Below are 57,671 nucleotides of genomic sequence, written 5' to 3' on the forward strand. Positions count from 1 at the left end.
CGCTGGTGTACTGTTCCAGGTCGATCAGCCGCATCACGTCGGCGTCCTGGGGCGTAATCGCCAATGTATGCACGATCTCGCCGTTGACCTTGATCAGGATCTCGGCGTTGGTGCCCGACGTCGCTCCCCGGCTAGCGATCAGCAGCGCCTTGAGCGCCCATACCGTGGCCTGGGTCGAGTACCAAGTGCCGTTGGGATCCTTCTTCTCGATCAGGTAGTTGATCGCGCCGCTGACTAGGTTGTGCCCTGTCTGGGCCCTCAGCAATGCCTGGATCGCCAGGGCCGTTGCCTCGATATCGGCGCTGGTGCCGCGGGCAAAGGTCGCGGTGTCGCCCGACTGCGGCCAGTGGGCCAGGTCGCCATCGGTTACGGCCAGCGCGGATAACTTCTCGATCGCCTGCAAGGTCGCCTGACTCTGGGGATCGTAAGTAGCCAAGGCGTTCGTCGCCAGGGCCAGGGTGTAGCTGTCCTCGATCTGATCGATGTTCTTCTCGATGTACGACAGTCCGCGTTTGGCTGCCGAGCCGCGGTCGCCCGAGTAGAGCAGCGCCCAGGTGACGTAGGCCGTGTTGCGCAACTTGTCCGTGGCGAAGCGCGCGGCCACGCGGTCCAGGAAACGCTCGTTGGGCTCCCAGGAGCCGTCCTGGAGCTGCTTGGAGGCCAGCCAGCGCTGTGTGCGGCCGATCAGCTGCGGGTCCACATCGTAGACCTGCGACATGTCGTGGAACTCCATCAGGCCGTAGGCCGTGAGGATCACGTGCGCCGGATCCTTGCCGAACCACTCAAATCCGCCGCCGGGCACCTCGTAGGTCAGCAGGCGCTGGTAGCCGCTGTTGATAAAGCCCTCGGCCTTGATCGAGATCTCGGGGTTAAGCTGGCCGATAGCCTCGAGGTACTGCAGGACCATCACGTTGGGGTAGGTCACGCTGCTGGTCTGTTCGAAACAACCGAAAGGCATCTGCAGAATCCCGTCCAGCCCCTCGACGATCTGGCTCATCACACCCGGGTGGAGCTTGATGTAGATCTTGGAGCCGCCGTCCACGGCCTGTTGCGGAATTTTCACCGTGGCGTTGACCGTGCCCTCGAGCCGACCGTTGAGCGCCTGCTCAAATCGTTTGCCGTCGGGCAGCACATCCACCGAACGCTGCACCGCGTCCGAGAGGCTGCTGCCGTATCCGCGAACCGTGAAGCTGTGCTTGCCGATGCCGGTGACGCGGATCGGGAAATAGGCCACTGCGACCTCGCCCGGCCCCAGCTCGACGCTTTGTTCGTCGTTGCCCTTGAGCAGTTCGAACCAATCGCCGCGCTCGGCCTGAAGCCGTACGCGCTGGGCAGTATCGAGGTAGTTGTAGACGACCACGGGCACGTGCACCACGTCGTTTTGGGTCAGGGCCACCGGGAAGTCGATGTCGATGAAGAACTCCTGGAATACCAGCAGCGGCACGCTGGCGCTGCCCAGCAGGCCGCGCGGATCGCTGGCCATTGCCGTGGCGCGCCAGGTGGTGATCGAATCGGCCAGGTCGAACTCGAGCGTGGCCCGTCCCTGCGCGTCGGTGATCAGCGCCGGCTCAGAGAGCAGCGTCTCGGGGAAATACTTGCGCACCCGCGGCTCTTCGCGCTCGACGGTCGCTGTTGTGCTGGCATCGTGGGCAGCGCTCGGCTCGTCGATCGCGGCTCCCTTGGGCGCCCCGCCCAATGCCCGCATACCCCCCGCACCGCCGATCTCGCGGTCGAAGAGCATGTTGTCGATCATCTGCCCTTCCTGGGCAAAGCCCCACATATAATCACCCGTCTCGAGGTCGTCGGCCGTGCCGAATGCCTCGTCCGGACCGGCGGAGATGATCTTGAACGATTCGAGAGTCTGCGAGCCGTAGAGCGGCTCCACCCGGTAGACGTTGCCCCAGCAATCGACGATCTGCGATTGGGAGAGCAGCCCCTGGGCAACCAAGCGCTGCAATCCCCCGTCGATCGACGGATAACGCTTATGGTCCTGGTAGAAGGCCTGGACCGCGTTGTAGATCTGCTCGTGGTCGCGGAACACGCGCTGTATCAGCGTTTGGTTGGCCGAGGTCCGCTGTTGGAAGGTATCGGCTTCGAGGCTGTAGCTCTGGACCTGTTCACTGGAGCTCAGCAGCACCTCGTAGGCTCGCCGACGATCAATCTGTTGCTGTCGGTCGAGGCCTTGTTGCGGTTCGACGATGCGCTCCAAGCGATACTCGTGGATCTCGTAGCGCGGTTTCATGATCTCGCGCTCGAGCATAAAGAACACGCGCTCCAGCCCCGGCCGCATCTGCTGCAGGGCGAATACGCTCTCGTCCACTATATTTACGCCCAGCGCCACCACGCCCGGCGCGCCCTTGGCCGTGCGCACCTGAAACAGCAGCCGCGCCGGCTCGCCCGGACGGTACGATTCACGCTCGGGCCTGATCCGGACCTCGAGCTCGTCGGCCGGATTGACGTAGGCCAGCCGCGTATCGCGTACGACCTGCCCCTGTGCCGTAATGATGTAAGCGGAGAATGTCAGCGCCCCGCTCAGATCATCGCCCAACGGCAGCTCGAGCCGCGCCCGCCCCTCATCGATCCGCGCGACCTTGGTCAGCACGGTCTGCTTGCCGCGCAGCACGTCGAAGTAGACCCAACCCGCTCCGCAGTGATCGGGATAGGCCGTGAGCTCGGCCACGTCCCCCACTTTGTAAAGCGAGCTTTGCGGCCGCAACAGCAGATGCTCCGATCCATCGTCGGGCTCGAAACTGAAATCGCGCTGTACGCTGCGACCCTGATCGTCCATCGCTTTGATGCGAAAACTCAGCGTTCCCTTGGCCGGTACGGTGTTCAACTCGGCCAATCCCATCCGGTCCGTGACCAGCGTGCGCTGCGGGTTGAACGGGTCGTCAAACCGCACTCGAGCAGGCCGTCCGTCCGGAGTGGACGCGATGATAAATATCTTGTTGCTCACACCGGGAACCGGATCGCCGCTCTCGGGGATCGCCGCCAGGATCAGCGCCTGGTCGGCCACCGGAAGCATCGTGCTCGTGCTCTGCTCGTGGTCGGTCTGGTCGATCACCGCGGCCTCGAGCACTACCGCGGCTTTGCCGTCGAGCAGCGGCTGGCCGACCAGCGAGTCGGGCACCTGCAGCTCGAACTCGAACGACCCGTTTCGATCAGTCGCGCCCTGGACAATTGCAAACGTCGAAAGGCCCACGTCCTGGGCCATGGCGGTCAGCGTCACCTTGCCCTCCGCCACCGGCTTGCCAAAGAAGTAATCGGCTTGCAGCGTGCCGCGCACGATCTCGCCGGGTAAATAGAACTCGCGCTCGGTGCTCAGCTCGACCTTGAACTTGGGCAGCACGTAGCGCTCGACACTGACAGTCCGCTCCACCGGCTTGCCATCGACGATTACCCGCACGCGGTAGGTGCCAAGGTTGAGCTCGGTTCCGAGCACGAAGCGGGCGTGCGCCAGTCCGAAGCGATCGAGATCGCCGCTGCGTTTGAAGACCTTGTTGCCCTTGGAATCCTCGACCTCGATCAGGTACTGCTTGCCGGCGAGGGGCAGATGGTTGGGCTCGGAGAGCGCCAGCGCGCGGATGTTGATCGTCTGGCCGGGCTGGTACAGCGGCTTATCCGTCACCACCAGCACCTTGGCCCGGCGCTCGATGTACACGCTACGCTCGATCTCGTCGGTACCGATTGCGGAATCCACCTTCACGCGCAGCTCGGCTCCGCCCTGAAGCTGGTCGGGGACTGCGAACCGCACGTCCGCGGTTCCGGCGTCGTCAGTGCGACCCTGGAAAAGCTCGATCTGTTGATCGTCAACAGCCAGTGCAAGCGTGATGCGCGCATCGGCCAGCGGCTGCCCGGAGTAGTGCTCGAATACCGCCAAACGCAACCCGGCCTGCGATCCGGCGATCCACTCGGTCTGTCCCCGCAAGGTTGTGCGCACCACGCCCATCGCCGCGGCCAGGCTGCGCCGTCCCTCGACGCGCGCGCCCGAGCCGGCAAAGACGTAGTGAATCACGAAGTTCTCCGGCGCGGACAGATCTATCCCGCCCTGGGAAATCGTCACCTCAACCCGTTCGTCGACAATGAAGGTCTTGCCGCCCCTGCCCGATGCGACCACCTGATCCTCCTGATCGAGGATCTCAAGCCATAGCTGGCCCTTCCAGGGCAGCAGGCGTTGTTCGTCCACCGTGAAGCCGATCTTCAGCTCGCCCTCTTCGGCCCTGGCCGCGCTGATCGATTTCTCATCGATGGCCACACTGGGAGTTGCAGCGTCGGCAGCACCGAGCTGGAACAGCGAAAGCGCTAAGAGAACGAACAATGCGATCCATAATCTAATACCGGGTCGATCTGCGTGATTCATCGATAGTCCTGTGCAACCCGCATTATGCATGGAGCCTTGACTACAGCGCGCACCCTGTTCGCCTTGTCACGAATCCACATCGACAATCCGGGTTGGGAAAGATTGATCTGCCGCATATATTCCCATGACCGCTTTGATCGCCCAAAGGTTCCATCGCCCGAATTATTCTCAAGTTTGTACCGCGTAGAAAAAAACAGGGCGGCCTGCCCCACGGCAGGTCGCCCCGTTGAACATCGGAGGTTTGATCAGTTCCCGGACTTCTTACGCGCGCGCTTCTTGATCTCTTTTTCCAACTTGTTGATCTCGTCCTTGATCCCGCGATAGCTGGGAATCTGCTCATGGATCATCTTGAACATTTCCAGGGCGCGGTTCAGCCCGCCGAGTTGACGGTAGGTCTGGCCGAGGTGATAGCGCAGTTCGACCATCTCGTCGGTGCCGCCGCTGCTCATCTGCAACGCCTCCTCGAAGTGAGCGACCGCGGGATCGAGCTGCTCGGCCTGCAACATGCAGTGTCCCATCTGGACCTTGGCTGCAAAGGCGAACCGCGGGTCGTTGGCGGCAACCTCGAACTCGGCAATCGCCTCGTCGACCATGTCCATCTCGCGGTAGGCAATGCCCAGGTTGAAATGCGTCTCCGAATCCTCGCTGGCCTGGCTGTGTTCGGCCACGTCGCGCTTGAACTCGTCGAAGATCTCGCTAAAGGTGCCGGGGCTGGCCATTGCCTTGAACTCTTCATACTCGGCCTGCACCACGTCGTCGTCTGGATCCTGTTCAAGTAGAGCCTCGAAGATCTTACCCGCACGCTCGAACTCACCCGCGCCCGCCGCCGCCTTGGCCTCCTCCAGCGTATAGCCCGGTTGCTCGACCTGCGGTTCCTCGACCGGCGCCGCCTCTTGGTCCGCAGCCTCGGGCTCGGGCTGATCCTGGTCGAATACGTCGATCTGTTCATCGGGCTGTAGCTGCTCCTCGTCGGCCAGTTCGAGCTCCTCGGGCTCGGCGATCTCGGGCTCTTCCTCAGGCTCTGGCTCGGCCGCAGGCTGCTGATCAACCTGGATGCCCGCCTCGGCCAGAGTCTGGGCCGCGGCCTCGGCCGCCCCGTCGGGAACCTCCTCTTCGTCTTCACCCCAATCCATTACCAGTTCTTCCTCGGCAAAGTCGGCCACATCGACCTCGTGGAAGATCTCGCTGCCGCCGGTGGCGGGCCGGGCCTCGGCCATCGCTGCGGCGGGCTTGGTCAGCAGGGCGTTGAGCCTTCCCTTGGCCTCCATATTTTCCGGATCGATCGCCAGGATCTTGGAGAGCTTGGACTTGGCTGTGCCGATGTCGCCCGCGGCCAGCAGGCTGTCGGCCTCCTTGAACAGCCCGTCGATGCGGGTTTCTTCCTCGCCGCTGGCCAGGAACAGTTCGGCCAGTTTCTGCTTGGCCTGCCCGTTGTCCGGATCGATCGAGAAGATCTCGCGCAAATAGCCCTCAGCGGTCTTGCGCCGACGCGCGTTGATCGCCCCCTGGACCATCTGGAACAGCTCGGCCACGGCCTCGTCTTGGCGTCCGGTGTCGAGGTAGGCCTGTTTGAGCCTGCGCCGCGCCTCCATGTTGTTCGCATCGATCCCAACGATCTGGGCCAGGTATTCGGTGGCTTGCTCGGCCTCGCCTACAGCCTCGGCCTCGTCCGCCAGTGCGAACAACTCGATCGAGGCTTTCATCGGCTCGTCGAGTCGCACGTAGAGGTCCTTGAGCCTCAGCCTGGACTCGGTACGCGTAGCGTCCAATATCAGGGCGTGGCGCAGCAGCTCCTCGGCGTCGCCCGCCTGGTCCAGTTCCAGATGCAGGTCCGCCGCGCTGTACAGCCGCTCGACCGCCTGCTCGATCTCGCCCTGCCCCTCGTGCAATCCGGCCAACATTGTCAGCGCGCGTACGTTCTTCGAATCGAGGTCCAACACCGAGAGGTACTGAGATCGAACCGCCTCGACGTCGCCGGCCTGACCCTCCAGCTCGGCCAGGGTGAACGCTTCGTGGATCGCCTCGTCGACCGCGTCGCGCTCAATCAACAGTTGCTTGAGGTTGGCGTGGGACTCGCGACTCTCCGGCGTAAGCAGAATCGCATCGCGCATCTGACGCTCGGCGGCCTTGGCGTCCTGCGCCTTGCGGGCCAGGTTGTAAAGAGCAAAACAGGCCTCGACCTGCCCGTCGACATCCTGGGCCTTCTCGGCCAAAGACTTGATCCGCTGGTATGCGCGTTCCGATTCGTTGTCGATCTCGAGTACGCGTTCCGCGTCAAGGCGCGCCAAACTCAGGTCTCCGGCGCGCTCGCTGATCGCACAGAGCTCGAACAGTGTCTCAATCGCGCTCTCGTTGCGTTCGGTGTCGCTGAAGATCTGCAGCAGCCGTTCGCGGCAATCGCGATCCTCGGCAGCCATCTGGGCCAGGTCGGTCAGCGCACGCTCCTCCTCATCGGCCTGCTGCGCCTCGTGCGCCGCGTCGGCCAACAAGCGCAGCTGCTCGGCCGCCTGATCGTCGCGCCCGGTATTGCGCAGGTGGTCGGCCAACATGCGTAGCGCCCGACGCTGATCCGGATCGTGCTCCAGAATCTGCTCGAAATGCGCCTGGTAATCCTCGGCCCTCTCCTGCCGCCTTGCTAGGTCGGCCAGGTCGAACAGTTGCTCGATCGCCTGCTCGGAACGTCCGGTTTCGAAATATAGTTGCTGTAGGCGCACTCGGGCGTCGACGTTGGACTTGTCCAGGGACAGCACGTCGCGCATCAAGGTCTCGATCCGCTCGTGCTCGCTGCTTTGCGCCGCGCGATCGGCCATCCGGAAGACGACCAGGACTGCGTCGCTCTCGCGCTGCTGCTCGAGCAGTATCTCGCGTTCGCGCTGCAGCGCCCTGTCGAAGCCCTCCTCGTAGGCCGCCGCCTGTTCCAATCGACCCAGGGCGGCTTCGGTCTCGCCCGCCTCGTAACGCGCCTGGGCAAAGGCAATGATCTGCGTCGCGGCCTTATCCGGGGCTCCGCTTTCGACGTAGAACTCGACCAACCGCGCCAGCGCCGGCTCGTGGTCGGACTTGATCTCGAGCATCCGTTTCAACGCCTGCTCGGCCTCATCCCGCTCCGATTTATCAAAGGCCAGGTCGGCCAGGCCCGCCAGCCGCTCCAGCGCTGCTTCGGTCTCACCCTCGACAATATCGAGCTCGGCCAACTTGCTGATCGTCGGCCGGCTCTCGGGATCGATCTCGAGCAGGTCGCCGCACAGTCGCCGTACCGTGGCGAACTCGTTGCGCTCCTCGAACTGGCGGACGAACGAGACAATCTCGTCCACTGCGCGCTCGGGAGACCCGGAGTCGACGAATAACTGCCTCAGCGCCAGGTGTGCGCGCATGTCCTGCGGATCGTCGGCCAGCACGTCGCGCATCGTCTGCTCGGCCCCGCTGACATCCCCCCTGTCCGCGAGAATGCCGAACAGGCTGAAGCGCTCGTCGAGCAGTTCCTCGGACAGCCCGAGCTTGAGGTAGTACTCGATCGCCTTACGCGCTACCTGCTCGAGTTGTATGTCCAGACCCTTGGTTTCGGCCAGCAGCTCGCCGGCACGATCGAAGTCCTCGCGCTCGAACGCCTGGTCGAACAGCTTGAACATCTCGGCCAGAGCCTTGTCGGACTCGCCGATCTCGAGGTGCAGATCCTTAAGCTTGAGCAGAGCCTGCTCGTTGTCCGGATCGATCTCGAGCACCGCATCGAGCTGTTCCTCGCAGGCCAGCTTGTTGTCGCGCTCAAGCTCGATCTGGGCCAGGCTGAACAGCAGCGGCAACAGGTCGCCGTAGCGTTCGGACCCGCGGTAGATCTCGATCAGCCGACGGTGCGCCCGTTCGTTCTGCGCGTCGTATTGCAGCACCTGCGTGAGGTTGGACTCGATCGCCTCGTCGTCCTCGAGTTTGTCCACCAATGAGAACAGCTCGGTCACGGCCAGATCGAGGCGTCCGCCGCCCAGATAGAGTTCCTTGAGCTGCTGATGAGCGTCGAGCTGCTGCGGGTCGATCTGGAGCACCTTGCGCAAATGCTGTTCGGAGTTTTCCAAATCGCCGGTTTGCAGCTCGCGCTCGATCAGCCAACTCAGATGTTCCAACGCCACCGAGGAGTCGCCCGAGCCCTCGCCGATCTGAGCCATCTTTTCGTGGGCCACCACGTTTTCCGGGTCGATGCCCAGGATTTCCTCGGCCGCAACCCAGGCCTCGGTCCAGGCCTCGGCCTGAATCTGCCGCTCCACCACGCCGGCGAGCAGGTCCACCGCATCGGCGTTGCGCTCGGACTCGAGGTAGAGCTTCTTCAGCCGATCGATCGCCTGCTCGTTGTCCGGCTCGAGCTCCAGCACGTCTCGCAGAGTAGCCTCGGCACGGTCCGCGTCGCCGGCCTCGATCAGCAGCTCGTAAAGCTTGAAGGCGACCGCCACGCCCTCGACGCGCTCCTCGCCGGCCAGCAGCAGGTCCATCAGTCCGCGGTGGGCGATAATGTTGTTCTCGTCCAGTCCGACGATCTCCTCGAAGGCCGCGCGCGCCGCAGTCGGATCGTCCTGCACGGAACGCTGTGCGCGCGCAGTGAGCTCCTCGATCACGCGCTCGGTGCGGCCCAGCTGCTTGGCGAGCTCCTTGTATTCGGAGAAAACCTGCTCGTCGTCCGGCGTAGCGTCGAACACGCGCTCGTAGGTCTTGTAGGCCTCCTCGGTTTCGCCGGCGGCGGACTGGAGCCGGGCGTAGCGCAGCCAATGCTCCAACGCCTGGTCCCCGCGCTCGAGCTCGTCGTAGATCTCGGCGAGCATCTTGTGCGATTCGGCCTGGCTCTCGTCGAGCTCCAACAGCTCTTTTAGGAACGCCTCAGCCTGGTCCAGGTAGCCGTCGCCGCGGCTCATCCGCGACAGTACCGATAGCTCCTCCACGGCCAGGTCGGTCTGCCCGCGCGAGATGTGAATATCCTTGAGCCCCTGGCGGGCCCGGATATTTTTCGAGTCGATATCGACGATCTGCCGCAGGTAGTCCTCCACGCGGTCGATCTCTCCAACGCGGCCGACGATGTTCGACAATTCAAACAGCCTCGCCTTGGCCTCGTCGAACAATCCCTCCTCGCGGTCGATCTTGACCAACGTCTCCAGCGTCTCGCGGCTCTGCGAATCGAGCTCGAGCGCCTCGCCCAGCAGCATCCGCCGCGTTTCGGCGTCGGGCTCGGAGCGCGAGAGCACCAAAAGCTGTTCAACCGCGTCGTCGTAGCGTTGGCTCGCCACGTAGAGGTCGCGCAACAGCATTCTGGCCCGCCGCTCGTCCTGCTTGAGGTCCAGGGCGCGCCTTGCTCGCTCCAGTCCCTCTTCCAGGCGTTCCGCGTCGAGGTCGGATTCCGCCAGCTCGATCAAGCCGCGGCTCGCGTCGGACCTCCGGCCCATTTCCAGCTGTAGTTCTATCAGCCGTTCGCGTGCCCGGACATCGTCCGGTCGCAGCTCCAGCGCACGTTCGAGGCTGTCAGCCGCGTTCTCGGGCCGACCCGCCTTGCGGTAGAGTTCCGCCAGAACCAGCCGCTCCGCGGCCTGCTCGTCTTCCCGTCCGGAACTTTCCAGCAAGGCCACCAGCCGCTCGTGATGCGCCGGATCCTCGGGCGCGATGCCGATCAGTTCCTTGAGCTCGTTCTCGGCCTGTTCGAGTTCGTTGCGCTCCAGATACATCTCGGCCAGGGCCTGCGCCTGCTCGGCGGCCGGCTGGACTCTGTTGGTCGCAATATAGATCTGCTTCAGCGCTTGGCGCGCCCGCTCGTTGGTCCCGTCGAGCTGGACTACCCGGTCGTAACACTGCTCGAGCTTAGCCTGGTCGTTTGCAGTCTCGACCGCGTCGGCCAGGTCGAACAGCCGCGAAATCGCCTGCTCGGTCTGTCCGGAGTTCAGCGCCAGCTCCACCAGCCGTTCGATGATCTCGCGATTGGACGAATCGAGGTTCAGCGCCTCGGCCAGCAGCTCCTCGCGCTGCTGGTCGTTCTCGGCCGAATCGGTCAGGGCGATCAGTTGCTCCACCGCATCGTCGGTTCGGTCGACCTTGATGTAGAGCTTGCGCAACAGCTCGCGGGCGCGGCGTCGTTCAGGCTCGATCTGCGCCGCGCGCTCGGCGCGCTGGATGCCGCGCTCGAAATCGCCGGACTGCAGGTCCGACCCTGCCAGCTCGAGCAGCCTCTCGCAGGCCTCCTGTCCGCGATCCAGGGAGATCAACATTTCGATCATCCGCTCCGCGGCCAAGGAATGTCCGGGGTCAGCCTGCAGCACTTGCTGCAAGACGTCGAGCGCCCGTTGGGCCTCTCCGTCCGACACGTAGAGCTCGGCGATCGTCAGCAGTTCGATCGACTGCCGCTCGATATCGCCCGTGCTCTGGTAAAGCTCGGCAAGACGGATGTGGGCTGCTGGATCCTGCGGCGTCAGGTCGATCAGCTCGTGAAGCTGCGCCTCGGCCTGCTGCTGCTCGCCGCGCGCGATCAACAAATCGGCGAGGGTGTTAAGCTTTTCCACCGCCTGCTGATCGTCGCCCGATGCGAGGTAGACGTCTTTGGCCAGGGCATGAGCGTCGAGGTTCTCGGCGTCGATCTGGAATATCTTGTCCAGCCAGCCGATGGCCGCCTCGGGGTCGCTTTGATCAACGGCGATCTCGGCGCGAGCCATCAGGATCGGCAGTGCGTTATGCGGCTCGGAGGCGATGATCAGATCCTCGAGCTCGGTCTGGGCCGTGGTGTCCTCGGGCTCGAGTGCGATCAGATCCTCGAGGTATTCGCGCAGCTGTTGTTGCCGCCCGTCGTTGCGCGCCGCGTCAACCGCCTGGCGCAGGACCTCGATCGCCTCGTCGGTCCGGCCGCGCTCGGCCAAGAATCCCTTGAGCTGGTTGTAGGTCTCCAGCGTAGACGGCGAAAGTTCGATACATCCCCGCAGGAATTCGGGAGCCTCGGACTCGAAACCAGCCTCAATGTATTGCTTCACGGACTGGTCGAGGAATGCTGCGATCTGCTGGGCGTCCATCGCGGACAGGTCCTGGGGCTGCGGCAACTCGGGCGTCTCGGGCTCGGCCTCGACCTCTTCCTCGAAAATGCCCGTGCTCTCGAGCTCGGCCACGTCTTGGTCCACGTGCTCTTCGCCGGCAACGTCGACCTCCTCGACTGTGACCGGCTCGACCTCGACCGGCTCAACCTCGACCTGGAACTCCTCGACCTGCTCCAGGGTCTCGGGCTCCAGCGGCGCGACCTGTTCGGGCAGTTCCTCCTGCTCGACGATCTGCGGTTCCTCGAGTTCCTCCTCGATCGTGATGTCGATCTCGTCGGGCTCGGGCTCCGGCTTAGGCTCGATGGCCTCGACCTCGGACGGCTCGATATCCACCTCGACCTCGAGGTCGTCGATGGCCGGAACCGGCTCGTCCACAATCACGCCGGAGACGACGTCGTCGATCTGGGCCAGCGGCTCAATGCTCTCCACATCGTCGATCGTTTGCTCTTCGACCACGAGCGATTGTCCGAGGTTCTCCTCGTCGATCGCCGCCAGCGCCTCTTCGTCGTCCGGGTCGATCTCGAGAATGCGGCTGTAGATGTCCAGCTCGCGCTCGCGCACCTCTGCCAACCGATAGAACGCGGCGATCTTTTGCAGGCTATGTTTGGCCCCCTCGATATCGCCGCTCATCGTCTGGAACCCGGCCAGTTTGTCCAGCACCTCGGTCGAGTCGCGCACCTCCTCGGCCAGGTTGCCGTAAGCGCCGATGAACAGCTCCGGCTGCTCGAGATCGCGGCACAGATCGGCCAGCCCGGAGATCAGCTCGCTGTGCTGAATCCCGCGCTCGATCAGGTCCTTGAGCAGCTCGGCCGCCTGCTGTTTCTCTCCCTTGGCGCGTTGGATCTCGTAGACCTTGAGGAACTGACCGATGGCCAGGTCCTCGTATCCCTCCTGGTAATAACGTTCGGCCAGCTTCAGTCGACCGTGAGTGTTCTTCGGATCGAGGTCGACCATCTTCTGCAGGGTATCCAGGGCGAGCTTGATCTGTCCGTTGCGCTCGTGCACGGCGATGACCTTCTGGTACATCGCCACCACCTCCTGCATCAGGGCCAGGCGGTGGTAGAGCACTGCGAGCTTTTCATAGACGTTGGTCAGGTTGGGATCGATGTTGATCGCCTGACGATAGGCGGCCACGGCCTTGGTGGAAAAACCCTCGTTGGACAGGGCGTCTCCGGCCAGGATGTACTGCTGGACCGCCTTCTCCTTCTGCTCGCGCATCAAGTAGAAGCTGGCCAATTTCAGCCTGGTCCGGTAGTCGCCCGGGTTGGTCTTCAGCGCCTCTAGCAGCTTCTCCAGTTCCGGATTCGAACTGCCCTTTTTACCTCGGATTTTGAATCGACCGCTCTTATCGCCGCCTTTGGCCACGAGGCTCTCCTACTTGCTCAAACGCACACGGACTTCGGATGTAACAGCCCGTAAGCTATATGAAAGTACGTGCTCGTTTTCGGCTTTTTTCAGCCTGTAATTCAGCGCAGATTATGACTGGTCAAATCTGTCATTCCCGATATGGAAAGTCAAGGCTGGCAGCGCGTCAGAGTACACGCAGGCGTTTGGAGATTCCGGTGAGCACGCGCGGAGCGCCGTCCGTGACCAGCACCATGTCCTCGAGCCGCACTCCGCCACGGTTCGGCAGATACACGCCCGGTTCCACGGTTACCACGTTGCCCAAGGCCAGCTTGCCGTTGACGCGCATGCTCAACCTGGGCCCCTCATGAACCTTGAGGCCCACGCCATGGCCCAGCCCGTGGGTGAAGTACTCGCCGTAACCGGCCTGTTCGATGATCCCGCGCGCCACTGCGTCGACCTCGCACAGCTTTGCCCCGGGCACGCAGGCCTTGATCGCGGCCCGCTGGGCGCGATAGACCAGCTGGTAGATCTCGCGTTGCCACGGTTGGATCTCACCCACGGCAAAGGTCACGGTCTGGTCCGAATTATATTGATCGACGAGCGCTCCCCAGTCGATGGTCACCAGTTCGCCCCTGCGGATACGCCTGCTGCTTGCGATGCCGTGCGGCAATGCGCCGCGCGGTCCCGAGGCGACGATCGTATCGAAGGCGGTCGCCTGGGCCCCGAGCCTGATCATCTCCGCGTCGAGCTCGGAACCGATGCGGTTCTCGGGCACGCCGGGCGCGATGAGTGGGATCACCCGCCGCAGCGCCCGCTCGGCGATGCGTACGGCCCGCCGTATCGCCACTATTTCCTGCGGCGATTTTATCTGACGCAATGCGTCAAGATCGCCGGCCAACGGCACGAGATCGATTCCCGGCAAACGCTCGACGAGCTGGTTGTAGAGCGCCACGGGCAGTGCCTCGTCCTCGAACCCCACGCGCTTAACGCGCAGCCGCTTGATCGCCTCGGCCACCGCGCCGATCTTGTCTTTGTAGATCACCCGTTCCAGCCGGGTCACCTCGGCCTTGGACTGCTCGATATAGCGGCCGTCGGTGAAAAACAGCGCCCGCTTGGCGCTGATTACCAGGCTGGCATCCGAACCGCTGAAGCCCGAAAAGAAACGCACGTTTTCCATGTGAGTTTCCTCGATGCCCAGCACCAGCAATCCGCTCAAACGCTTTTTGCGCAACAGCGCGCGCGCTCGTTGCAATCGATGGTCAATCATCAGACGTCTCTGCCTTGCCCACTGCGATCATAGCCAGGCTGTATCCCGCCGGCCCCAGCCCGCTGATTACGCCGTCGGCCGCTGTGGCCGTGATGTTGCGGCGTCGAAACGGCTCGCGCGCCGCAACGTTGGTCAGGTGGACCTCGATCACTGTGCCCTCGAAGGCGGCCAGTGCGTCGCGTAGGGCCACCGAGGTGTGCGAGTAGCCGCCGGGATTGATGATCAGCGCATGACAGCGACCGATCGCCCCCTGGACCGCGTCGATCAGCTCCCCCTCGCCGTTGGCCTGCAGGCACTGAACCTCAACACCGAGGTCGGCGCCGAGCTGGCGCAAATCGTCCTCGATCTGTTGAAGCGTGCACTCGCCGTAGAGCTCGGGCTCCCGGCTGCCCAGCAGGTTGAGGTTCGGGCCGTTAAGAACCAGTACGCTTTCCATTGGTTTACTCTCCTGGCTCAATTGTCGGCCACGCGAATCGATTGTCAAGGCCCAGGCGCGGCCGACCCCTCGAGCAGATCCTCCATTTGGGCCCAACGCACGCCGCAGGCCGTTGCCGCATACACGCGGTCGTCGTGGGGGCTGTAGCACACTCCGCGCAGGATGCGGCCGAAGAACGGCCTGGCGATCTCGCTTCGCGTCTCAAGGTCAACCAAGCTCACCGTGCCGTCGAAGTAGTTGCCCACCAGCAGAATGCGCCGCTCGCGGTCGAGCCCCAGATCGCGCGGGCCGTACCCCAGGCGCATCCGCCACAGCCTGCGTTGCGCCGTGACGTCCACGGCGAAGATGTCGCCGAACAACGACCCGGCGCAGTAGACCACTCCGGGATACAGCGGGTCGGCGAGTAGGCCGAAACCAAAGGGGCTGACCCAGACCCGTCCCAGATAGCTCAACCCGCCATCGCTGACGTCCACCAGGTGGACCCACGGCGCCTGTTGATCGCTGACCACCAACACTCGGCCGTCCAATGCCAGCTCGAGATCGTAGAGGTTCATTCCTGTAACTGCGATCCGCGCCTTCTCGCGTCCTTGGGCATCCATCCGGATCACATTTCGATTGATCTCGGTAATCGCCAGCAGGTCTCCCCCGGGTTCCTGCACCGCGGCGAAGGTGTTGTTGGCGTTAAAAATCGGAGCGAAATATTTACCCACGGGTCGTTTGCAGCAATCGAGCTCGTCGACCTCCTCGTGCACCGGCAGCAGGTAGACTCCCTCCTGTTCCAAACATTGGTCTCCCGCAGGGCAATGCCTCCAACGCGTGTGACCCAGCCGCCCCCAGGGCGTGGTCAACAACTTGCTACCGTCTCTTGAAAAATCGATGCGCTGCACTCCCCTGACCGTTCGTTGCTCCCGGCGTTCGCCCGTGTACAGGTCGTGACGTACAATCATCCCGTCACGCCCGACAACCCCGTAGGCCACGAACAGATAGCGGCCCGAGGGATCGACGTCGATGTCGTAGGGATGCATTGTCGGGTCGAGCAGCTGCACCCGATCATCGGCCGCGCGCCGATTTTCGTTCGCGCAGTCTCTGACCCAGGCTTTCTCCGAGCTGCGATTGAGCTCGAGCAGCACGGTGCCGACTATCGCGATCAAGATCAAGGCCCAGGCCGCCGCGCGCAGCCTGCCGACCCAGCGGCCGGGCAGCAGCACGAACGTCAGTAGGATCGATGTGGGCAGCCACAGCGCGGCCAACTGACCCACGTAGAGAAAGCCGCCGATCCAGATCGTGCAGTTGTAGAAAACCATCGCCGCGTTGCCGTAGAGCATCACCGGGCCGTCGCGGCGCTTGATCGCCCGATAAATGATCACGCCCAGAACAGTGCCCGGTCCGAAGATCCAACGCACCCACGAGGCGCTGAGATACTCCACTCCGCCGAGCAACCACATGAATGAGAACAACAGCAGGTGGGTCAGCTCGCCGATAAAACGGTAGGCCAGATAAAACGCCCAGCCCATTAGGCTGCGTCTTGATCTGACCTCGTTGCCGTTGGTGTGCATCAGACAATATAAAAGCCGGACGGCAGCGAAGCCGTCCGGCTCGTCAGGCTCGATTCATCGGAGGGAAACTTGATATTACGACAACCTTTATTCGTCGTCGTCGTCGTCCTCGGTCCCTATATCCGTCGTTGTGTAGGTCAGCGATACCTGCGAAGAGGCTACGCCGGTATCAGCCTCAATATAACCTATGGCCGTGCCGCTGCAAACGGTGACGACGTTGACTAATATCTTGACCTCGGAAATGCCGCGATCGTCGGTCTTGCCAACGTAGGGCGTCTCCAGTGGATCGACATCGTCGACGTTGTCCTCGGGGAGGTAGATGCCGATATTCCCCGGAAACCGCGTAGTCCAGCGGACCTCGACGTTGTTCAGCGGCTGGATATAGGGGCTTGCGGCATATTCCCCCACGACCAGCGCGCGCACGAGGAACTCGTCGCGCAACTCAACAGTCTGGCCGGCAATGCACGTGACCTCGTAACCGACATCTGTCGGTTCAGTCGTGACCATTGAATAGTATGGTGCTTTGGCAGGGTCGACATCACCACAGTTGCCGAATACAACGATCACAGCCAGCAGAGAGAGAATCGCTCCACATGTAAGGGCTCTTCTCATCAACTTTTCCCTCCGTTTTCAACTACGGCACTCAGCCGCTCACTGTACAGTTCCCGAACCGGGATCGGATGTATTCTCACCCTTCCGATCCGTTCAGGCAAGATCCAGAGAATCCTTCCCTCCGGACCGCCCCTACGCTTCTTGTCACCGGCGATTATATCGGCCACCGCCGACCATTCAACCGCTGGAAACCGTCTTGGCAGCTTTGCTCTATCGAGCATTTCTTCAAGCTGCCTAGCAGATTCTCTCTCACAAACTCCCAATTCGCAAGCAATACGTGCTGCGAATCTCATCCCAAGCGCCACTGCTTCTCCGTGCAGAAGGCGCCTTCCCTGCGGCAATACTTGCAGTGCATGACCGACCGTATGGCCAAGGTTCAGCGCCAGTCTCCCCGGCTGCATCACCTTTTTCCCCGGCACTGCGATCGCCGAGGTTTCTCTCTCGTCAACAGTTACCACTCTTGCCTTGATATTGCAACACTTTTTTACTATCCAATACAGATTCCGCCTATCGCAAGACGCTATTTGCTCCATTCTGCGTCCCAACGAACTCCATGTGGCTTCGCCGTCGATGAACGCAGTTTTAATAGCCTCGGCCAATCCGTTGCGAATTTGGCGCCCGGAGAGCGTATCCAACGTACGCACGTCCATCACCGACAGTTGTGGCTGCCAGAAGGTGCCGATCAGATTTTTGCCCAGCCGATGGTCCACGCCGGTCTTGCCGCCGAGCCCGGCGTCGACCTGCGCCAGCAGGGTCGTTGGCGCATGCACCACGGGCAGCCCGCGCAGCAATGTGGAACCGACGAACCCTGTCAAGTCGCACACACCGCCGCCGCCCAGGGCCAGTAATGCGGTCTCGCGGTCGATCTTCAATCCCAACAGCTTGTCCCACAGCAGCCGCGCATCATCGAGTGTCTTGTGACTGTCTCCCTCACCAACCCTGATCAGCAACGGTTCGTATCCAGCGGCGCGCAACGAGGGCAGCGCGCGCTCGCCCGCCAGGCGATAGGCGCGCCGACCGGCGACGACGATCAGCGGACGCAGGCCTATGACGCGGCGCGTTAAAGCACCGAGCGACTCCAGATGATCGGCGGCGACGGCGAAGCGTACCGGACCGACGGTGTTTATCGCCGGCAACCTGACGCTCATCCGCCGCCCTGCCAATCATTCCAGGCGCGTCTGACCTCGGGCATCGATCGACCGCCGCAACGCTGCAACAGCGCGCTGGCCAGCTCCAGCGCCACACGCGCCTCGGCCACCCTGGCGGCGGCCGGAACCACGCAGACGTCCGAGCGCTCGTAGCGGCCGCTGACCACCATTCCGGTCTGTAGGTCGATCGATCGCTTGGGCTTAGCCACCGAGGGCACCGGCCGCACCGCAAAACGCACGATCAGCGGCTGGCCGTTGGTCATCCCGCCCTCGATGCCTCCACTCAGATTTCCCGATCGCCGAACCGAACGACCTTCAAGCGGAGGGATAAAGCGATCTTGTGCCTTGCTCCCGGGCAATTCGGACTGAAGATAGGCGTCGCCCAATTCAACTGCCCGGATCGAGGGCACGCCCAACAGCGCCGCGCCCAGTCGGGCGTCGATCCGTTGGGCAGAGGGGCCGATGCCGCCCAGGCCCGCGGGCACTCCCAGGCAAACCACCGCCGCGCTTCCGCCCAGCGTGTCGCCCCGAAGCGTGGCGGCCTCGACCTCGGCCGAGGCTGCGCTGAGAAAGGACCGCGACGGGCCGGCCGCCTCGTCGGTGGCCGCGTGCTGCAGCACGCGCTCGGAATCGATCTTGCGCCACCTGGCCCTAACGGCGCCGATGGCCAACGTCAGGCTGTAGATGCGAATGCCGAACTCGCTTAACAGCGGACGGATCAGCGCACCGGCAGCCACGTCCAGCGTTGTAAACCTCGCACTGGCCCGCTCGATCGTCTCACGGATATCTCCTCCGCTACGCGCCCATCCGGCGTAATCAGCGTGTCCGGGTCTGGGTACGGTAATCGGCTGCGGGTCTACCGCGGGCTCTGCCCAGGCTCCGCGCGTTTGCTCCCAAGCGGCGAAGTCGCGGTTGGCGACCTGGATCGCGATCGGCTCTCCGGTGGTCTGACCGCGCCGCACTCCGGAGAGCAACTGGACCTCATCGGTTTCGATCGATCGGGCGCGTTTTCCCCTACCCAGGCAGTGCAGCCGACGCAGCATGTGCTCGACGATCAGCTTGCGATCGAGCATTAATCCGGATGGAACCCCATCGAGCAGACCGACCAGCGCCGGTCCATGGCTCTCTCCGGCATGCTCTAAACGTAACCCGCAGCTCAATGTATCGCTCCCAATTAAAAAAGCACCCGCCCTATAGTAGAGCGGGTGCTCGAAGGACTGTTCAACCGCGCTCAGATCAGGGGTTTGTCACGGATGATGCGCGGGGTAATAAAGATCAACAGCTCGGTACGCTTGGAGATCATCCTCTTGTCACGGAAGAAGAATCCGAGCACCGGAATGCGGCTGAGCCAGGGAATCCCCAGGGTTGTCGAGGTATTCTCGGTCTGGAAGATTCCGCCGATCACAGTGGTCTCGCCGTCCATCACCAACGCGGTGGTGTTGGCTTCCTTCTTGTCGATCGGCGGGTAGCCGGTGGAGGTCGCGATCGAGGTGTTCGGTGCGTCCTTGGCGATATGGATCACCATCATCACCGAGTCCTCGGAGGTGACTTTCGGCTCCACCGTCAGTTCGAGGAAGGCATCGATGTAGGACATTCCTACATCATCCCCCATACGGATTGCGGTCGGGAAGGTTATACCTTGCTTGATATTGGCCGCGACGTTCTCCATGGTGGAGATCCTCGGCTGGCTGATCACGCGGCCCTCGCCACGGTTCTCCATTGCGGATAGCTGGAGGTCGAGGGCAAAGGTGCTGTTGACCGAACCCATGGTCAGGCCCAAGCCGCCGCCGGATCCCAGGCCGACCGGCGCGGGCAGGTTGACCACATAATTAGCGCTGGGGACGTTGGAGATAGATTCCCCGGCGCCGGTGACGTCCACCGAGTTGGGAAACGCCATGCCGGTGGGATTACCGTGGGCCGCGTCTGCAATATAGCGGCCGCCCCATTTAATACCCATTTCACGGGAGAAATCGGAGGTCGCCTCAACGATCCGCGCCTCGATCAGCACCTGCTGGGTTGTCCGGTCGAGCAGCCGGGCCACGACTTTGGCCTGCTCTACGTTCTCGAGCACGTCGCGGATGATGACCACGTTGGTGCGCACGTCGACCGAGATCGAACCGCGGTTGCTGAGTATGGTGCGTAACTGTTCCTCCAGCGAGCTGGCGTCGCTGTAGTTGACCGGAATCAGGGCCAACACCAACTCCTCGTTCTCCAGTTTGGTCCTGCGCTCGGCGAGCAACGCTTTTTGCTCGGACTGCAGCGTGGCCCGCGGAGCAACACGGATCACGTTGCCGTCCTGGACCATGTCAAGCTGACGACTCTTGAGAATCAGATCCAGAGCCTGATCCCAGGGCACGTTAATCAACTTGACCGAGATCTTGCCCGAGACGTCGTCACCCGCAACGATGTTGAGATCCGCCTCCTCGGCGATAATCCGCAGCACGCTCTTGATGTCGGCGTTCTGGGTATCCAAGGTTATCCGGGAGCCGATCCACTGTTGCTGCCGGATATCCTGTGTCAAGTCGAGAGGGGACTCGCCCTTGATAACCATATGAACGTCCTCTGCCAAAACAGGCAGGGCCGCCAGACAGATGATCGCGACGATCAAAACGCAGGCTGACCGCCTACGGTCAGAGTTCCCGCTGCTCTTCAGCGTCATCGCATTGCCTCCTCTTGGCATCATATGCTCAGCTCCTCCTCAGGGTGGAGTTGCATAACAATCTCGTTGGTCCGAGTCTCGCCCAGAATCGTTACCCGGGTCTCGGTGATGTGAACCTCATCGGACATGATAGCGGTTATTATGCCGCCGTTCTTGCCGATGATATCTCCCAGCGTAAGCACGTACGCGTTGCCCCGCGGATCCTCGAACACGGCCTTGGGATCGCGTACGCTGGACATTACGCCAACCAGACGGAAGAAACGCACCTCGTAGCGGGTGATGATCTCAGCTTCGCTGATTATTTGCTGTTCGACTCTGAACGGGAGGAAGGGATCGGGCTTGTTGGTCGGATCGTAATAATAACGTTGGGCCGGAGACGGCTCCGGCGGCTGGATCTCGGTCACCGACGGGACCTCGGCCACTGCCGCGGGCTTGCTGGTAAGCGGTGGAGGCGAAACGTCCACCGAGGGCATGAGTGCATCGCAGCTTGCCAGCAGGCAGATCAGTGATACAAACGTCGCGGTGATCGCTATGAGAGTTAAGATCCGCGTTCTACTCATCGCGCGGCTCCTGTGGGATTGAAGCGATAGGCCGTGGCCGTACAATTGGTCGTGATGGTGAGGATCCCCTCGACATTTTTGGGGCTCGTGATATCTAAATCGGTGAAGTTGATGATCCGGTCGGCCTTACTGATCTTGTCGAAGAAAATTGCGATGTCGTGGTAGCGACCGGTAAGCTTCATCGTGATCGGGATCTCGGAATAGAACCCCTTATTAGTCTCGGACTCAAGTGCGAAGCTGGCGATATCCAGCCCCAATACCGTGGCCAGACCCTCGAACTCGCGCAGGATGATGTTGACATCCCTGGTATTGGGTAGCTTGGTCAGCAGCTGATCAAGGCGCTCCTTGACGCGAGCTCTGTCAGCGCGGAATTGATCGATCGTGGCGGCCCGGTCCTGCAGCTTCTTGCGCTGCATTTGCAGGTCTCGCAGCTCGTTATTGGCGTCGAGCAGATCCTGGTTCGCGGGTCTATAAAAGTAGAAATAGAACACCGCGACGATGATAATCAGCACGACTAGGATTATCGTGGCCTTCCTAAGAAAGGACATCCCCCGCCCCCTGTGTGGTACCTGCTACATATCCTCTAGAAGCGCCGAGACCATGAACTTCTTGAGCGTCTCTCCGCTGTACCCTGCTTTGGTGGTACTGTCGCTGGAGCTCAGCTCTACCTGCTGGAACTTGGGTGACTTCTCGAGGTTCTCCAAGAAGTTGGCTACCACGAGGTTGTTCACCCCAATTCCCTTGATCTCGATGCTGGTGCCGTTTTCGCTGAAACTCTCGATCCAGACCCTCTGCGGCAGGGACTTGGCCAGCTCGTCCATGATCAGCACCGGTCCGGTTTGCGCTTCTTGGAGGTTCTCGATGATCTGGATCTTCTGCTTGAGCTGATTGATCTCACTCTCGAGAGACTCGACGTCCTGAATCGTCACATTGAGCTTTGCGATATCTGATCGCACCTGCTCGCTTTGCATCTGTACTGACTGGATCTTCTGCTCGATAAGCAGGAAGTACCAGAAGCACAGCGCCGAGACGATGGCCGCCAGCAACAGACCGATGATAATCGTCATGAACGGGATTTCCCGTCGCTCTTTGCCCTTGCCCTTGGCCTTTGGGGTCTTGCGCTTCTCAACCGGAAGTAGGTTAACGCGAATCATTTATCGCCGCTCCTCCGTAACGCCAGACCGACGGCAACGCCGGCCAGCGGCGCATTCGCCTCGATAAACTCTTTGTCGAAGATCTTGGCATTGATCTCGATAGTATTGAACGGATTGGACAGCTCGACCGGTATGCCGATCTGGTTCTCGATAATCTTGGACAGTCCGACGGCCTTGGCGCTGCCGCCGCACAGATAAACCTTGCTGATGTGGCCCAGGGAAGTAGTCGATGTGAAAAAGTCGAGACTGCGCTGTGTCTCGAGGGCCACGGAGTTACCCACGTTCTGGATGATCGACGCGGCCTTCTCCAGCTGCTCGGGGGAGCCGGCGCCGCACTTGATCTTGTCGGCGTCCTCGAAGCTCACGCTCATCTGTTTCTGGATCTCCTCGGTGAACTGGTTGCCGCCCAGGGAGATGTCGCGGGTGAACACCGAGTTGGTGCCGCGCACGATGTTGATGTTGATCACCGAGGCGCCGATATTGACGATCGAGATCAGCTTGCCCTTTTGGACCTCGTAGTTGACCTCGTACATGTTCTGAACGGCGAAGGCGTCCACATCCATGATCACCGGGTTGAGTCCCGACTCGCGGATCACGGCAACGTAGTCGTTGACCATGTCCTTCTTGACTGCGACCAACAGCACGTCGAGGCTCTCTTGGTCGTCGCTCATCGGCTCGAGGATCTGGAAGTCGATGTGCACCTCGTTGATGTCGAACGGGATGTACTGCTCGGCCTCCCACTGGATATTGCTCGCGACCTCCTCCTCGGTCATCATCGGCAGCGTGATCTTGCGGATGATCACCGAGTGCCCTGACACCGAGGTCGCGACCTCTTTGGTCTTGATGTTGTTTGCCTGGATCACCCGGCGGATCGCCTGCACCACGGCAGGTGCGTTCATAACGGTCGAGTCGACGATGGTTTCAGGGGCCAGGGGCTCAATGCCGAATGAGGCCAATTGCAGTCCGCCCTTAGCCTCCTTGAGCTCCAGCGCCTTGACGCTGCTTGACCCGATATCCAGGCCGAGTATGGACTTCCCTCTACTGAACATGCGCGACCGTCCTTCGCTTTACAATTGCACAGCAGTGCTTTAGTACAGCCTTATATTGGAATACTGATATCTCTAATTAGCCAATCTTGTCAAGGATTTTTTATTGAACGGCTGGCGGAATATTCTGTATTTTCAAAACGTATTGCAGGCGGAGTCCCGTTGTTTCCAACGAACGCCGAGGCGCAAAGCAGTGAAACAAAGGCCGCAAACGCATTGTGTGACAAATATTTACATTCAAAATCATATTGTTACCAACAGGGGGGATACTCCATTCTATCTGTAAAAAAACAAACGCCGAGGTGGCCGGCTGCCTTCCTCGACGTTTGCGATCCGTTGGTTTTTTTTTATTTGCCTAAGCGTTACTAAGCCACACTTAAGAATCCACTTTACTGGTTAATCACAGGTAGCCGGTCCGCCGAACGGCCACGGCCGATGGTTGAGACTCCACTCGCCGCCGTACTGATTGCACTCCAGTTGGTTCTGGCAGTCGTTGTCATCGTAGTTCATCACTGCCGGCGGCGGACACTGTCCGCAGAACTCGGTCACGCGAATCATGTCGTAGGCCTCGCGCGTGGTGCCGTAGCCTTCGCAATTGCCGGCCCACCAGAACAGCGTACACCACAAGTCGCGCAGCTTGACAAACGGATTGGCGTAGATCCCGATGCGTCCGGTTTCGTAGTCGTAGTCGTCGGTCGGCTCGAACGGTCCGTCGGGCCACACGCCGAGAATCACGCCGTTGGCGTCGTAACAAGCGTGGGAGTTGTCCGAGCCGTAGGCCAATATCGGCGGCGTGTTGTACCAGCGGTACTGCCAATCCCAGGTTCTGTTGTTGTCCGGTGCGGCCCAGAAATAGACGTGGGTGGTGTCCGCCCCGGGCAGGTCCGGGTTGGCGTTGGGCGCTGATGATTCGTCGCAGACGATGTAGAAGATGCTCCACCAGTCGTCGTCGGAGTAGGCGTTGATCTCGTTCACCGCGCTCTTCTGCGGGGTGGCGTACGAGAACAGCGGCGCGTAGTTGGCGCCGGGCATCCGGTAGTAGGAGAGCGTACTGGCCAGGCAGTGATGCGTCTCGGGATTGCCCCCATACTTGTAGGTGCAGTTGAAGTCCATCTCGATCTGGTAGTGATCGAAGCCTTTGCCCCAGTAGCTGGGGTCGTTGTTGTTGTGCCGTCCGCGGAAAGCCATGGACATCGAGTTGTCGTAATAGTGAATCGCGTCGCCCACCGGCGTATAGGGGTTATAGACCTTGGTGTGGTACTGCACCATGATGTTCTTCATGTGGCAGCTGGTCGAGGTCGAGGTGTTGCCCCACCACTCCTTGTTTATGCCGTTGTTGTTCGACCACAAGAAGGTGTGGTTCTTGATGTAGGTCATGTCCTCGTAGCACGAGTCCCAGAAGTCGGTGACGCAGACCTCGAACAGCCACAGGTCGATGCAGAAGGCGCAAATGTTGTAGCCAAAGTCTCCGGTGAACTCGAAGATCAGGCTGAACAGGTAGCCCAGCAGGCCGTCGAAGTCGGTGCGCGCATACCCGCTGGGGTCGACCTCGAAGATATGGTCGCCGATGTAGAACTCCCAATGGACGTCGCCGAAGATCGTGCTGAACGAGATCGACCAGTCGAGCAAAATGAACTCGGCGCTCTCGAACGGATAGTCGCCCTCTTCGAACTTGCCCTGACGGTTGGGGTTGCCGTTGTGATACAGCGGGTCGCCGTCATCCCGGGCCCACCACGACCAACTCATTTGATATTGGGCGTTAGCCGTGGGATAGCCGCTGAGATCGTAATAGGGATGGGCGTCGACCGGCAGTCCCGAGGGCCAGCAGACCTGGTCGGCGAACCAGAACATCCGATCGTCCCATGGATATGTTGTTGACTGTCCCGGACGGTGCGAGTTGCACTGATCTTGGCCGACCCCGCCGCAGCAGGGCATGGTGCAGCTCGCGGGGCAGCCTGCGGGCCGCGGACACTTGGCGCACTCATCGGTGCAGCTTGGGTCCCACTCCGCAGTCCCGTTGCCCGGGTGATCGATCATCGTGGTCACCGAGTACAGGTAGCGTTTCCCCGGGTCGACGTAGTTCCAGATCTCGAAGGTGCGGTAGGTCTGGTCGGTGATCTCCTGGATGCCGAAACCGCCGGCCGATTGCCAGCCGTCGGGGTCCTGGCCCGCCCAGACCACCTGGTCGAACTCGGCGTGCAGCGACCAGTCCTCGTCCCAGGTGCCGCCGGAGAACACGGTGGTCCACGGGAAGCGCTGTACGCGGTAGTAGATGTTGTCCGCGGGCGTGGTGGTCTTGTTCGGGGTTGGGGTCTGATAGTCGCGGCAATAGGGCACCGCGTCGAATATCCAGAACTTGAGCTGGCCGGTATCGCAGTCGTAGTTGGTCAACGGCGGGGAACAGGCAGCCGAGCGTAGACAGAAGGTGGCGATGTCAGGGAATCCCGCCGGATGGATCACGCCCAGGTTGATCGTGCGCGTACAACCGACTTCGTCGCTGTACATCACCATGTACTCGTAGATCGTGCCCGGATCCTGGCCGATATAGCTGGCCGCGGGATAGTAGCCGTGGGTCGCCACCGCCACCGAGCCCATCATGCTGCTGTAGGTGACCTCGTCGACCAACTCCCAAGAGCCGACCACGTTCTCGCGAGCCAGCACTGTGAACAGGGTGCCGTCGGGCGGCAGTGGGCTGCTGAAGTGCCACTGAATGTCGATGGGCCCGACCAGGTTGCACTGCGAGGAGGTGGGCGGGTTCGCATCGAGGTCGATGTACGTGGGCAGTTCGCCCTCTGCGCAATCCCAGGCCGATTCTCTGGGACAACTAAAGCTGTAGTTCCACGGCGCGTAGGCTCGACCCACGGTCGTGCCGCTTCCGTCGCCGTAGACCGCGGATACCGAGTAGACGTAGTTGTAGCTGTCCGCGGGAGTCGGGTTGGACGGGGCGTAGATCAGATTGTATTTGGGGTCCGTCGAATCGGTGGCCGGCGATACGGGGTTGCTCCAGTCCGGCTCCATGGTCGAGGTGACCGTGAACATCTTGTGCTCGTCGTCCTGCGGGTTGGTCGCCAGAGCGTTGGAGTCGTACCAATATAAGGTGTTGCCGCTTGCGGTCTGCGGCTTGGCCACGAACACGACCATATCGCTGTAGTTCGGGTCGCCGAACGCGTCGTAGAAGCCGTAGGGCTCCGGGGTGCGATAGATGTAGTAGTAGTTGGGAACCTCGCTGAATCCTCCGTCGTCCACGTCGTTGAGCGACTCGCCCCAGGTAACCCTGAAACGTGCCGTGACATCGCCGTTGTGCATCACGGTCGAGGCGTCGTCGATCTCGAGGTCCGTCGGTGGGCTGAACGACGATCCGACTCCGAGGTTGGTCGATTTGCGGCCGCACGATTGAACGTCGAAGTAATCGCCGCAATCGGAGTTCATCGGTTCGGGATCGCTGAGGCACTCGGCGTATGTGCCGTCGCGCTCGTAGGCGCGGACCTCGTAGTAGTAACGGTATTCGTCGCCGTTGAGCCCCCACTGCTGCGAATCCAGCGGCAACATGCTGCCGCCGCCCTCGCCGCGGCCGGGGCTGCCGTCCTCGTCGAACCAGTAGTAACGCTCGTTGAACTTGAAGAACTGCGAGGGCGGACTGAGATCGTTCCGGCACTGCTCCACGGCGTCCCAGTCGCTCAGCGCGCTGTTGGCGCAGGAGGTGTCGGCGTCGTCAATATCGATCTTGGCGATCGGGACGTTGTCGACCTCGTATAGCTCGTTGGGCGCCGAACGGTAGATCCAATACTCATCGACGTTGGGATCTTCTGTTCCGCCGGATTGGCTGGGTGACCAGTTGAGCATGATCGAGCCCCAGCGCGTTCCCGAGGCCGGCGGCTCGAAACCGGAAGTGGCGTAGCCGTAGAAGTCGTCGGTCTTGGGCTTGTTGGGGTGAATCTCGACCGCCGCCTCGGGCGCCGAGGTCAGCGCAGTGCTGCGCGAGTTGCCGCAGTCCACGGCATAGACCTGGTAGGTGTAGGAGATCGGGAAATCCGGATCGCCCCAATTGGCAACGATCGAGCGGTCGTACAACACGTAGCTCGCCTGGCCTGTGGCCGGCACGAAGGTATAGTACTGAAACGTGCCCGATCCGCCGCCCTCCTCGGGATTGAGCTTCTTATAGATGTCGTACCAGACAACGTCGTTGACGCCGGTGCCGTCGTCGGGCGAGCGGTCGAAGCTGATTCTCATCGCCCGACCGCACTCGTCGTTCTCGACATCGATGTTGGTCGGAGGCTCGGGCGGATCGCCGCAGTCCGGGTCGCGAAAGGTGCGCAGGTTGCGCGGGGCCACCGAGAGCCGCACCGTTGTCTCTAAAAACGGCGTGCCGTTGACCGACGGCGCGTCGTAGTCCGGCTCCTTGGCGATCACCGTGGCCGAAACCTCGATGCGGTGAATCACGTCGTCGAGCAGGTTGTAGTCAAGCCGTCCGTTGGAGTTCAGATCCTCTCCGTCGTCGAGCTCGTCGTTGGCCGAAACGCCGCCCAAATCCTCGCTGTTGCTCGGGAATGATCCGTCCTGGTTGATAAACACCGCGCCCTGCGGCGGCTTGAAGTTGATCTGATAGCCCGAGGACATCCAGGGATATCGCAAGCGATAGCTGTAGTTGCCGCGCAGCAGGTTGCCGATCTCGGTGCTGTCCAGCGAATCGTTGGGTGCGGACGTGTTGCCCCACAGGGTGTCGACCGTGGCGGGGTTGAGGTCGAAATCGCCCCAATACAAAAACAACGGCTGCGGATGTTCTCCGTTGGGATAGGTCATCGTGCCGTCGTCGTAGCGCAGACCGTAGGACATGATCGACGTGCGCCCGGGATCTTCGTTGTAAGACTGATAAAGCACACGATCGTCGTCGGAATAGGAGTAATCCAGGTTGGACATGAAGCCCACTGCGGGCTCGGCCAGGTAGAGGCGGAGCATCTCGGCCGACGATCCGTACCCCTCGGCGGGCGGATCGTAGCTGTATAAGGCGTCGAACTGATACGAGTCGGTGAACTCAGGCACTGCCTCGTCGTAGTTGGCGTTGAAGGCGATCTCGTAGGGCGCGGCCCAAATGATGGCGGGCTGCTCGGAGTTCGGCGGAACGTCCTTGCCGATCATCATCAGCAGATCGCGCGCCGATTCCACGGTCTGACGGCCGATCTGGTTGATCTCGACCAACCGCTCCTGCCGCATGACCTGCTGGGAGTGGGCGACGAACAGATAGTAGATCACTGCCACAAGGATCAACGCCAGCGCCAGGGCGACCAGCAGCTCGATGAGGCTGAACCCGGATTGGCGTCTCGAAGCGGCTTTGCCTGATCTTTTACACATCAGCATATCAACGTCTCTCATCTGCGATTACCAGCAATTGCCGGCGTGGTCCAGGCACCCGGCGTCATCAACGCCGATCGGTTCCCAGGAAACTATCCGGTAATCGCCGTTGCCGTATGGGATTCCTCTGCCAGTGCCGCTTTTATCCACCGAGAACGGCGGATGTGCGTATTTCAGCCGGGGGTCGTGGACCACATTGACCATCTCGAAACCCATCAGGTTGCAGCCGTCGGTCACCGGCTGAGGTTCTCCGCCGCCGGCCGACGGGTTGTAAATCTCGTTGTAGATTTCGTTGTTGCTATAGGTCTGGCCGTTGGTGCAGGCCGACGAGCCGGAAACGCCCGCGGTGTAGAAGTCGTAGTTCAGCCGGCCGGGATAGTACTGGTAGACCGAGCCGACGATTCGTAGGGTGCCCGACTGGTTGGCCATCGGCACGAAGGCGTTGGCGCCGTCCAGATATGGTGTGCCGGTCCAGGGATCGGCCAGGAACGGGTTGGGGCGCGAGCTGGTGCCCTCAAAAGTGCGGGGCATGGCGTAGAACCCGGAGCGGAAGGCCTCGAGCTCGTCGCGTTGGGCCGAGGTGAGCGAGGCCGTGCTGTAGGGGCTGATACAGCTCACCGTCGGCACGGAGCCGGTGCCCACGGTGCAGAAGCGACCAAAGGAGACCAGCATCGCCTGGATGTCCTCCGATCCGTCGTCGTCGGTGATCGGATCGGCATGGTGGTCGTAGTTGCCGGTGGGCTGGAACCAGCCGGTGCCGTTCTGGGCGTCGGACCAGTCGTCGAGGTAGATCTCGTGCTGGTTCAGCACGTTTTTCTTCGGATAGCTTTGGGGAATCACGATCCGGCCGCCGGCCACGAGCATCAGCATGTCGATGTCGTCCGGGTCGGTGTAGCTCTCGGGCATGCTGGGGATCGGGCTCTGTTCGTACTCGATCTCGTGGTCGAGGTAGATATCGCCGGTGGCGATCAAGGTCACGCTGCCGTCGACGATGCCCGAGACGATCGCGTCGCCGTAGACCACGATGATCCCGGTGCGCGTGCCCGAGCAGCCCGAGATCGTGCTGTCGCGGCTGGGAACGTAGAGGAAGTCGAAGCCCGGCATGACGTCCTCGGTGTCGTAGGGCCGGAACGTGGCGCCGCCCGAGGTGTTGGCCCGAGTACCGTCACAGCTCTTGGCGTTACCACTGATCCAGCTTGCACCGCTGGTCCAGATCTCGCCGCCCTGGGCGATCATCTTGGCATGACGCCGGGCCGCGGTGTCGCCGTAGAATGCGGCCTCGAGGTCGTTGATGTCGGTCTTGTCGAAGGGGATCCGCCAGACCATCATGATCCCCTTATCGTTCGGATCCTGGGCCACGCCGTCGTTGATCGAGGGCGTGATCGCCGAGGCCACCCTTGAGTTGAACTCGTAATTGCATAAGCCGCCGGCCCAGTTGCATGTCGGGTCGCTGGTGTCCAGGTCGTTGCGGAATAGAATGCGGTAGGCCGTGTCGGCGGCCGGTTTCTCGAGGATCAGATCGGCGTTGCGACGCAGCCAAGTCGTGCTGGTGCTGGTGACCATCGCGCCGTAGCTCGGCCCGGCGTTGGTTTGGGCCGATTCAACTATACCGCGGGTGAACACCGGATGATGCTCGGTGCGCGAGCCGCCCAGGGACTGGTTGCGCGAGTTTTGGTACTGGACGCCGGAGAGCGTGCCGAAGTGAAAGTCGTCGGGCTGGCGCCAGGAGACCTCGCCCACGATCCGCGGCCAGCCGCGGAACAGCGGGCGGCGGTTGTTGCCGCGGTCCACGCTTAAATAGACATCGCCGGTGATCGTGTCGCCGGTGTTGAACGTCTCGGTGCAGTTGCGCAGCAGGTGATAGTCGTCGTTGTGCGAGGAGCCGACGTAGCAGTCGTGGCTGGAGCGGAAACGGTTGTAGGGCGTCCAGTAGTAGGTGAACCAGGCGTAATCCCACCAGGCGCGCGCGCTGACCTTGAAGCGGAAGGCGCGGGCGAAGTTGGTGGAGGGCACCTCGAGCTTGACGTCGATGTACATGTCGTTGGACAGCCGCCGGTCGTGGGGTCCCTCCCAGTCGCGCATGTCGACCCAGGCGTTGGCCTGCAGGTCGCTGTTGATTTCTACGCTGGAGTCATCGACCTCGAGCACCCCGGCGTCTTCGACGACCCGGATCGCCGAGATCTGGTCAGAGACCTGGTCGGGATCGATCCGCAGCACGCCGTAGGGGCCGTAGCTGCGATAGTAGAAATGGTTGATCACGCGGTCGGCGACCTGCTCGGCGTAGAAGAACATCAGGTCGGCCTCGCCCTCGTTGGTCACCAGGCGCGTCTCAGTCATCGAGGTGGCCATGGCCAGGATTCCTAGGGTAAGAATCATGAACATGATCAGCATGGCGGCGACCAGAGCAAAACCCTGTTGCCCCTTGAAACGTTCCCTGTCGATTTTCGTGCCGCTGTCCTGGCGCATGCTCAACCCTTCTTAAGATACTGGTAGCGATCTATCGAGTGCCCGCCGAAACGATCGATCCAGGTCACGGTCACCAGCACCATGCGGAAATCCTCGCCGCGATATTGGTTGGATCCGCAGCCGCTGGCGGTTACCGTTCCCGAGTTAAGCAGCACTCCCCCCGGGTCGCCCTCGTTGAGGTTGCGCGCGGCGCCGTTGCCGGTGTTGCCAAAGAGGATCGCGGTGCCGCAGTCGGCGGTGGTGCCGTTGGTGTAGACGCTGGTGCTGCGCGTGAAGCTCAGCGGGCTGTTGGTCACCGATACGGTCTCGTTGCCATAGAGCGTGGTGTTGCTTCCCGAGGCCGAGCCGCGATTGGACGTGCTGTAATCGTAGTAGATCGGCCAGGACTTGACGTGCTCGAGCTTCTGCACCGCGAGTTGGTTGGCCAGGCCGCGGTTGCGGGCCAGGGTGTTGGACTTGATGTTGAACAGCAACGCCGGGATCAGCGCCAAGATGCCGACGGTTAAGATCCCCATCGCCACCACCACCTCGATCAGCGTAAAGCCCGCGCGGTCCCGGCCGCCGTTCCGCCTGGAGATACGCCTGGTGATCACTTCCATCCCCAGCGATAGTACTTCCAGCCGCGGATCTGTCCTGAGGGCGCCAGCCAGTCGACCGCGCGCATCCGGTCGTCGCGCATGCCCGATAGGCTGGTGTCGATGGTTGGTATCAGGTAGACCACCCCGGTCTGACTGGCCGTGCCGTCGCGGTGGAAGCTCACTTTCTGATTGCTCACGCCGGGGCACTCACCCCAACCCGAATCGTAGATGTTGATCGCGCAGGGGATCGGCGTGGCATGCGGAGGAACGCCCACGGGCACGCTGGGCGTGCTCATGTAGCCAAAGGTGATCCCGGACTGCAGATAGTAGGTCTGGATCTGATCGTCGTAAACGCCGTCGCCGTCGGTGTCCAGGCCGTAGGTATAGCGATCGTTGTCGTTGTCGAACACGACCACCCAGTCGCGGCCGTCGCGGATCGCCCTGGCGCGCACAATGCGCATGTGACCCGCCAGGTCGCGCATCGAGGCGTTGCAGCGAATCTGAAGCCGATAACCCATGATCGAGAGAAAACCGATGGCCGCGATGATCGAGATCAGCGCGATCACCACCATCAGCTCGATTAGTGAGAATCCTCGATCCTCGTCTTCGGTATCAGCGGGGCTTGTATGTTTGGGCTGGTCCGTATCTTTCGTCTCGACCAGCTCGTCCGATTTGGAGGGCATGCTATTCTCCCCATAGTAGACGGCTCTATCCGTCTAAATTAATCCAGCAAGCACTATGCCATGCGTGCCCCTTGTCTACAAATCGATTTTTTATCAAATATTTTCCAGCCTTGCAATAATAAATCGTATGTGTTTTATCCCCTAGCCGCTCCCAAGGTGTGGCAACTATGCAAAGTTTGCATAGCACTCGTCCCAGATAGCCACAAATCAACGGCTACCATAATGTTGCCTCATGCCGAGGAATCAGCCGCGCCTGAGATACTGATGGCGGCTGATCGAGTGCCCGCCGAAGCGGTCGATCCAGGTCACGGTCACCAAGACAATGCGGAAATCCTCGCCAATATATTGGTTGGATCCGCAGCCGCTGGCGCTCACCGTGCCCGAATTAAGCAGCACTACCCCCGGGTCGCCCTCGTCGAGGTTGTGTGTCACCCCGTGAGTAGAGCTGCCGAACAGGATCGCGGTGCCGCAGTCGGCGGTGGTGCCGTTGGTGTAGACGCTGGTGCTGCGAGTAAATTGCACCGGCGTATTGGTCACCGAGATGGGCTCGGTGCCGTAGAGAGTGGTGTTGGCCACCGAGGAAGACCCACGATTAGTTGAATCGTAATCATAGTAAAGCGGCCAGGACTTGATGTGCTCGAGCTTCTGTACTGCCAGCTGGTTGGCCAGGCCGCGATTGCGGGCCAGGGTGTTGGACTTGATATTGAACAGCAACGCCGGGATCAACGCCAAGATGCCGACGGTTAAAATCCCCATCGCCACCACAACCTCAATCAGGGTGAAGCCCGCCCTACTATCAATGCACCGTATGCCATGGACATAGCGTGCCATGATATTCTCCATCTGCATTTTGAAAAACTCGGTCTAACCCGATGGTATCCAGGAAGGCTTGTGGGGTGTGTCAGCCCTCAATCGAAGATGATCCGTGCTACCGCGAGCTCTTAATAACTGACACTTCAGGCGCTTGATGAGGTTAAACCGTTTAAAGAGCATCGAACTCACGCCACAGGCTGTTATCGCCTATGAGTGGTGGTCTCCCACCTTATTAAGGTAAGGCAAAGAACATGCCCTTTTCTATACAGCAGATACCAAAATGTAAAAGGTTTTTGTTTACAGTGATTTAAATCGCGAAATTCTGTGGCCTAAATGGCTGATGGCTGCCCGGCCGACCAAAAACTATGACCTGCCGTAATAGCTTAGGGGCGTTTTGCCCCGCCGTTAGCGCCCATACCATCCAATGCTTACTTAATTTCGTATTCTTTAATCTTGTACAACAGGGCTCGGTGGCTGATGCTCAGTAGGCGCGCGGCCTGGCTGCGGTTGCCTCCGGTACGGCCCAGGGCGCTGCTGATCAACTTGCGCTCGAGCAGCCGCGCATTGCGTTTGACCGACAGATCACCGTGTAGATGGGGCATGTCGTCGCCGCAGACCACCGCCTTCTCCGGGTCGGCGATGTAGGTGGGCAGATGTTCGGGCTCGATCATGTCGCCGTCCACCAGCACCATCGCGCGCTCGATCACGTTCTCGAGCTCGCGCACGTTTCCCGGCCAGGAGTAGGCCATTAATTTCTGCATTGCTTTTCTGCCGATCCCGCGTACCGGAGAGTGCTGGTCAAGGTCGCGCGACTGGTTGAAGCGCTGAATGAAGTGGTCGGCCAGCAACGGTACATCCTCGGCGCGCTCCTTGAGCGGCGGCAATTCGATCGGAAAAACATTGATGCGGTAGTACAGATCCTCGCGGAAACGGTCGGCCCGCACCTCCTGGGCCAAATCGCGCACCGTGGCGGAGATGATCCGCACGTCGACCTGCCGCGACTTGCTCTCGCCCAGCCGGCGCACCTCGCGTTCCTGCAGTACGCGCAGCAGCTTGACCTGGAGCTGTTTGGGCAGTTCGCCGATCTCGTCGAGGAACAGCGTGCCGCTGTGGGCCTCCTCGATCAGCCCCGGCCGGTCGCGCACCGCTCCGGTGAACGAGCCGCGGGCGTGACCGAACAGCTCGGACTCGAGCAGGGTCTCGGGGATCGCCCCGCAGTTGATGGCCACGAACGGCCGCGAGGCGCGCGGCGAGCGCTGGTGCACGGCCCGCGCCACCAGTTCCTTGCCGGTGCCCGACTCGCCGGCGATCAGCACCGTGGCCCGGTGATCGGCCAAACGATCGATCAGATCGAAGATCGACTGCATCCGCTTGTTGCGGGTGATGATCCCCTCGAACGACGAGACGCGCTGTACCCGGCGCTTGAGCACCGCGTTCTCGCGCCGCAGCCGCTCGCGCTCCACCGCCTTGCGCAGGGTGAGCACGATCTCGTCGGACTTGAACGGCTTGGAGATGTAGTCGTAGGCCCCCTGCCGCAGGGCCTCCAGGGCCGTATCCACGCTGCCGTAAGCCGACATCATGATCACCGTGGGGTCGCGTCCGGTGTCGGGCAGGCTGCGCAGAAAATCGAACCCGTCGCGCTTTGGCATGCGGATGTCGCACAGCACCAGGTCGATCTCCTGCTGACCGAGCAGCTCCAACGCCCGATCCACATCGGAGGCGGACACGGGTTGGTAGCCGGCCTTGGAGATCAGCACGCCCAGGGAGTGCCGCAGTCCCTCCTCGTCGTCGACGATCAGTACTTTGCGCGCTTCATCGTCAGCCGACCCCGGGCTGTTGTTGTTTTTCTCACCGCTCATCGGCTGCTCACTCCTGCTCCCCGAGCACCGGCAGGTGGATTGCGAACTTGCTTCCCTCGCCGCGATGGCTCTCGACCGCGATCAGTCCGCCGGCCGCCTCGACGATCCGTTGGCAGATCGCCAGGCCCAGTCCAGTGCCGCGACCCGCGGGCTTGGTCGTGTAAAACGGTTCAAAAATTCGCTGCAGCAGTTCCGGCTCCATCCCCTCGCCGCGGTCGCGGACCCAGATCGTAACACACGGATCGCCGCGCTTGAATCGGACCGGGCCGGAGAGCACCACGCCGTGGCTCGGGTCCGTAACCGAGGCGTCGCCCTGCGCCGGCCGCATGCTGGGCAGTTTGATTGCCAGCGGATCGAACGCCGCCGCGCTGCAGCCGACCTCGATCCGCCCGCCCAGGGGCATCGCGTCCGTGGCGTTGATGATCAGGTTGACCAGCACCTGACGCAACTGCCCCTGGTCCACGACCACCGCCGGCATATCCTCTTCCAGCCGCAGCTCGATCTCGAAGTTGTCCAATGCGCGCTGGGTCTTGAGCAGCTCGACCGACATGCGCGCGATCGCCGCGGGATCGGCCGGCAGCGACTGCGCCGTGCCCGGCCGGGCGAAATCCAGCAGGCTGCGCACGATGGTGTCGATGCGCGCCACCTCGCGCTCGGCGCGCTCCAGCGTGCGCTCGATCGGCTCGTCGGAATCGCCTCCGAGTTTGAGGATCTCAAGGTAGCCGACGATCGCGCTCAGCGGGTTGCCGATCTCGTGCGCCACGCCCGCGGCTACGCGCCCCAAGTAGGCCAGTCGGTCCTGGACGATCAATTCGTCGCGGGCCGAGCTCAGCTCGTTGTGCGCGCGTTCGAGCTGCTCCATCCGCGCGTCGAGCTCCTCGCGGCCGCTCTGCAGGCGCTGGGCCATGCGGTTGAACTCCTGGGCCAGCAGCCCGATCTCGTTGGCCGGCTGCCGCGGAATCCGCACGCTGTAGTCCCCCTCGGAGATCCGCGTAGTGGCCAACAGCAGCTGCCGTACCGGCCTGACCACCGTGCGCATTAACAGCAGGCTGATCATCGGCACCAGGATCAGCGCGGCCAGCGCCTCGTAGGCCAGGATGCCGCGGGTCAGCAGACGAAAGCGACCCATCGCCTGCTCGTCGCGCAGCGTGAAACGCAGATAGGCGATCGGTTCGTCCCGCGGCTGCTGAGTCGAGTTCAGAAAGAGCGGCGCACTGAAGCGGATCTCCATCGACCGGCCGAGCCCCAGGCTGCCGCCGCTGGCGGTCACCTCGTGCACCGGCCGACCGCGAATCGCCGCGGCGAGAAACTGGTCGTCCATCGCCGGCGTGCCGATCAGCGCGCGGTGCGAGTGGGCGATCACGTCGAAGTCCGAGTCGACGATCAGCGCGCCGTAGATCGGCGGCGACTGCGCCGGGTTCTCGAACGAGGCCAGCAGCCGGGGGAAGATCTCGCGCAGCGCCTGCCCGGGGTCCTGCGGATCGACCAGCGTGGACAGCGCCGCCTGGAATCCGCCGATCACGTAGCGGCCCGAGTTCACCTGCTGCTGCACCAGCGAGCGCTTGTTGAGGGTCATCACCGCCATGCTGATCAAGCCGATCAGCGCTAAAATCAGCAGCGTAATGTTAAGGACTATCTCAGTGCGCAGGCCCCATCGTAGACCGAGGCCGCGCTGCCGGCTCATCCGGACCCGGCCAGCAGGTCGACGTAGAGCCGGGTAATCTGCACCCCGGCGAACAGGTAGACCAGCGCCGCTCCGGCCAAGAACGGGCCAAAGGGCACTTGGGCCTTGAGCGTGCCGCGGCCGCGCAGCAGAATCAGCCCGCCGATCAAGGCGCCGACGAAGCTCGCGGTCACCAGGATGAATGGGATCGACATCCAGCCCAGCCAGGCGCCGATCATCGCCAGCAGCTTCACGTCGCCCATGCCCATCCCCTCTTTACGCGTCAATGCGTAGTAGCCCAGGGCCACCAGCAGCAGCGATCCGCCGCCGAGCATGATCCCGATCAGGCTGTCGGCCCAGCCCACCGGGCTGAGCAGGCCCGAGACCAGCAATCCCAGGGGAATCCCGGGCAGCGAGATCCGGTCGGGGATGATCTTGAAATCGATGTCAATAAACGCCACGACGATCAACGCGGCGATAAACGCGAAAAACGGCAGGTTGACCGCCGGACGCCAGAAATAGTCGCCCAGCACCGGCACCAGCACCAGCAGCACGGCCGCCGCGCCGCTCAGCGCCTCGACCAGCAGATAGCGCGCGCTGTAGTGCGCGCCGCAGTGACGGCAGCGACCGCGCAGCAACAGATAGCTGAGGATCGGCACGTTGTCGTACCAGGCGATATGCTCGCCGCAGCTGGTGCAGTGGCTGCCCGGAAAGACGATCGACTCCTCGCGCGGCACGCGGTAGATCACCACATTGAGAAAACTGCCCACGATCGATCCGAAGGCCAAGGCAAAGATGGCAATCAGCAGTATCGGCACTTGTCGCTACTCTCCGGACCGATAGAAATCGACCATCGCCTCGACCACCTGGGCCGCCTGCTCATCGGACAGCTCGGGATAGACCGGCAGCGCCAAGGTCTGCTCGGCCGCCAGCTCGGAGTTGGGCAACGAACCGACGCTGTGCCCGAGGAAGGCGAAGCAGCGCTGTAAATGCAGCGGCAGCGGGTAGTAGATCTCGCAGCCGATTCCGCGACTTTGCAGAAAGCTGCGCAGTTCGTCGCGGCGCTGTGCGCGCACCACGAACTGGTTGTAAATATGACGACCCTTTTGCGGCGCCAGGGGCGCCTCGACCTTGCCGCGCAGCTCGGGACGGTCCAGCAACGCGCGATAGCGATCGGCGTTGGCAATCCGTCCGGCGTGCCACGACTCGAGGTATTGCAGCTTGATCGACAGCACCGCGGCCTGCAGCGCGTCGAGCCGCGAGTTGATCCCGACCTCGTCGTGATAGTACTTGACCGCCGCGCCGTGGGAGCGCAATGCGCGCAGTCGCTGCGCCAGCAGTTCGTCGTCGGTGGTGATCATCCCGCCGTCGCCCAGGCCGCCGAGGTTCTTGCTCGGGAAGAACGAGAAGCAGGCCAGCAGTCCGATCGAGCCGGCCATGCGCTCCGCCGCGTCGCGGGTGCCGATGGCCTGGGCCGCGTCCTCCACCAGCGCCACGTCGTAGCGCTGGCACAGCTCGAGCAGCGCGTCGCTGTCCGCGGCCTGGCCGAACAAATGCACCGGCAGCAGCGCCTCGACCACCCGGCCGCTGGGACGATGAACCGCACGCCCTTCGATGTCGCGGTCGCACTGCTCGAGGATCTGCGCCACCTGCGCCGGGTCGATGTTGTAGGTCCGGGGCTCGATGTCCGCGAACAGCGGCAGCGCGCCCAGACGGGTGATCGAGCTGACCGTCGAAAAGAAGGTGTAGGGCGTGGTGATCACCGCCGAGCCCGGGCCGATGTCCAGCGCCATCAGCGCCAGCAGCAGCGCGTCGGTGCCCGAGGCGCAGCCCACGCCGTACTTGGCTCCGACGTAATCAGCGACCTGTTGCTCGAGCTGCTCCACCTTGGGGCCCATTACGTAGCGCGCCGAGCGCATCACCTCGAGCACCTCGGCCTCGAGCTGCTCGCCGATGGTCGCGTACTGGGCCTTGAGATCCAACAAGGGTACGGTCATTGCCTGTTCTCCTGATTAAGCCTGACAAGGAAGACGTCGCCATACTTTTTAATGACACGCAGGCCGCTCCAACCTTGTTGGCAGCGGTCGCCGAAGCTTTGGATCAGCTCGGCATGGTCGATGATAAGATCGATCCGACGCTGCCGCAAGTATTGGTCGAGTCGCCCCTGCGCCAGGGCGTCGCGCGCCTCGCGGTTGACCACGCCGTCAAGATTGACCACCTCGCGGCCCGAGACGTAGGCGTAAATTCCGCTGTTGAATGCGCCCAGCGGCTCGTGCGGATCGACCCCCTCGATACGGTCCGCGCCCAGGTCCTGTGCGGCCTGGTAGTATCGGCTCTGCCACGGCTGCACGCCGTTTTTCCAAATCGCCAGCGCAGTGGGAGTCCAGCCCGCCAACAGCACCGCAATCAAAACCAGCGCGGCCGATGTGCGCCTCGCGCTGAATAGATCTCTCATCCGGCACGCCAGCAGCCCCAGCAGCAACGAGAGGGCGAACAGCGTGTGGCCGTGATACCAAAAGCGCTGGCTCCAAAATATCGCGGCATAGAACAGCCAGATCGCCAGGGCCCCGACAAAAATAAACGCGCCGCGGCCCGGCGCGCGTCCGCTGGGACCGCGCACGATGCGTGCAACGATCGCCGCCACGGCCAGCACGCCCCACAGTCCCAGGGCCTGGGCCCTGGTCGAAAATCCTAGAAAGCGCAACAGGTGCATGTTCAGCGCCTCGCGCAGCTTGAGCGTTGCGTACGATCCGACCTCCATCCCGGAGTTGGCCAGCTCGTGGCGCGTGAGCACCAGCAGCGCCGACCCGCTGTCCTGTCCCGCGTGCCCTAGAACGATGTACGACCACAGCGGCCAGGGCGCGAACACCAGCCCGGCCGTGGCCGCGCAGACCAACGCGTTGCGCAGGGCCCGAGTGGGACGGGAGCGCATCGACCACAGCAGGTCCAGGCCCAATACCACGCAGATCAGACCCGAGTCGGTGCGGCAGAGCATTGCCAGGCCCAGTAGCGCGCCGAGCACCACCACGCGTTTGAGCGGCGCGTCGGGCTGCGCGCGCACGCGGGTGAGCTGCCAGTATGCGGCCCAGGCCATCACCAGCACGGCCAGCGGCGACTCCACGCCCATCCCGCTGATCACCGCCGTGTACGGGCTGAGGCAAAACATCAACGCCGCGAACAGCCCGGCCGCACGGCCGCAAAGCTCGCGGCCGATCAGATACAGCGGCACGGCCGTGGCCAGCCAGGCCGCGGCGAGCAACAGCATTGCCGCGCGCACCGGCGCGTCCCCGCCCTCGGGCCAAATCGCGAACAGCGGCAGCAGCAGCGCCATGTAGACCGGGTGGAAGCCGTTGGTAGCCACACTGCCGTCGAAGGTCGGGCCCACGCCGTTGACGATGTTGCGGGCGATCTGGAAATAGTAAAACGCGTCGTCGGCCAGGCACAGTCCCACGCGGCGCTGCGGACCGGCGAGGATCGAAGGCAAACGCAACGCGGCCCCGGCCGCGATGATCAGCGGCAGCAGCAGCTTCGTCCAGTTGCGCTCTATTCGCTTTGTATTTCCGAGCATGCTTGACTGTCCCCGTTGCGGACCATATTAAGTGAGCTTGATTTGAGTCGCCAGCCGGGAGTGTGGATGAATCGATTTTTACAGCGCGTTGCCGAGCACTGGCCGCAGATCGCAGTGGTCCTCGCCGCGTTGGCCGTGGCCGTGCCGCTGCTGGGCCATCCGCTGATCTATGATGACCCGCAGCTGGTCGGCGGGCACCCGACGTTGATCGACGTGCTGCACTCCCCGCGGATTTTGCTCTCCGACGTGGGCTACGTCTTTCCCAGCCCGATGCGCACCGGTTACTTCCGGCCGTTGCAGGTCTTGGCCCTGGCCACCGAGAGAATGTCCTACGGCGTGGCCCCCCTGCCCTTCCGCGCCTTTGCCGCGATGCTGCACGTGGTGTGCAGCCTGCTGGTGCTGAGCTTGGCGCAATCGCTGCTGCGTAAGCGCACTCCCGCGGCCCTGGCCGCAATCTGGTTCGCCCTGCACCCCGCGCACATCGACGACCTGGCGCTGGTGGCCAATATCGGCGGGATCATGGCCGCGGCGCTGGTGCTGCTGGCGCTGTGGCTGGTCGATCGTTCGCTGGTCAGACCGTCCCACGCGCGTGGGCCGCGACGCTGGGCCGCGCTGTGCGTGCTGCTGGCCTGCCTGTCAAAGGAGACCGCGCTGATCGCGCCCCTGGCCCTGGCGCTCATACCCCTGGCTCGTTCGCGCGACGAGAAACCCCTGCGCAGGCTGCGCGCCGCGCTGTTGTTCGCCGTGATGCCGGCGCTGGCCGCCGCGGCGGTGATCGCCTTGCGTCTGGGTCCGGCCGACGTGGGCCTGCCCGCATCCGAGGGGGGGATCGAGATCGGCCGCCGATTGCTCGTTGCGCCGCTGTGGATCGGGCACGCCCTGCTGCTGGGCATCTTCCCCACAGGGCTCGCCGCGGACTACGGCCTGCCCTGGTGGCCGCAATCCGCGGTCGCGCTGAAAATCGCCGCCGGCTGGATCGCGCTGCTCGGACTGCTGTTGACAAGCGTCGCGGCTCTGCGTCGGCACGATATGGCCTGGCGGAGTGTGGGCGCGGGCCTGGCGCTGTTCGTGGTGCTCTATCTGCCCACGGCCAACCTGGCGCCTATGCCGCGGGCTTTGGCCGATCATTACCTCTACCTGCCCTCGGCCGGATTGGCGCTGGCCTTCGGCGCGATCTGCTCGCTGATGCTCGAGCGCCGCGCGTACGCCGCCCGAGTCTTCGCGGCCGTGGTGCTGCTATGTCTGCTGGGCCAAAGCTGGACCCTCTCGCGCACCTGGTCGTCCGAAGAGGCGCTGTGGACGCGCTGCGCCGCGGCCGCACCAAACTCGTCCGCCGCGCACAACGGCCTGGGAATCATTCAATCGGACGATGATGATCTGGCCCCGGCCCGCGCCAGTTTCGAGCGCTCCGTCAGCCTCGACCCGACCAACTACCGCGCCTGGGGCAACCTGGGTCTGCTCGACCTGCGGCAGCAGCAGCCTTGGCAAGCGCTGCAACACTTCCGCCTTGCGTTGGAGATCAATCCGGCCTACGACAACTCATTGCTCGGAGCGGGATACAGCGCGCAGTTGGCAGACCCGGGGATGCTCGGTCAGCTCGAACACGATTACGTCGCTGCATCGCCCAACGGCCCCTATATCTGGGCCGGGGCGGCCCTGGCCTGCCGCGACTCGGCGCAGGAACCTTGCGCACGGCAGATGATCGAACGCTTCTTCGAGAACGAACCGCCTTCGCGCTTTATGAAACGGGAACTCGGCGAGCTTTATCAGCGCAGCCGCTGAGAAGGTGTCTACTCGCGGCTGCCCGGCCTGGAATGCTCGAAAACTCCGTCGCCGTCCTTGTCGCGGATCACGCCCAGCGGCGGCATGCCGCCGTTGTCGTAAAAACTGACCACGTCGATCCGGCCGTCCGCGTCCTGATCGCGCATCAACATCGACCATTCGCCCTGGGGCGTGAAATAGGTGGTCAGCTCCTGCACTCCGTCCATGTTCTGGTCGGCCTTGATCAACACCGATAGCCCCTGCTCGAATAACTCCTGGCGGTCGACCGTTCCATTCTGGTCCAGGTCCTCGTCGATGCGCTTCATATCGCCGGTGAGCGTGAGAAAGACGACCCGTTCGGCCACGCCGTTGTTGTCCGCGTCGCTGATTCGGACCAGCGACTTGGGATAGAGCACGGCCAACGCCACGGCCCCGATTACGAGCACCGGCACGAACACGATCAGGAAGCTCTTACGCGGTCGCTTCATCGACTTTTTTCCTCAATCAATCCTCTGGATGTTGGGCGAGCTCGATCAGCACGCCGTGCGTCCCTTTGGGATGTAAAAAGGCGACCCGCGCACCGTGCGCGCCGGCGCGCGCCTGCTCGTCGATCAGCGGCACACCCGCCTGTTTAAGCCGTTCCAGCTCGGCGTCGATGTCGTCGACCTCGAAGCAGATGTGGTGCATCCCGCCGCGTCCGTTCTTCTCCAGATACTTGGCGATGGCCCCCTCGGAACTCAGCGGCTCGAGCAGCTCGATGTTGACCTCGCCCACCGGCAGAAAGGCGGTGCGCACCTTTTGGGCGGCGATATCCTCGCTGTGTTCGACCTTCAGCCCCAGCAGGTCCTCGTAGAGTTTGCGCGCCGCTTCGATGCTCGGCGTGGCGATTCCCAAATGGCTGATCCGCTTGATCACGTTCGCCTCCCCCTGATCCCCTGCGACCGCGGTCAGCAGGCGTGGTTGAGTACCTTCACCTCGGGCTCGCCGGGCAGCTTGTCGGCCTCGACCTCAATGGCGTCGGAATCGATGCGCTGCACGCGCGCCTTGCCCTTGACGAACTCGTCGACCCCGGCGATGGGAAATCCGCACTTATCGGTCTTGTAGTGCATCGGCAGAAAGACCTTGGGCCGCAGGCGCTCAAACACATCCGTGGCCTGCAGCGGGTCGATGGTGAAGTGCCCGCCGATGGGCGCCATCAGCACGTCGACCGGCCCGATCAGCGCGATCTGTTCGTCGCTGAGCACGTGCCCCAGATCGCCCAGGTGGCAGAGGGTCACGCCGTCGACCTCGAAGACGAAGATCGTGTTCGCGCCGCGTTGGGCGCCGCCCTGATCGTCGTGGAACGTGTCGATCGCGCGGAACTCGATCCCCTTGTGCGAAGCGGATTCGCGCACGATCTCGAACTCGCCGGAGAAGCCTTCGGTATAGCCGTGGTCTGCGTGGTCGTGGCTGACGGTGACGATGTCCGGCTGGTCGCCGATCTGGTGATAGCCGATCCCGCCGCCGTAGGCCCCGGGCTCGTAGGGGTCGGTGACGATCACCGTGCCGTCGGCCGCGGTGATCGTGAAGCTCGAGTGACCGTTGTAACGGATGCGCATCTTTATTCCTCCCCAGCTCCGGCCCGCGTCAGCTCCGGCTCGTCGCCTGAATCATAACAGGACCGGCGGGCCGATGGTCAAAGATGGTTCTCCAGGCGCTTGAGGTCGCCGTGCGGCCCCATGGTGATCAGCGTATCGCCCGCCTCGAGCCGCGTGTTGCCGCTGGGGTTGAAGTGGAACCGGCCGTCGGCGCGGCGGATGCCGATAATGATCAGTCCGTAGTCGATGTGGATGTTGGATTGCTTGAGCGTCTTTTCGACCATCGACGAGCCTTCCGGCAGCGTGATCTGCTCCATCAGCACGTCCATCTCCTCGCTAAACATCGCCAGATCGAGCAGGTCGACCACGTGGGGACGCAGAATCGCGTTGGCCATGCGCATGCCGCCGATGGAGTAAGGGCTGATCACGATGTTGGCCCCGGCTGCGCGCAGCTTACGCTCGGCGGCCTCGTCCAGGGAACGGGCGAGGATGAACAGCCGCTGGTTCATCTGGCGCGCGGTAAGGCAGATGAAGACGTTCTCCGCATCCGAGCCCACAGCCGCGACCACGCCCCGGGCGCGCTCGATCCCCGCGCGCCGCAGCACGTCCTCGTCTCCGGCGTCGCCCTGGATGAACAGCATTTCGTTCAGATCGAGCTTTTCGCAGGAAGCGACATCGGACTCGACAACCACGAACGGTACACTGCCGTTCGCCAGTTGATTGGAGACGATCGCTCCCATTCTGCCGAATCCACAGACGATGTAGTGGTCCTTGATCTTCTCTATCTGCCTTTTCACCTTTTTTCTCCCAAAGACAGTGGTCAGCTTGCCCGAAACGATGTTGCTGGTGATAACGGCCAGCGCCAGGGTCAGCACCGACCAACCAAGCAGGATCAGCACTGCGGTGAACAGCTTGCCCGCCTGGTCGAGCTCGAACACCTCGTTGAAGCCGACCGTGGTGATGGTGATCACGGTCATGTAGAACGCGTCAAAGGGCTCCGAGTCGGGATAGAGGGTCCGATAGCCCAAGGTGCCGAATATCAGCACTGATATAACGGCACACAATGTGATTAGTAATCCGCGTCGGAAGCCCACTGCCATTGATTTACCACGCCACGGATCGCGCAGCAAGATATTAGCGGCGGCAACGGATCTGAAGCACCTTGGATATCTCAAGGTCAATTTTTGATATTCTGTTGCCTATAAAGTTAATTTATATAGCGAATGACTTTTTTTCTTAGTTTACATAGTACTAACCGGCATTAGACCTTTTCATAGTACTTTTTTAGTAATGTTGTTTGTAAATTAAAAGGTAATCGTTACATGATAAGTCTTTCATTTCTTCATCAAATGATTTATAGGACGTACCCATGTCTACCAAGACATAATTGAGGAGAGTGTTTTATGAAAGCGGTATTTACTGACAACTCACTCTCAATCGGTCGCACTCCCCTGGTCAAAATAAATCACATCACCAAAGGATCGCAGGCCACGGTGTTGGGCAAGATCGAATCGCGCAACCCGGCGTTCTCGGTCAAGTGCCGCGTGGGCGCCTCGATGATCTGGGACGCGGAGAAACGCGGAGTGCTGCGGCCGGGCATGCGGCTGGTGGAATCGACCAGCGGCAATACGGGCATCGCCCTGGCCTTTGTCGCTGCGGCGCGCGGCTACAAACTAACGTTGACCATGCCCGAGACCATGTCCTTCGAACGCCGCAAGGTGCTGCTGGCGTTGGGCGCCGACCTGCGGCTGACCGAGGGCGCGCGCGGCATGTCCGGCGCCATCGAACTGGCGAACAATCTCGCGGCCGACGATCCCGAAAATACGCTGCTGACCCAGCAGTTCTCCAATCCGGCCAACCCGCTGATCCACGAGCAGACCACCGGTCCCGAGATCTGGGACGACACCGACGGCGAGATGGACGTGCTGGTCTCCAGCGTGGGCACCGGCGGCACGATTACCGGCATCTCGCGCTTTTTTAAAAATACCAAGAATAAGCCGATCATCAGTGTGGCGGTGGAGCCCGACTCCAGCCCGGTGATCGGCCAGACCCTCGCCGGCCGCAAGATCAAACCCGGACCGCACAAGATCCAGGGCATCGGCGCAGGGTTCATCCCCGAAGTGCTCGACCTGTCGCTGATCGACCGCGTCGAAACGGTCTCGTCGGACGAGGCGTTCGAGTATGCGATCCGTCTGGCGCGCGAGGAGGGCCTGCTCTCGGGCATCAGCAGCGGCGCGGCCATGGCCGCGGCCCACAGGCTGGCGATGCTCGACGAGTTCGCGGGCAAGACGATCGTCGCGATCTTTCCCGACTCGGGCGAACGCTACCTCTCGACTCCCCTGTTCAACGGAATCTTCGACCAAGTCTAAACCGAAATACGCACCGAATTACTGCAGGTAGCCCAGGGCCTTGAGCCGCTGCCGCGTCAGCGGGTCGAGCTTTGGCGCCGCCTCGCGGCCGATGGTCGTACCCAACTGAGTTAAAGCCTCGATCTCGGCTCTGGCCTGCGCGGCCAGCGTGGCCACGGCCGCGGATTGCTCCGGCGCCAGGTTGCGCAGTTCCCCCGGGTCGAGCGCAAGGTCGAACATCCGCTCGGGGAACGAGTCCTCTTCGGCTCCGAGCTGGAAGCGGCTGGAGCTGATCCACTTGAGCCCCGTGGTGCGCCGCGAATAGCGTGGCGGCCCGAACAGGTCGGTCATTGCCAGCGCCGGAACGCTTAGGCCCGACGGCCCGCGTCCGGCGATCAAGCTCGAGAGATCACGGCCCTCGGCCTGGCCGGGCATCGCGGTTCCGGCCTTTGCGGCCAGTGTGGCCGTCAGATCGCTCAATCGCACTTGGGTCTCGATCCTCAGGCCGGCCGACGCAGCGCCGGGCAGCCGCACGATCAGCGGCACGTGCAGCACCTCGTCGTAGAGCGTCACCGAGTGCCCCAATCCGCCGTGTTCCCAGAACTCCTCGCCGTGGTCCGAGGTCACCACGATCAGCATCGAGTCGTAGAGCCCCAGCTGCTTGAGCTGATCCAGCAGGCCGCCGAGGACCTCGTCGGTATAGCGGATCTCCGCGTCATAGGCGGCAACCAGCTCGTGGCGCACCCCGGGCTCGGCGCGGCGGTAGCGGTCGCGGAACTCGAAGAACGGCAGCGACTGGTCGAAGTCCGCGGCGTCTGCGCCGTTGAACATCGCGCGTTGCTGGGGCGGCGCGGTGTAAGGAAAGTGCGGATCCATCAGGTGCAGGAAGAAGAAGCTCGGGCGCTGCGCTCCCGCGCGTTGCTCGTAAAAGCGCTGCGCGGCCGCGGCCGCCACCTCGGCCGTGCGGTCGGGGAAGAAGTCGTACACCGCGAACCCCTGGGCAAAGCCGTAGGTCGGGCCGAGCAGAAAGTTGCTCACCGCCGCGCCGGTGTCGAACCCCGCGGCGGCGAACACCTCGGAGAGCAACGTCATCGACTCGGGCATCCGCTTGTCCAAGGTGGTCACGCCGTGCACCAGCGGGTTGAGCCCGCTGAGCATGCTCACGTGGCTGGGCAGGGTGTACGGCGAGAGCGAGACCGCCTGCTCGAACAGCACCGCCTCGCTGCTCAGCGCGTCGATCTTCGGCGAGGTCGGCGGGCAATAGCCGTAGCATCCCAAATGGTCCGCGCGCAGGGTGTCGATCGAGATCAGCAGCACCGAGGGCGCGCCGATGGGCGGTGCGGGCCGCAGCAGCAACGCCAGTGCGGCGACCAGCGCCCAGCCGCCCAACCCGGCCGCAACCGGCCAGGCGCGCAGGGGATTGAAGCGGGTATTGAGCCTTGCGCTGCGGGGCGCACGCGCCAGCTTGGATACGATCCAGACCAGCGCCGTACTGAACAGTGCAGTTATCAGCGCCAAGCCGATCACCAGCGACCAGACCAGCCAGCCAAAGCGCGACACCGCCAGGTCGAACGCGGGCCAGATCGTCGAGCGGAACAGCACGCCCTGGTCGATCCCCACGTAGCTGGTGGGCAGCCGTTGACCTAGGAACGAGGCCGCCGCGAGCCGCAGGCCCCACGCCTCCAATACGAACAGCAAGCAGAACAGCGCCGCACCGATCAAGCGCCAACGCCGCGACGGGAGTAGCCCCAACAGCAGTTGCACCAGCAGCGCAATCGCGGCCGCCAACAGGCCCCAGGCCATGGCGTGATCCGCGGTCTGCCTTAGAGCTGTGCCGACCAGGGCCCACAATCCGTCCTCGAGGTAGCCGCCGTGCATGCTGCGCCACAGTCCGTGCAGCACGCCCAGCGCCAGGGCCGCGGGCAAAATCCTGCCCGCGCGACGTAACGCCGCTATCAACGCGTGGTCGTTGGCAGGGACTGAATTCATCCGCTCGATACTACGCCTCGCGCGGCTGGGTTAACCGCAGCAGCCCGAGCTCGCATCGTCGCCGCCACTTCGTTGCGAGGCATCGTCGTCTCCATCGTCATCATCGTCGTCATCATCATCATCGTCGTCGTCGGCAGCGCTGACCACTACCGCGTCCTCCACCGTGAGCTGCTCCTGGCCCATCGGGCCGTTGATGGTCAGCGTCACGTCGTATGATCCGGGCTGGGTGTAGATGTAGCTCGGGGAGTCCTCGCTGCTGATCTCGCCGTCGCCGAACTCCCAGGAGACGGTCTTGACCCAGCCGTTGCTCTGGTTGGTGAACTGCACCTCCAGCGGCGCGGAGCCCTCGTGGGGATCGACGCTGAACAGCGGCTCAAGCAGCGGGTCGCCCTCGGGCTGCGCCAGCACCGTGATGTTGTCCACGGCCCAGGAGCCGGAGCTGAAGATGTTGATGTTCGTGTAGTTGATCTTGAGTTGCAGCTGCTTGGCCGAAAGGAAGATCGCGGGGATCTCTACGCTGTAAGTGCCGTAGAGACTTTCGTTGAACGTGTGCAGTTCGACCCAGGCGCCGGCGTCGCCGTCGCGCGCGAACAACGTCCCGCGCTCCGAGGCTGCGAAGGTGCTGCTGTGATCGAGCTCCTGGTCGATCTGTAGGTAGAGCTCGAGCGCGCCCGAGGCGTCGAATTGCGGGCTGATCATATCCTCGTCGCAGGTGCGTAAAAACCCGTTGGCCGCCTTGGCATAATGGTCGACCAGCACGCCCGAGCCGCCGGATTCCAGCGACCAGGTATGGCCGTCACTGTTGTTGTCGGCGATGCTCCAGTCGCCCCAGTCGTCCTCCTCGAAGTCCTCGAAAAAAATTGCGATCGGGCCAATCGGGTGCGCCGCGAGCTCGACCGTGTTTTCCTCGATGTTGCCCAGGATGTCGGCCGCGCGCACCACGTAGTAATACTCGACGTAGTTCTCCAGTCCGCCGTCCACAAACGAGGTTCCCGTGGTGGTGCCGATCGGCTCGGAGAAGTTCTGCCCGCCGCTGCCCTCGGCGCGAAACACCGAATAGCTGATCGGCCCGTGCGGATCCGCGGCCGCGTCCCAGCCCAGGGTGATCGTCTGGTCGGTCCCTTGGGCGGTCTGCACGCCGGCGAAGGTCGGCCACTGGCAGTCGGCCTCGGCCGTGGCGGTCTTGGTCACGTTGGAGCTGCTGCCGTCCCAGGCGTCGATGTAGGTGACGGTGATCGTATCGCCGTGCTCGACCTGGACCGTGCCGCCGACGGTGAAGTCGCCGAAGAACGCGCCGGAGTCGGCGTACTCGGTGAGCGTGATCGCCACCGGCGTCGGATGACTGGTCGAGGCGATGCTCACATCGTGGGCGCCGTTGCCCGCCAGGCCTGAATCGATCAGCAGGATCTCGCCCGCGTCGTCACACGAGTACAGCTCGTCGTCGAGCTCCACGCTGCCGTCCTCGGACGCGGCTACGGCCTGCAGGGTCTCATCGACGAACGGCACGCGATCGTGGGCCGTCACCGCCAGGGTGTACTGGCCCGGATCGACGATCGAACCGCCGAAGTCCAGGTAGGCCTCGCCCGCACCGTCGGATGTGGCCGCGGCCACCAACTGGTCGTCATGCACCAGCGCGACCTTGGCCCCGACGACCCCGGGCACGCTCACGTCCATGCCGCTGGTGCCGATCGGAATCAGCGCCGGGTAGTCCGGCGTCATGGCGACGGGCGTGTCGGTCCAGATGTCGAGGCTGCAATCGCCCATCAGGTTATACATCTCGAAGTAGCGCAGGGTGTTCCCCTCGCCGCCGTAATACTGGTAGAGCTCGAGCTTGCCGTACTGGGTCATTCCGCCGATCCAGGTCAGCCCCGGCTCGTCGGCAACCGGATCGAAGAAACCCTCGAACAGCTTGCGCTCGAGCACATCGTCCTCGTCCCAGTAGGAGTTGACCGAGCTGGCCCAGATCGCCGCACCCGCGTGGTCGGCCCTGATCCAGGTCTCGGAAAAGCATTCGCTGGCCGTGTACTGGCCGGTGACGCAGGCGAACGAGCAGACAAAGGGGTAGACCGTGTTGGTCAGCGCATTGACGTCGGACTGCTGGTACTCCGGGCCGTCGGCCCAATAGGTCACCGCGCCGTGGCCCGAGTAGATCACCAGCGACAGCCCGGCGTTGATGTCCGATGTCACCTGGGCCGCCGTGGCGTTGTAGGTCTGAGTATAGCGTTTGTAAGAGGTGTAGCCACGCGGATCAAGGTAGGTCTCGATCACGTTGTTGTGGGTCCCCTCGGTGACCGAGTAATGGTCGGTCGAGGCCAGGAACGTCGCTGTCTGAGTCCAGCCGTAGGGCGTGGCGTTCTCAAGCCAAGTCAGGGCGCGACTCTTGTCCACAACATTGCCCAGGTCCGTGGCGTCGGCAGCCGAGAGTCTGCTGACAAAGGCGTCGGCCAAGAAGTCATCGCCCTCGAGCGTGGCGTAGTACAGGTCGGTGGCCGGGGTGGACGAGCCCTGGCCCACCCAATGCGGAATCGCGTCGGTGTCGCCGACCAAGATCACGAACGTCGGCGGCACTTCCCAGGTGTCGTATGCCTCCTGGATGTAGGCCTTGATCTGCTCGCGCGAAGTGCCGGTGACGCCGGTATCGACCAACGTGACCTCGAAGCCGTGCAGCGCGCGCGCTTCGAGGTAGTCGGCAAGCGCGGCCGAGCCCGCCAGGCTCGGGTCGCTGATCACCAGCATGCCGACCTTGCCGTTGGGCAGCGCAACGTCCAAGCCGCCCTGGACCAAATGCGGATTGAGCACGATGCGCTCGATCAATCCGTCGTGGTAGGGGTCGGCCAGGGCCTCGTCGGCCAACCACAGCGCCGGGCCCACGCGCTCGGAGTTGTCGATGCGCACGGTCAGGTCGCTGAGCACCTCGATCGTGCCCTCGATCGCGTTGTAGCTGATCGGCCGCACCTCGAGCAGAGCCAGGCGGCGGCCGCGAACGATTCCCACATCGCGCAGCTCGACCAGCGGCTGCGATGCCGGGTCGGCGTAGTAGGCGTCGCGGTCGAACACGAACTGGGCGTCATCCAACGCGCCGGGAAGCTTCTCGATCGAGGGCTGTCGCGGCCAGACCACGTCGGAAAGTCCCAGGTCATAAAGCTCGTAAGTCCGACTGCTGCTGGAGAGCACCTCGACGCTAGGCTCGGCGTTGTGCGGAACCTGCACAAAGCGCCGGATCACCGGCAGATCGGGCGCGCCGATCTGCTGCGAGCGCCCTGCCCCGGGAATCGACAGCGCCGTATAGGTCTCGCCCTGATCGTGGGTCAACTCGACCATCTCGAGCACGCCGGGGCGCACTCGCAGCACGGTCTGCGAGTCGTTGCCCGCCAGCAGGCTCACCGGATCGCCGGAGCCGACCTGGGAGTTGATGCTCAGCGGCGCGGCCCAGGCCGTACAAGCGGCCAGCAACATCGCTATCAATGCCAAACGCAAACAGGCTATCATCTTGTAATATCCTCGAAAGGGTTGCACATCATATGAGCGCATGTTACCCCCCGACTCTTCCGGAATTCAAGCAATCCGCACAGCCTGAAGAAGATGATCGTCCTTATCCTTTCTGTGTTAGTTCATAAGCGCACCGATCTTTAGAGTCGATAGCGCACAGGAATATTGGCTACTACTTGATCGACCCCGGCCTCAATATGCCGAAAGTGATCAATATCAAGAGTGGAAAATAATTTTGCGCTCCGTTAGATAAAGTCTTGACTAATTGTTTAGCCGTAGCTAAAGTTAGTGGGAACCTACCGGAGAGAACTCGATGACATGACATTACACATCGAGCAAATAGAAGGGTTGAGGTCATGGAGAAATCAACGTCGGGGGATCCTTTTTTTAACGGGAACACATAGATTTTTACGAGGACCTCGTGATTTTAATGATCTCGGACATAAAGAACGATACACTTACATGCGAAAATTCGAATCGTGGTTAGAAGGCATAACACACGCTGATTGGTACCATGGATACAACAGAAGTGAATATAATGGTAAATATTCTAAGTGTTTCCAGTTTGAGGATAAAGGACGGGGAACAAGATTTTATGGTTTTATCATACACCCTCTCGCCAACAATAGAAGATTTGTGCTCTGCGTGTTATCACACTTTACGACTAAGAATACACACAGGACAGATGAGAGCATCCTAGCAAAAATGGCACGCCTGGCAAACGATCCGGAAGTACTTGCAACATTGAGAAATCACCTAGCCACGGGAATATAGAGGAGATAATCATGCCCACTAAAAGGCATTGGACCAACGATAGTGAAGAGGCATTTCGTTTCGCTGTAACATTCGATTTTATCGGACAAATACAGCGACAACTGAAAAGAAAAAAGATGTCTCAAAAACAATTGGCCGAGACTCTTGGGGTTAGCCCCGGTCGAGTCTCTCAAATCTTTAATGATCCGGATAACCTTGAAATATCGAGCTTAATTCGACTGGCTCGAGCTCTAAGTTTGAAGGTAAGCCTGGTCGCCTACGATGATGGTGATAGTAGTAACGCTCAGGGTCCTATTCTGGCGGACATTTTTTTATCTTGCTGGGAATTCATGGGGAAACCCAAGAATCTGTGGGAAATTAAAGAGGATAGCTGGCCTCAAATCGGAATCAAGGGTGGTGAATGCCGCCCGATGATACAAGCGGACTCATCACAAGTAGAGAAGAATAAAACTCTGCGTCGGGTCGATTTATTGGTGGCATAGTAATGCTACCTTCTGTGGAGAAAGAGCAATGTACGAACTAATTGCAGGAGACCGCGAGTGGTTGGCTGCTACACAAGTGGCCGCGTCGGTCGACTTGCTTAGAGTCGACTTAAAACGTCTCCAAATAAAAAATCGCATTCCTACTGAACCCCCTAGCGATAAAATAAAAATTGGTTGTGATTTCAAACTATTACCTAGCCATTACCATCTCATTGATAATGAAAATCATCTACTTGTTGATGTTGGTGCTCGAATAGCATTCCGTCCTATTTATGAAATAGATCAACAATCTTCTGATAAACCTAGTTCGCCTATTGTTGAAATCACTATTGTTTTTCAGGCACTATACGCTTTGCCTGCTCCACCAATGCCCGTCAACATTGGGAAAAAAGGATTGTCGGCTTTTGCAAAGTATAATGGAGCGTATAATCTATGGCCATATATTCGCCAAGAGGTTCAAAGGTTAACATCATCTATGGGGATTTTATTTACTCTTCCTACACTTAAAATCCGCCGTGAAACCTTGAGTAAAACTAAAGCAGAGAAAAAATAATCCCGCGATCGATCTGCCGTTACGGCAGCAGCGCGTCCACCAGTTGCAGGATCTGCAGCAATCCGTCGCGGATCGAGGTCGGGTTGGGGTTGAGATACCACTGGCCGATGTCGAGGGTCATCTCCTCGTTGAACAGCGGCGGCAAGTTGAACATCTGGAGCAGCGGGTTGAACACGCTGAAGTGCAACGGGTTGGGATTGGCCGGGTCCACGTCGTAGATCGTGTAGTCCAGGTAGGTGTCGCGCATCGCGCCGACGATGCCGCTGATTACCGCCCACCAGGCCATCTGGCGCTCGTCCAGCGCACCGTAGTAGGGGATCGTCCACGGATCCGCGGCGTCCCAGACGCCGCTGCCGTTGAGATCGTAGTAGCCCAGCACGTCGTCGGACTGGTCGTCGGTCTCCAGGGTAATCGCCTCGAAGGTCCTCAGGAAGCGGTCGAGCCCCAGGCCGAACTGCAATCCAGCCTCGCGGTAGAGCTCGATCCCCTCGGCGTCGAGGGTCAGGAAGTCGGGGTACGCCGGATCGGTCAGCATCTGGATCAACACGTCGACCACGAGCCCGACGATATCGATCGTCTCGCCGCTGGTGTCCATCTCGATAAAGATGAAGATGTAGCCCAGGTTGGTGTTCAGGTCGATCACGAAGATGTGCTTGAGCAGGCCGCTGAGCAGGTCGCCGAACGATTCGAGGGCCAACAGGTCGGCCTGGTCCCACTCGCTGCCCGCGTAGCCCAGCTCCTCGAAGCCGATGATCATCGGGATCTCGACCTCGAACGTCGCCTGGGCCTGCTGCGCGGTCTGAGCCGCGCTGACCAGCTCGTCGGCGCGCTCGATCACCAGGCCGTCGAGCACGTCGTGCAGCAACTGGTCGAGCAGCCCCTGGGTGTCCTCGCCCTTGACCGGACCGGACCCGTCGATGAACGACATCAGGTAGTCGTAGATGATGCCGATCACGTCCATCTCGTGCAGCCCGTCGGCAAGCGCCAGACCGTATGTCGCCTCGGGATGCCCCGGCACCACGTCGAGCGCCTCGAGGAAAACCAGCCGCGCCTTGTCGCCCTCGCCGATCTCGAGCCAGTGCTTGCCCTGGTCGATCAGGTCCTGGATGTCTTCGTCATCGTCGTCATCGTCGTCGTCACCCGGTTGATCATCGTCGTCATCGTCGTCGTCGCATGCGCAGGAGCACAGACTGCCGAGCATCGCGACCAGCAGTAAAGCCACCAACAGGGCGAGCAAGCGCCTCATTTTATTTCCTCCGGGACTGGGTCGGTCATCAAAACCCCTCAGGTTCGGCGAGGTATGTTACACCAGTTTTCAGCCAAGCACCGCATCAAACCGGCGTGGGAAGTTGTAGAGCAAAACCAGATTGCCGGTGATCCGCCGTTTGTCGATCGGCAGGTATTCGATCGAGAGCACGTCGGAGAACAGCACGCTACGCCCGTTGCCCGAGCCCGGATCGCGGAAGCTGACCAGCACGTCCACGCCGTGCTCGGGGAACTCGGCGTAACTGAGCACGGCGAAAAGAAAGTCGTCGCGATCCATCCGCATGTGCAGCCCGGCGCCGTCCTCCTGGTTGCGTTGCCAATCGATCATCGACAGTCCGTCGACATCGAGCAGCTCGAACCGATCGTCGGGCTTCTCCACCTGGTGCGGCAGCGACTCGACCACCTTCTGCGATTGCCCGCGCGGCAGCAGGTAGATGAAGCTCATTGCGAATTTATCAGCCATAGATTGATCATCTCCAAGGGGACGACCGCAAGTCAAGGATATTCCCGTTTGACGACGCGGTCCGGTTATGCTCCCTTACTGGGCCGATCTTCCCGGGGTATCGATGACGGATTACACAAACAGCCCGTTGGCGCAGCAGCTCAACTCGCATCAGCGAGAGGCGGTGTTCCACGACAAGGGACCATTGCTGGTATTTGCCGGCGCCGGGTCGGGCAAGACCCGCGTGCTGACCTATCGCATCGCGCACCTGATAATGGAACGCGGTGTCGACCCGTGGCGGATCCTGGCGGTTACCTTCACCAACAAGGCGGCCCAGGAGATGCGCGAGCGGGTCGAAAGCCTGGTCGGTCCGGAGCACTTGGAGCGCGGCACGATCCAGATGGGCACCTTTCACTCGATCGGCGCACGGCTGCTGCGGCGTTACGGCAAGGCGATCGGCATCCGCCCCGACTTCACGATCTACGACACCGGCGATCAGCGCGCGCTGATCAAGCGCATCCTCAAGGAGCTGAACCTCGACGACAAGTTGCTGCCCGTACAGTTGGTCGCCTCGGTTCTCGACCGCGCCAAGAACGGCGCGCGCGACCCGGCGTCCATGGTGGTCGGCGGTTCGGAGCGCAGTAAGCCGTTGCGCGCGGTGCTCGAGACTTACGCGCGAGAAATGCGGCGCAACAACGCCCTGGACTTCGGCGACCTGCTGGCCGAGATGCTGCACTTGCTCGAACAGTCCGAAGAGGTGCGGAACAAACTTCAGGGGCGCTTTGACTACCTGCTGGTGGACGAGGCCCAGGACACCAACCTCGTGCAATACCGGCTGCTGCGACTGCTGTTGGGCCCAGGGCGCAACATCTGCCTGGTGGGCGACGACGACCAGAGCATCTACCGTTGGCGCGGCGCGCGGGTAGAGAATCTGACCGACTTCCGTGAGGACTTCCCCGAGGCCCAGGTGGTGGTGCTCGGCCGCAACTACCGCAGCACCAAGACGATCCTCGACGCGGCCGCGGCCGTGATTGAGGGCAACCCCGAGCGCCAGCCCAAGGAACTGTTCACCGAAAATCCGATGGGCGAGCCGATCATTTTGTTTCGCGGCGACGATGAATACGACGAGGCGCACTTCCTTGTCGAGCAGATACGCGACCTGCTCAAAGAGGATTTCAGCGCCGGCGACGTGGCGATCTTCTACCGCACCAACGCCCAGAGCCGGCTGATCGAAGAGGAGCTGGTCAAGCGCGGAATCAGCTACGTGATCGTCGGCGGCACGCGCTTCTACGAGCGCAAGGAGATCAAGGACCTGCTGGCCTACGCCCGGCTGGTGGTCAATCCAGACGACTCGGTGAGCCTGCTGCGGATCATCAACACCCCGACGCGCGGCATCGGAGCCAAGGCGCTGCTCGCGCTGACCGACAAGGCCCGCGAGCTCGAGGTCTCGCCGTACCGCGCGCTGGAGCAGACGGCACACGACTCCGCGCCACGGCTGAAGAACGCGTTTATCGTGTTTGAAAAAATGGTCGAAACCTGGCGACAACGCGACCAGGGCGGAGAGAGTCCGTCGGTGATCCTGACCGACATCGTCGAGACCAGCGGCTACGGCAGCCTGCTGCGCCGCGGCGACGGTCCGGAGTTCGAGGCCCGGCTGGAAAACGTCGCCGAGCTGATCGCCGCGGTGCGCGAGTACGAGAACAAGAACGAGCAGCCGACGCTGCTGGGTTTTCTGGAAAACGCGGCCCTGGTCTCGGACCCGGATACTTACGAGCACAGCCAGCAGGCGATCAGCCTGATGACCCTGCACTGCGCCAAGGGGCTGGAGTTCCCGGCGGTGATGATCAGCGGGCTCGAGGATGGGCTGCTGCCGCACTCACGCTCATTGGACGATCCCGACGGCGACGGTGAGGAACGGCGTCTGTTCTACGTCGGGATCACCCGCGCCCAGCGCCGACTGTTCCTGACCTGGGCCGGGCGGCGGCTGGGGCGCATGGGCTACAGCCAGACCCGCGCCTCGCGTTTTCTGCGCGACCTACCGCTGAACCTGGTAAAGAACCTCGGACCGCCGCCGCTGAGCGTCCCGCTGTTCGATCACGGACAGACGACGCAACAGCGGGCCCGGGAACCGTTTGTGCAACATGAGTCACGGATCGAGTTCGACCACCATCCGGACTACTCGGCCCCCCAAGGCCACGCCCCGGAAACAACAATCCAAAGCGCGGGCTCGCATGAGCTGAGTCCCGGACAGCGCATTCAGCACGGGGTGTTCGGCGAGGGTCGGGTAGTTGAGGCTGAACCGTATTTCGACGCCCAGCGCGTGACCGTGGTCTTTAACTCGGGCGAGCGCAAAGTGTTCTTGACCCGCTGGGCCAAACTAAAGACCATCGATTGATCGCACTTTACGTTCCCCGGCGATGGTCCGGGGTTCGTCGTTGGTAAAGAATTAGAGAATAGAGTTAAAATACGTTTATGCGTCTCCAATGCCCATCATGCAGCACGGTCTTCGAACTGAGCGACGCCGCGATTCCGGACAGTCCGTTCAAGGCCCGTTGCTCCAAATGCGGAACGATCTTCACCGCACAACCCAGCGCGCCGGACCCGGTCCGCGACGAGCTGACCGCCGAGTTCGAGCGCGAGGCAGCGACAGCCCCGCGGCCCTTGAGCGCTGCCCAGCCTCGGAAGGTTCAACCGGAGCCACGGCCCTCGTCGGACTTCCCGCAACCGCGCGAGACGCACCGCTATCAGGCAAACGGGATTCCCGAAGAGGAGTTTCAACACACCCTCAAGACGCTCAAGTCGCGCAGCAGAAACCAGCTG

At 62.1% G+C, this 57,671-nt stretch carries 37 protein-coding genes (1 of these 37 running past the window's edge); 6 read left to right on the top strand and 31 right to left on the bottom strand.

Translation table 11 applies throughout. The features are described 5' to 3' along the window. The 23 genes from P9M14_09780 to P9M14_09890 all read right to left on the bottom strand — a co-directional run. Positions 1-4,318 (bottom strand): alpha-2-macroglobulin family protein (locus P9M14_09780; GenBank protein MDP8256028.1); only part of this gene is annotated, 4,318 nt, incomplete at its 3' end. Positions 4,319-4,605: 287 nt separating this feature from the next. Next, complete coding sequence (locus P9M14_09785; protein MDP8256029.1) at positions 4,606-12,771, bottom strand: tetratricopeptide repeat protein; 8,166 nt, start codon at positions 12,769-12,771, stop codon at positions 4,606-4,608. A 166-nt stretch (positions 12,772-12,937) separates the two neighbouring features. After that, positions 12,938-14,020, bottom strand: a complete 1,083-nt coding sequence (locus P9M14_09790; protein ID MDP8256030.1) for a Xaa-Pro peptidase family protein — start codon at positions 14,018-14,020, stop codon at positions 12,938-12,940. Then, entirely contained in the window at positions 14,013-14,456 is a 444-nt protein-coding gene (aroQ, locus tag P9M14_09795) for a type II 3-dehydroquinate dehydratase (GenBank protein ID MDP8256031.1), read from the bottom strand. Before aroQ ends, P9M14_09790 begins: the two co-directional genes overlap by 8 nt. A 44-nt stretch (positions 14,457-14,500) precedes the next feature. Further along, the gene (locus P9M14_09800) at positions 14,501-16,012 is read right to left on the bottom strand and encodes a hypothetical protein (GenBank protein ID MDP8256032.1); all 1,512 of its coding nucleotides are present in this window, start codon (positions 16,010-16,012) and stop codon (positions 14,501-14,503) included. An 87-nt stretch (positions 16,013-16,099) separates the two neighbouring features. Beyond that, positions 16,100-16,624 carry a hypothetical protein gene (locus tag P9M14_09805; protein ID MDP8256033.1) on the bottom strand — a complete coding sequence of 175 codons (525 nt, stop codon included), beginning with the start codon at positions 16,622-16,624 and terminating at the stop codon, positions 16,100-16,102. After that, positions 16,624-17,772, bottom strand: a complete 1,149-nt coding sequence (locus tag P9M14_09810) for a 3-dehydroquinate synthase family protein (GenBank protein ID MDP8256034.1) — start codon at positions 17,770-17,772, stop codon at positions 16,624-16,626. The genes P9M14_09805 and P9M14_09810 overlap by 1 nt, the downstream gene beginning before the upstream one ends. Further along, the gene (aroC, locus tag P9M14_09815; protein ID MDP8256035.1) at positions 17,769-18,932 is read right to left on the bottom strand and encodes a chorismate synthase; all 1,164 of its coding nucleotides are present in this window, start codon (positions 18,930-18,932) and stop codon (positions 17,769-17,771) included. Before aroC ends, P9M14_09810 begins: the two co-directional genes overlap by 4 nt. Positions 18,933-19,003: 71 nt before the next feature. Further along, a complete protein-coding gene (pilQ, locus tag P9M14_09820) occupies positions 19,004-20,323 on the bottom strand; it encodes a type IV pilus secretin PilQ (protein MDP8256036.1) in 1,320 nt (439 codons plus the stop codon). A 128-nt stretch (positions 20,324-20,451) separates the two neighbouring features. Next, the gene (locus P9M14_09825) at positions 20,452-20,991 is read right to left on the bottom strand and encodes a pilus assembly protein PilP (protein MDP8256037.1); all 540 of its coding nucleotides are present in this window, start codon (positions 20,989-20,991) and stop codon (positions 20,452-20,454) included. Further along, complete coding sequence (gene pilO, locus P9M14_09830) at positions 20,988-21,539, bottom strand: type 4a pilus biogenesis protein PilO (GenBank protein ID MDP8256038.1); 552 nt, start codon at positions 21,537-21,539, stop codon at positions 20,988-20,990. Before pilO ends, P9M14_09825 begins: the two co-directional genes overlap by 4 nt. A gap of 24 nt (positions 21,540-21,563) precedes the next feature. Next, positions 21,564-22,145: a PilN domain-containing protein gene (locus P9M14_09835; protein ID MDP8256039.1), complete on the bottom strand. Its 582-nt coding sequence runs from the start codon at positions 22,143-22,145 to the stop codon at positions 21,564-21,566. Further along, positions 22,142-23,194 (bottom strand): type IV pilus assembly protein PilM, encoded by a 1,053-nt coding sequence (gene pilM, locus P9M14_09840; GenBank protein MDP8256040.1) that lies wholly within the window; start codon positions 23,192-23,194, stop codon positions 22,142-22,144. Before pilM ends, P9M14_09835 begins: the two co-directional genes overlap by 4 nt. A gap of 393 nt (positions 23,195-23,587) precedes the next feature. Then, positions 23,588-28,540, bottom strand: coding sequence for a prepilin-type N-terminal cleavage/methylation domain-containing protein (locus P9M14_09845; GenBank protein ID MDP8256041.1), 4,953 nt, complete (start codon positions 28,538-28,540; stop codon positions 23,588-23,590). A gap of 27 nt (positions 28,541-28,567) precedes the next feature. Beyond that, positions 28,568-31,006 (bottom strand): pilus assembly PilX N-terminal domain-containing protein, encoded by a 2,439-nt coding sequence (locus P9M14_09850; protein ID MDP8256042.1) that lies wholly within the window; start codon positions 31,004-31,006, stop codon positions 28,568-28,570. Positions 31,007-31,008: 2 nt separating this feature from the next. Next, complete coding sequence (locus P9M14_09855) at positions 31,009-31,599, bottom strand: prepilin-type N-terminal cleavage/methylation domain-containing protein (GenBank protein MDP8256043.1); 591 nt, start codon at positions 31,597-31,599, stop codon at positions 31,009-31,011. Continuing rightward, complete coding sequence (locus tag P9M14_09860; GenBank protein ID MDP8256044.1) at positions 31,596-32,267, bottom strand: prepilin-type N-terminal cleavage/methylation domain-containing protein; 672 nt, start codon at positions 32,265-32,267, stop codon at positions 31,596-31,598. The genes P9M14_09855 and P9M14_09860 overlap by 4 nt, the downstream gene beginning before the upstream one ends. A gap of 243 nt (positions 32,268-32,510) precedes the next feature. Then, positions 32,511-33,098: a prepilin-type N-terminal cleavage/methylation domain-containing protein gene (locus P9M14_09865; protein MDP8256045.1), complete on the bottom strand. Its 588-nt coding sequence runs from the start codon at positions 33,096-33,098 to the stop codon at positions 32,511-32,513. A 410-nt stretch (positions 33,099-33,508) separates the two neighbouring features. Further along, complete coding sequence (locus P9M14_09870; GenBank protein MDP8256046.1) at positions 33,509-34,939, bottom strand: sigma-54 dependent transcriptional regulator; 1,431 nt, start codon at positions 34,937-34,939, stop codon at positions 33,509-33,511. 7 nt (positions 34,940-34,946) lie between these two features. Next, positions 34,947-36,623 (bottom strand): ATP-binding protein, encoded by a 1,677-nt coding sequence (locus P9M14_09875; protein ID MDP8256047.1) that lies wholly within the window; start codon positions 36,621-36,623, stop codon positions 34,947-34,949. Next, the gene (locus P9M14_09880) at positions 36,620-37,420 is read right to left on the bottom strand and encodes a prepilin peptidase (protein ID MDP8256048.1); all 801 of its coding nucleotides are present in this window, start codon (positions 37,418-37,420) and stop codon (positions 36,620-36,622) included. Before P9M14_09880 ends, P9M14_09875 begins: the two co-directional genes overlap by 4 nt. 6 nt (positions 37,421-37,426) lie before the next feature. Then, entirely contained in the window at positions 37,427-38,599 is a 1,173-nt protein-coding gene (locus P9M14_09885) for a DegT/DnrJ/EryC1/StrS family aminotransferase (GenBank protein MDP8256049.1), read from the bottom strand. Then, positions 38,596-40,170 carry a glycosyltransferase family 39 protein gene (locus P9M14_09890; protein MDP8256050.1) on the bottom strand — a complete coding sequence of 525 codons (1,575 nt, stop codon included), beginning with the start codon at positions 40,168-40,170 and terminating at the stop codon, positions 38,596-38,598. The genes P9M14_09885 and P9M14_09890 overlap by 4 nt, the downstream gene beginning before the upstream one ends. Positions 40,171-40,236: 66 nt before the next feature. Between P9M14_09890 and P9M14_09895 the strand changes: the two genes are divergently transcribed. After that, positions 40,237-41,952, top strand: coding sequence for a hypothetical protein (locus tag P9M14_09895; protein ID MDP8256051.1), 1,716 nt, complete (start codon positions 40,237-40,239; stop codon positions 41,950-41,952). 8 nt (positions 41,953-41,960) lie between these two features. Here P9M14_09895 and P9M14_09900 read toward each other — a convergent pair whose 3' ends face one another. From P9M14_09900 to P9M14_09915, 4 genes are all read right to left on the bottom strand, one after another. Next, positions 41,961-42,419, bottom strand: a complete 459-nt coding sequence (locus tag P9M14_09900) for a hypothetical protein (GenBank protein ID MDP8256052.1) — start codon at positions 42,417-42,419, stop codon at positions 41,961-41,963. Between the two features lie 16 nt (positions 42,420-42,435). Further along, complete coding sequence (gene mce / locus P9M14_09905) at positions 42,436-42,846, bottom strand: methylmalonyl-CoA epimerase (protein ID MDP8256053.1); 411 nt, start codon at positions 42,844-42,846, stop codon at positions 42,436-42,438. Positions 42,847-42,878: 32 nt separating this feature from the next. Continuing rightward, positions 42,879-43,529, bottom strand: a complete 651-nt coding sequence (locus P9M14_09910) for an MBL fold metallo-hydrolase (GenBank protein MDP8256054.1) — start codon at positions 43,527-43,529, stop codon at positions 42,879-42,881. 77 nt (positions 43,530-43,606) lie between these two features. Further along, positions 43,607-44,608 (bottom strand): potassium channel protein, encoded by a 1,002-nt coding sequence (locus P9M14_09915; GenBank protein ID MDP8256055.1) that lies wholly within the window; start codon positions 44,606-44,608, stop codon positions 43,607-43,609. Between the two features lie 303 nt (positions 44,609-44,911). On the opposite strand from P9M14_09915, the gene cysK reads away from it, so the two are divergent. Further along, positions 44,912-45,877, top strand: a complete 966-nt coding sequence (cysK, locus tag P9M14_09920; GenBank protein MDP8256056.1) for a cysteine synthase A — start codon at positions 44,912-44,914, stop codon at positions 45,875-45,877. Positions 45,878-45,895: 18 nt separating this feature from the next. Here cysK and P9M14_09925 read toward each other — a convergent pair whose 3' ends face one another. Next, complete coding sequence (locus P9M14_09925; protein ID MDP8256057.1) at positions 45,896-47,845, bottom strand: sulfatase; 1,950 nt, start codon at positions 47,843-47,845, stop codon at positions 45,896-45,898. Positions 47,846-47,875: 30 nt separating this feature from the next. After that, positions 47,876-51,334 carry a C25 family cysteine peptidase gene (locus tag P9M14_09930; protein MDP8256058.1) on the bottom strand — a complete coding sequence of 1,153 codons (3,459 nt, stop codon included), beginning with the start codon at positions 51,332-51,334 and terminating at the stop codon, positions 47,876-47,878. A 785-nt stretch (positions 51,335-52,119) separates the two neighbouring features. Here P9M14_09930 and P9M14_09935 point away from each other — a divergent pair. Further along, positions 52,120-52,590 carry a helix-turn-helix transcriptional regulator gene (locus P9M14_09935; protein ID MDP8256059.1) on the top strand — a complete coding sequence of 157 codons (471 nt, stop codon included), beginning with the start codon at positions 52,120-52,122 and terminating at the stop codon, positions 52,588-52,590. A gap of 28 nt (positions 52,591-52,618) precedes the next feature. Then, positions 52,619-53,143 carry a hypothetical protein gene (locus P9M14_09940; protein MDP8256060.1) on the top strand — a complete coding sequence of 175 codons (525 nt, stop codon included), beginning with the start codon at positions 52,619-52,621 and terminating at the stop codon, positions 53,141-53,143. 19 nt (positions 53,144-53,162) lie between these two features. On the opposite strand, the gene P9M14_09945 is transcribed toward P9M14_09940, so the two are convergent. After that, complete coding sequence (locus tag P9M14_09945; GenBank protein ID MDP8256061.1) at positions 53,163-54,389, bottom strand: hypothetical protein; 1,227 nt, start codon at positions 54,387-54,389, stop codon at positions 53,163-53,165. Between the two features lie 69 nt (positions 54,390-54,458). Beyond that, positions 54,459-54,872 carry a hypothetical protein gene (locus P9M14_09950; GenBank protein ID MDP8256062.1) on the bottom strand — a complete coding sequence of 138 codons (414 nt, stop codon included), beginning with the start codon at positions 54,870-54,872 and terminating at the stop codon, positions 54,459-54,461. Between the two features lie 103 nt (positions 54,873-54,975). Here P9M14_09950 and P9M14_09955 point away from each other — a divergent pair, with 103 nt between their 5' ends. Both P9M14_09955 and P9M14_09960 read left to right on the top strand, forming a co-directional pair. After that, positions 54,976-57,246 carry a UvrD-helicase domain-containing protein gene (locus P9M14_09955; protein ID MDP8256063.1) on the top strand — a complete coding sequence of 757 codons (2,271 nt, stop codon included), beginning with the start codon at positions 54,976-54,978 and terminating at the stop codon, positions 57,244-57,246. Between the two features lie 77 nt (positions 57,247-57,323). Continuing rightward, positions 57,324-57,671, top strand: the 5' end (the start) of a protein-coding gene (locus P9M14_09960) for a tetratricopeptide repeat protein (protein MDP8256064.1). It continues 1,200 nt past the right edge of the window; the window shows 348 of its 1,548 coding nt (coding positions 1-348); it begins with the start codon at positions 57,324-57,326; the stop codon falls past the right edge of the window.

The sequence above is a fragment of the Candidatus Alcyoniella australis genome (genome assembly GCA_030765605.1).
Taxonomy (GTDB): Bacteria; Lernaellota; Lernaellaia; order JAVCCG01; family Alcyoniellaceae; genus Alcyoniella; species Alcyoniella australis.

What these genes read in the sequence shown, in the direction of transcription:
- P9M14_09790 (MDP8256030.1), bottom strand. Translation starts at nt 14,020, where the DNA reads ATGATTGACCATCGATTGCAACGAGCGCGCGCGCTGTTGCGCAAAAAG.
- aroQ (MDP8256031.1), bottom strand. Translation starts at nt 14,456, where the DNA reads ATGGAAAGCGTACTGGTTCTTAACGGCCCGAACCTCAACCTGCTGGGC.
- P9M14_09800 (MDP8256032.1), bottom strand. Translation starts at nt 16,012, where the DNA reads ATGCACACCAACGGCAACGAGGTCAGATCAAGACGCAGCCTAATGGGC.
- P9M14_09805 (MDP8256033.1), bottom strand. Translation starts at nt 16,624, where the DNA reads ATGAGAAGAGCCCTTACATGTGGAGCGATTCTCTCTCTGCTGGCTGTG.
- P9M14_09810 (MDP8256034.1), bottom strand. Translation starts at nt 17,772, where the DNA reads ATGAGCGTCAGGTTGCCGGCGATAAACACCGTCGGTCCGGTACGCTTC.
- pilQ (MDP8256036.1), bottom strand. Translation starts at nt 20,323, where the DNA reads ATGGTTATCAAGGGCGAGTCCCCTCTCGACTTGACACAGGATATCCGG.
- P9M14_09825 (MDP8256037.1), bottom strand. Translation starts at nt 20,991, where the DNA reads ATGAGTAGAACGCGGATCTTAACTCTCATAGCGATCACCGCGACGTTT.
- pilO (MDP8256038.1), bottom strand. Translation starts at nt 21,539, where the DNA reads ATGTCCTTTCTTAGGAAGGCCACGATAATCCTAGTCGTGCTGATTATC.
- P9M14_09835 (MDP8256039.1), bottom strand. Translation starts at nt 22,145, where the DNA reads ATGATTCGCGTTAACCTACTTCCGGTTGAGAAGCGCAAGACCCCAAAG.
- pilM (MDP8256040.1), bottom strand. Translation starts at nt 23,194, where the DNA reads ATGTTCAGTAGAGGGAAGTCCATACTCGGCCTGGATATCGGGTCAAGC.
- P9M14_09845 (MDP8256041.1), bottom strand. Translation starts at nt 28,540, where the DNA reads ATGTGTAAAAGATCAGGCAAAGCCGCTTCGAGACGCCAATCCGGGTTC.
- P9M14_09850 (MDP8256042.1), bottom strand. Translation starts at nt 31,006, where the DNA reads ATGCGCCAGGACAGCGGCACGAAAATCGACAGGGAACGTTTCAAGGGG.
- P9M14_09860 (MDP8256044.1), bottom strand. Translation starts at nt 32,267, where the DNA reads ATGCCCTCCAAATCGGACGAGCTGGTCGAGACGAAAGATACGGACCAG.
- P9M14_09865 (MDP8256045.1), bottom strand. Translation starts at nt 33,098, where the DNA reads ATGGCACGCTATGTCCATGGCATACGGTGCATTGATAGTAGGGCGGGC.
- P9M14_09870 (MDP8256046.1), bottom strand. Translation starts at nt 34,939, where the DNA reads ATGAGCGGTGAGAAAAACAACAACAGCCCGGGGTCGGCTGACGATGAA.
- P9M14_09875 (MDP8256047.1), bottom strand. Translation starts at nt 36,623, where the DNA reads ATGAGCCGGCAGCGCGGCCTCGGTCTACGATGGGGCCTGCGCACTGAG.
- P9M14_09885 (MDP8256049.1), bottom strand. Translation starts at nt 38,599, where the DNA reads ATGACCGTACCCTTGTTGGATCTCAAGGCCCAGTACGCGACCATCGGC.
- P9M14_09890 (MDP8256050.1), bottom strand. Translation starts at nt 40,170, where the DNA reads ATGCTCGGAAATACAAAGCGAATAGAGCGCAACTGGACGAAGCTGCTG.
- P9M14_09895 (MDP8256051.1), top strand. Translation starts at nt 40,237, where the DNA reads ATGAATCGATTTTTACAGCGCGTTGCCGAGCACTGGCCGCAGATCGCA.
- P9M14_09900 (MDP8256052.1), bottom strand. Translation starts at nt 42,419, where the DNA reads ATGAAGCGACCGCGTAAGAGCTTCCTGATCGTGTTCGTGCCGGTGCTC.
- P9M14_09910 (MDP8256054.1), bottom strand. Translation starts at nt 43,529, where the DNA reads ATGCGCATCCGTTACAACGGTCACTCGAGCTTCACGATCACCGCGGCC.
- P9M14_09915 (MDP8256055.1), bottom strand. Translation starts at nt 44,608, where the DNA reads ATGGCAGTGGGCTTCCGACGCGGATTACTAATCACATTGTGTGCCGTT.
- cysK (MDP8256056.1), top strand. Translation starts at nt 44,912, where the DNA reads ATGAAAGCGGTATTTACTGACAACTCACTCTCAATCGGTCGCACTCCC.
- P9M14_09925 (MDP8256057.1), bottom strand. Translation starts at nt 47,845, where the DNA reads ATGAATTCAGTCCCTGCCAACGACCACGCGTTGATAGCGGCGTTACGT.
- P9M14_09930 (MDP8256058.1), bottom strand. Translation starts at nt 51,334, where the DNA reads ATGATAGCCTGTTTGCGTTTGGCATTGATAGCGATGTTGCTGGCCGCT.
- P9M14_09935 (MDP8256059.1), top strand. Translation starts at nt 52,120, where the DNA reads ATGCCCACTAAAAGGCATTGGACCAACGATAGTGAAGAGGCATTTCGT.
- P9M14_09940 (MDP8256060.1), top strand. Translation starts at nt 52,619, where the DNA reads ATGTACGAACTAATTGCAGGAGACCGCGAGTGGTTGGCTGCTACACAA.
- P9M14_09945 (MDP8256061.1), bottom strand. Translation starts at nt 54,389, where the DNA reads ATGAGGCGCTTGCTCGCCCTGTTGGTGGCTTTACTGCTGGTCGCGATG.
- P9M14_09950 (MDP8256062.1), bottom strand. Translation starts at nt 54,872, where the DNA reads ATGGCTGATAAATTCGCAATGAGCTTCATCTACCTGCTGCCGCGCGGG.
- P9M14_09955 (MDP8256063.1), top strand. Translation starts at nt 54,976, where the DNA reads ATGACGGATTACACAAACAGCCCGTTGGCGCAGCAGCTCAACTCGCAT.